Raw genomic sequence first — 55720 nt, forward strand, 5'->3', positions numbered from 1 at the left:
CCACGGGCCGATGATCGCGATCAGGCAGAAGAACGCGAGTACGACGAGACCGGTCGCGGCCTTCGGGTTCGCGACGAACCGCAGTCGGCGGCGCTTGGCCGGCGCCGTGGCCGCAGGGGTCACCGCGGTGATGGAGGCGGTCATCAGCCCTCCTTCCGGGTGCGCGGGTCGAGGATCAGGTACGCGACGTCGGCGAGCAGGTTGGCGACCAGGACCGACAGCGTGATGACCAGGAAGACGCCCTGCATCAACGGGTAGTCCTTCGCACCGACGGCCTGGAACAGGTTGTAGCCGATGCCCGGGTACGAGAACACGATCTCGACGAGCAGCGTGCCGCCGACGATGAAGCCGAGCGACAGCGCGAAGCCGGAAACGTTCGGCAGCAACGCGTTCCGGGCCGCGTAGCTGACCATCACGCGCCGCTCCGGGAGTCCCTTGGCGTGCGCGACGGTGATGTAGTCCTCGGACGCGACCGTCACCATCATGTTCCGCATCGTCAGGATCCAGCCGCTGACCGACGAGATCAGGATCGTCAGCGCCGGCAGCAGACTGTGCTGTACGGCGCTGCCGATGAACCCGGAGGTCCACGACGGCACCAGGCCCGGCTCGTACCCGCCCGACGACGGGAAGAAGCTGTCCGGGCCGGCGAGCAGCGCGATCGCCAGCAGGCCGAGCCAGAAGTACGGGATCGACGACAGGAACGTTGTCACCGGCAACAACCCGTCCATGATCGAGCCCCGCCGCCAGCCCGCGATCACGCCCAGCGACGTACCGATCATGAAGCTGGCGAACGTCGTGATGCCGACCAGCGCGATCGTCCACGGGAGGCTCTGTTTGAGGATTTCCGACACCGGCGTCGGGAAGAACGTGAACGACAGCCCGAGGTCGCCGTGGAACACCTGGCCCCAGTAGTCGACGTACTGGCTCCACAGCGACGCGTTCTTGTCCAGGCCGAACAGCACGTACAGCGAGTGGATCGCGTCGGTGCTCAGCTGGCCCTGGAACTTGTTGATCAGCGACGTCACCGGATCGCCCGGGATCAGCCGCGGGATGAAGAAGTTGATGGTCAGCGCCGCCCACGCCGTGAAGACGTAGAACGCCAACCGCTGCAGGAGAAACTTCACTTCGCGGCCTCCTCCTCGTAGAGCCAGCAGGCGGCCCAGTGGCCCGTCTCCGGCAGCTCGAAGCGGGGCGGCAGGTCGGTCGAGCACTTCGGCATCGCGTGCACGCAGCGCGGGTTGAACCGGCAGCCGCCCGGCGGCGCGATCAGGCTCGGCGGTTCGCCGCCCGCCTGGTCCTCCGGCGTACCGAGCTGGCCGAGCCGGTCGGGATCCGGCGCACTGTCGATCAGCAGCCGCGTGTACGGATGCGCCGGGTGCTGCGTGACGGTCTCGGAGTCACCACCCTCGACCATCCGGCCGGCGTACATCACCAGCGTCTCGTCGGCGAAGTACCGCGCGGACGCGATGTCGTGGGTGATGTAGAGGATCGCCAGGTCGAGCCGCTCCTTCAGGTCCCGGAGCAGGTTCAGTACGCCGAGCCGGATCGACACGTCGAGCATCGACACGGGTTCGTCGGCGAGCAGCACCTCGGGGTCGGCGCCGAGCGCCCGGGCGATCGAGACGCGTTGCCTCTGACCGCCGGACAGCTCGTGCGGGAACTTGTCGAGGTAACGCTCCGGGGGAGTGAGCTGGACCTGCTCCAGCAGCGACCGCAGGTTCTCCTCGAGATCGCCCGCACGCCCGTGGATCTTGAGCGACCGGGTCAGGTGGTGCCGCACGGTGTGCGTCGGGTTCAGCGAGGCGAACGGGTCCTGGAAGATCATTTGCACCTTGCGCGCGTACGCCCGGAACTTCCGGCCGCCGCGGACCGTGACCGGCTCGCCGTGCAGGCGGACCTCACCCGAGGTCCGCCCGTACAGCTGGGCCATCAGCCGCGCGACGGTCGACTTGCCCGAACCGGACTCGCCGACCAGCGCGGTGACCCGGCCCCGGCGGAGCGTGAGCTTGACGTCGTCGACCGCGTGCACTGCCTTGTGCTCGCGGCTGAGCAGGTCGCGCACGCCCCGCCGTACCGTGAAGTGCTTGGTGAGACCCTCGGCCTCCAGCACCACCTCGGTCTCGGTGACCGTCATTGGCTGCCGGCCGGCTTCAGGTTCAGGATGATCTGCAGCGCGTTCTGCTGGGTAGGCTGCGCCGGCCCGTACTGGTTCTGCTCGTCCGGCCAGCCGACCCAGTTCTTGGTGCTGTAGAGACCGCCGACGTTGGACGCCGAGGTCGGGATCATCGGCATCTGCTCGACCATGATCTTCTGCAGCGTGTTCAGCGCGGTGGTGCGGGTCGCGTCGTCCGCGGCGTTCGCGTACTGGTCCAGCGCCTTCGTCGCCTCCGGGCTGTTGAACCGCCCGTAGTTGCCGCTCACGCCGCCCTTGCCGACCGGCTTCAGGATCTTGCCGTCCATGATGTTCTGGTAGATGTCGTACGGCGTCGCGCCGCCGTTGGTCCAGTGCATCGCGGCGTCGAAGTTGCCGGTGTCGATGTTCTTGAACCAGGCGTCCTGGTTGGCCTTGTCGACGGTCGCCTTGATCCCGATCTGGGACAGGTTGTCCTTGATGATCTCCAGGTCGGTGATGTAGTCGGACCAGCCGGCCGGGTCGGTCAGCGTGATCGTCACCGGCTTGCCGGCCGGGTCCTTCAGCGTGTCGCCGTCCAGCTTGAAGCCGGCGTCGGAGAGCTCCTTCTTCGCGGCGTCGACGTCGACCGCGTGGTTCTTGCCCTTGAACTCCGGCGCGATGAACGACTCACCGGCCGGGGTCGGGATGCCGGTCACCGACTCGACCTTCGGGTAGAAGTACCCGGCCTCGCCCTGGTTGAAGATGTCGTCGCGGTTGACCACCAGGTTCATCGCGCGGCGCAGCGCGGGGTTGTCGAACGGCTTGCGGGTGGTGTTGATCCACAGGCCGTGGATGCCGAGGTTCGCCGGGAACCAGAGCTTGTGGTTCTTCGGGTCCTTGTCCTGGTAGACGGCCTTCACGTTCGGGACGAACACGAAGCTCCACTCCGACGAGCCGTTCGCCAGCGCGGTGGTCTGCGCGTTGTTGTCGTTGTACGACGTGTACCGCAGCTCCTTCACCTTCGGCAGGTCCTGCCAGTACGAGTCCCGCAGCGTCAGCGTGGTGGTCTGCGGGGTGAACGACTTGACCGTGTACGGGCCGGTGCCGATCGCGTTCTTCAGGGTGTCCTGGGTCGGGTCCGCGATCGTCGACCACTGGTGCTTCGGGACCACGAACACGGTCAGGATCTTGTTCTGGTTGGTGAACTGGGACCGGGTGAAGGTCAGGTCCACCTTGTTGCCGGCGGCGGTGATCGTGCCGTACGGGATCGCGTCGGTGTTCAGCGCGTCGTGGTCCTTGCGGAGCTGGAACGAGTACGCCACGTCGTCCGCGGTGAGCGGCTGGCCGTCGGACCACTTCACGCCGTCGCGGATCGTGAACGACAGCTTGGTGTAGTTGGCGTCCCACTTCCACTCGGTCGCCAGCCACGGCTTGCCGGGCTCGGTCGGCTTGATCCCGTTGATCATCACCAGCGGCTCGTAGATCATCCACCGGTAGCCGAGCGAGGCACCCGCGGAGGAGCCGAGGAACGGGTTGTTGTTCTCGGTCTGCGGACCGTTCGGCATGCCGATGTTCAGTACGGTCGCGCCGCTGCCCGAACTGCTGCCGGCGGCCTTCCCGTCCCCGTTACTGCAGGCAGCCAGGGTGGCTGCGGCGAGCAGGCCCGTGAGGGCCAGCGCGACGGTGCGTCGTGCTCGCATCGGTTCCTCCTGTGTTCCGTTGGCGGATGGCCCACCCTGAGCCGGTGGGCCAGTGCATAGTGGCGTGAAAGCGCTCTCATGGGAAGAGCTCACACCCGTTCGATCGAGTACGCCGGCGACGGAGCAGGGGCAGCTGCCCCGCCGCCGGAGCTCTAGTGGGACCTGGCCCGGGATTGGTTGAGCGGGGCGGTTGAACTGCGGACGATCAGCGTCGTCGGCAGTACTTGCGGGGCGTCCGGCAGCGGCGTACCGCCGAAGTACCCCATCAACATCCGGGCGGCGGCCTGGCCCATCTGGCGCATCGGCTGATGCACCGTGGTCAGCGGCGGCTCGGTGTGTCCGGCGTACGGGATGTCGTCGAAACCGACCACGGACACGTCGCTCGGCACGTTCCGCCCGGTCTCCCGGACCGCCTGGATCGCGCCGCCGGCGGACAGGTCGTTGTGCGCGAACACCGCGTCGAACTCGAGGCGTTCGTCCAGGGCCTGCTGGACGCCGCGGCGGCCGCTCTCGTAGGTGAAGTCGCCCTCGGACACGAGTCTCGGGTCGAGCTCGATGCCGGCCGCCGCGTAGGTGTCGCGGAAACCGTCCAGGCGTTCGCGGGTACAGCCGAAGCGTTCGACGCCGGTGATCACCAGCGGCCGGCGGCGGCCGAGCTCCAGCAGGTGCCGGGCGGCCGACTCGCCGCCCGCGTAGTTGGTGGTGGCGACGGACGGGAACTGCGGCCGGTGGTCGCGGTCGTCGATGAGCACGACCGGCAGACCACGCGCGTGGAGTTGCTCGATGTAGGTGAGCGTGCCCTCGGGCTCGATCACCAGCAGGCCGTCGAAGGACTGCGACGAGACCTGGGACGCGAACTGCTGCATGGATTCGGCGCCCCGGTTGAAGGTGAACAGCAGCAGTCCGTAGCCCTCGCTCTCGACCACGTCGACGGCGCCCTGCAGTACCTCGCCCATCCACGGCCAGGTCAGCGAGGGGACCAGCATCCCGACGATCCGGGTCCGGCCGCGGGCCAGTCCGACGGCGCGGGCGCTCGGCACGTACCCGAGCTCCTCGATCACCTGCCGGACGCGTTCGGCGGTCCGCAGGTCCAGCTCGCCCTTGCCGTTGAGGACGCGCGACACCGTGGTCTTGCTGACGCCGGCTCTGGCGGCGACGTCGGCGATCGTGATGGACACGCTGAAGCTCCCCTCGGGCGGTCGGGGCCGGATCCGTCGGAACCGGTTTCGGAAGCGGTTCCGTCGATGAAAGCCGAGTCGAACGGGGGTCGTCAATCACGGAGCGGTAACGAATCGCGTCTTAGTTCACGATCTGGAGAAAGGGGGATCTTCCGCCGCCGGGGGCGACGTGGTGAACTCGGGGACGAGCGGCCCGCGCGGGGCCGGCTGCGTCAACCACGGTGTGAGGTCGAGGATGGAAGTACGCCGGACCACGGTGCGCGACATGCGCCGGTCCAACCGCTCGGTGATCCTCACCGGCATCTATCGCGAGGGTCCGCTGAGCCGCCAGGAGCTGACCGTCCGGACGTCGCTGAGCGCCGCGAGCGTGAGCAACCTGGTCGCGGAACTGATCGCCGAGGGCGTGGTCGAGGAGGCCGGCTCGGTCGAGTCCGAGGGCGGCCGGCCGCGCGTTCTGTTGCGGGTGGCACCGACTTTCCGGTACGTCGTGGGCGCCGAGGTCGGCGAGACCCGGGTCCGGGTCGAGCTGTTCGACCTGGCGATGAACGTGCTCGCCCGGGCCGACCACCCGATCAGCTCGCCGACACCCGAGGAGGTCGTGAAGCCCGTCCTGGAAGGGCTTTCGACCGTGATCGCGAGTTCCGGCGTACGGTCCGGGCAGGTCCTCGGGATGGGCGTCGCGGTGTCCGGTGTGGTCGAGGACAACGCGGTCGTCGACGCGCAGACGCTCGGCTGGGACGCCGTACCGCTGGCCGCGATGCTTGCCGAGGGCACCGACATTCCGGTGCACGTGGACAACGGCGCGAACATGCTCGGCCAGGCGGAGATGTGGTTCGGCGCGGGCCGCGGCGCGACCGACGCGGTGGTCGCCCTGGTCGGCTCCGGCGTCGGATCGGCCTTGGTGGCCGGCGGATCCAGCTATCGCGGCGCACGCAGCAGCGCGGGCGAGTGGGGCCACATGACGATCGTGTACGGCGGCCGCCAGTGCCGCTGCGGCGCCCTCGGCTGCCTCGAGGCGTATGTCGGCGCCGAGGGTGTGCTGGACCGCTACCGGGAGGCCGGCGGGCTGGTCGAGGGTGACGAGGAGGCTGCCTTCGTCGAGCTGCTCGCGTCGGAGAAGGAGCCTGCGGCAACGGTCGTGGCCGACACAATCGGCTACCTGGCGGCCGGTTTCGCGGACCTGGTGAACCTGGTCAACCCCGAGCGGATCGTGCTCGGCGGCTGGGCCGGGCTGTTGCTGGGCGACAAGTACCTGGACGAACTGCGCGCCGAGGCGGCGAAACACGCGCTCCGGCGGCCGTACGCGCAGGTGTCGATCGTGCTGTGCGAGCTGGGCCGCGACGCCGTGGCTCTCGGCGCCGCGACCCTCCCCGTAGTGCGCCTCCTCCGTGACGGTGGCGTGCTTCCCGGAAACTAATCGCCGTATGGCGACGAATAGTTTCCGCTTAGACGGTCCACTTCTGGTTGGCCGTGCCGGCGCAGGTCCAGAGTTGGGTCGGGGTGCCGTTGGCGGAGTTGTTGCCGGTGACGTCGAGGCACTTGTTCGCCTGTGGATTCACCAGGTCGTGCGCGGAGCTGTACGTCCACTGTTGTGCTCCGGTCCCGTTGCAGGTCCAGAGTTGTACCTTCGCGCCGTCGGCCAGTGAGCCCGCGTTCACGTCGAGGCATTTGCCCAGGGCACGGATCGTTCCGTCGCCGGGGCGGGTCCACTGCTGGGCGTTCGTACCGTTGCAGTCGTACAGCTGGACCGGCGTACCGTCGGCGGAGTTCGCTGCGGCGACGTCCAGGCACTTGCCGGCCAGGCCGGTGATCTGCGACCCGCTGCCGCCGGAGCTGCCGAGGGTGGTGACGCGGACGTAGTCGACCGTCATGGTCTGCGGCATCTGCGTGGACCCGTCCGGGTTGCCCGGCCAGCCGCCGCCGACCGCGACGTTCATGATCATGAAGAACGGGTGGTTGAAGACCCACTGGTTACCGTTCAGGTCGGCCGGGGTACGGCGTTCGTACTGCACGCCGTCGACCGACCAGGTGATCGAGTCCGGCGCCCAGTCGACCGCGAACGTGTGGAAGTCGTCGGCGAACGACCAGCCGTTCGGATGGTTGTACGCGGCACCTATTCCTCCTGCGCCGGAGTAGCCCGGGCCGTGGATCGTGCCGTGCACGGTGGCCGGCTCCTTGCCGATGTTCTCCATGATGTCGATCTCGCCGTCGTTCGGCCAGTTGCCGCCGCCGAGCATCCAGAACGCGGGCCAGAGTCCCTGGCCGCGGGGGATCTTGATCCGGGCCTCGAACCGGCCGTACGTCTGGGTGAAGGTCTGCGACGTCAGCAGCCGGGCCGACGTGTACTGGCACGGGCCGTGCCAGCAGTTGAAGCCGCCGCTCTCCTGGCGGGCGGTGATCACCAGGTTGCCGTTGCCGTCCAGGGCGGAGTTGCGGGTCGAGTTGGTGTAGTACTCCAGTTCGTTGTTGCCCCAGCCGCCACCGCCGATGTCGTACCGCCACTTGGCGGGATCGGGGGCCTGGCCGGCCGGGCCGTCGAAGTTGTCCTCCCAGACCGTCGCGGTCTGCGCGGCGGACGCCTGCTGGTGGCCGCTGGCGGCCGGCTGGAGGAGGGCGGTGCCGACTGCGACGGCACCGATCGCGACGAGCGCGAGGACACGGGAACGCTTCATGAGTACCTCATTTCGGGGGCGTCTGAATGAGGGCGGTGATTGGCCGTGAGCGTGCCGTGAGAACGCTCCCACGTCAAGCCCTGGACTAATTCAACGACTTGAAAAAAGTATCCGCGGGCCGTTGACACCGGTATGCACGGATGGTTACCTCATGGTGACCACCAGTTTGCGGCGCGGGCAGGCGCCGTCATGAACTTCCTTTGAAACAAGGGAGAACCGCCCCCATGAAACGCTTCCTGCCGCCGGTCGTCGCTGCGCTCTGCGTGGCTGCGGCCGGCCTCGGCGTCGGAACCGCTGCACCGGCCCAGGCCGCCGGTGAGCAGGTCAACGTCTGGCTGACCACCACCAGCGACTCCGGCGGCCGCAACGTGACCCGCGGGCTGCAGCAGCAGACCCCGGTGAACTTCGGCCCGGCCGGCGGCACCGCCGACCAGACCGTCACGGTCAACGAGAACACGACATACCAGTCCTTCGAGGGCGGCGGTGCGTCGTTCGCCGACAGTTCGGCCTGGCTGCTGAACAGCAGCGGCGTGATCTCGGCCGCCACCCGGGACCAGGTGATGAAGGACCTGTTCGACCCGGTGAACGGGATCGGCCTGTCGTTCGTCCGGAACCCGATGGGCGCGTCCGACCTCGCCCGGTTCAACTACTCGTACGACGACACGTGCTGCGACCTGAACGACTTCAGCATCCAGCACGACCTGGCGGACGTCGTACCGCTCACCAAGCAGGCCCGCGCGCTGAACCCCAATCTGAAGGTGATGGGGTCGCCCTGGAGCGCGCCCGCCTGGATGAAGGACAACAACGACTTCGTGCACCGCGGCTGGCTGAAGTGGGAGTACGCGCCGATGTACGCGCAGTACTTCGTCAAGTACCTGCAGCAGAACGAAGCCCAGGGCAACCACATCGACTACGTCTCGGTGCAGAACGAGCCGACCTGCTGCGGTACCGACGACACCGGGTACGCGTCGATGAACTGGAACGGCTCCGGGCTGCTCGAGTTCACCAAGAACAACCTGCTGCCCGCGCTGCACGCCGCCGGACTCACCACGAAGGTGCTGATCCTCGACTACAACTGGGGCAACTACAACGACCTCGGCTCGGTCCCTCTGGCGGATTCTGCTCTGCGCAACGACCCGAACTTCGGCGGGATCGCCTGGCACGGGTACGGCGGTGACGTGAACCTGCAGACGCAGATCCACAACCAGTACCCGTCGGTGAACGCGTACATGACCGAGCACTCCGGCGGGACGTGGATCGGAAACCAGCAGACCGAGGACATGAACAACCTGATCGACTACACCCGCAACTGGGACAAGTCGTGGGTCAAGTGGGGCATCGCCCTCGACGAGAACCACCTGCCGTACGTCGGTGCCGGATGCAACGTCTGTACGGGGCTGGTCACTGTGCACCGCAACGACAGCCAGCGCGGGCAGGTCACCAAGACCGTCGAGTACTACACGATGGGCCACCTGACGAAGTTCGTGAAGCCGGGAGCGTTGCGGATCGACTCCACCGCGAACAGCTCGGTCAAGAACGTGGCGTGGAAGAATCCGGACGGCTCGAAGGCCCTGATCGCCTACAACACCACGGGCGGCTCGCAGACGGTCCGGGTGAACTGGGGCTCGCAGTCGTTCGTCTACACGCTGCCTACGCAGACGTCCGCGACGTTCACGTGGTCGGGCTCGCAAAGCACTGGTGGTGCCGGACAGATCACGGGACTGGCGGGCAAGTGCATGGACGTTGCCGGTGCTGCCTCCACTGACGGTACGGCGGTTCAGCTTTACGACTGCAACGGTACGGCGGCGCAGCAGTGGCAGCGTCCTGGTGACGGGACCGTGCGGGCGTTGGGGAAGTGCCTGGACGTTTCTGGTGGTTCTGTCGCGAACGGCGCAAAGGTGCAGCTGTGGACGTGCAACGGGTCGGCGGCTCAGCAATGGACCTATACGAGCGGGAGTGATCTGGTGAATCCACAGGCGAACAAGTGTCTCGATGTGACCGGCGACAACTCGGCCAACGGCACCCCGCTGCAGCTGTGGACGTGTGCGGGCACCGCCAACCAGAAGTGGGTCGTGTCATGAGGCGCGTGTTGGCGGCCTTGGTGCTGGGTGGCGGCTTATTGATGACTGCATCGCCGGCGCAGGCGGCCACGGGTGCTGTCACGGGGTTGGCCGGGAAGTGCATGGACGTGGCCGCCGCTGCGACTGCTGACGGTACGGCGGTGCAGCTGTATGACTGCAACGGGACCAATGCCCAGCAGTGGACCCGCTCGAGTGATGGGACGCTGCGGGCGCTGGGCAAGTGCCTGGATGTCTCCGGTGGGTCCGTGGCTGACGGTGCGCGCGTGCAGCTGTGGACCTGCAACGGATCCGGCGCCCAGCAGTGGACCTACACAGCTGGGCGTGATCTGGTGAACCCGCAGGCGAACAAGTGCCTCGATGTCACGGGCAACAACTCTGCCAACAGCACTCCGCTGCAGCTGTGGACGTGCGCGGGTACGGCCAACCAGAAGTGGAACGTGCCGGCCTCCGACGGCGGCGGTACAGGTGGTGCGCCGATGGCGGCCGCGCCGTACCTGTACGAAGGCTGGGGTGACCCGCCGAACCCGGCGACCGTGATGAACGCGACCGGGGTGAAGTGGTTCACGATGGCGTTCATCCTGTCCAACGGGTACTGCAACCCGCAGTGGGACGGCGGCCGGCCGCTGACCGGTGGTGCGGACCAGCAGGCGATCAACACGATCCGGTCGAACGGCGGCGACGTCGTGGTGTCGTTCGGTGGCTGGTCCGGGAACAAGCTCGGGCAGAGCTGCGGTACGGCGAGCGAGCTGGCCGCGGCGTACCAGAAGGTGATCGACGCGCTGTCGCTGAAGGCGATCGACATCGACATCGAGGACCAGGAGATGGCGCAGCCGGCCGTTCGGCAGAAGGTGGTCGACGCGCTGAAGATCGTGGAGCAGAACAACGCCGGGATCACGACGTACCTGACCTTCGGGACCACGCAGTCCGGGCCGGACGGTGACGGACAGGACCTGATCCACCGGGGTGCCGCGTCCGGGCTGGACCTGGACGGCTGGGTGATCATGCCGTTCGACTTCGGTGGCGGGTCGGCGAACATGGGCACGCTGACGCAGCAGGCGGCGGACGGGCTGAAGAACGCGGTCAAGGCGGCGTACGGGCTCAGCGACGACGCGGCGTACCGGAAGATCGGCATCTCCTCGATGAACGGCCTCACCGACAACGCCGGCGAACGCGTCAACCTGTCCGACTTCGAGTCGAACCTCGCCTACGCCACCCAGCACCACCTGGCCCGCTTCACCTTCTGGTCGGTGAACCGCGACCGCCCCTGCGGCGCAGGCGGAGCCGGCGACGACACCTGCTCCGGCGTCCCACAGAACGCCTGGGACTACACCAAGGTGATCGGAAGGTACCGCGGATGATTTGACCCTCCTGTTACCGGAGGGTGGAAGCTTGTCGCATGACGGCGACGGTGACGGTGGGTGAGTTCTCGCGACTCACCCACCTGAGTGTGAAGACCCTGCACCACTACCACGAGATCGGCCTGCTCGCGCCGGTCTCGGTGGACTCCTCGTCCGGGTACCGGAGGTACGGGACGAGTCAGGTGGAGACCGCGCAGCTGATCCGCCGGCTCCGCGAGCTGCGGATGCCGCTGCCGGACGTCCGGGCCGTCGTCGAAGCCGGCGACGGCACGGCCCGCGAGGAGACGCTGAAGGCGCACCTCGAGCGGATGGAGCAGGAGCTCGCGCACACCCGCGACGTCGTCACCTCACTCCGCGCGCTGCTCTCCCCGGGCCGCCCGCTGCTCGACATCCAGTACCGCTTCATCCCGCCGTTCCGTGCGTACGGCGTCCGCGGTCAGGTGCTGCGCTCCGGGATCGGTCCGTGGTGCGAGTTCGCGTACGGGCGTCTCGGCGAGGTCGCCGGCCACATCAGCGGCACCTCCGGCGCGACGTACAGCGACGAGTTCTTCACCGAGGACGAGGGCGAGGTGCTCGCATTCCACCCGGTCCCGCTCGACCAGCCGGCGGCCGACGGCGTCGAGCTCGTCGACGTGCCCGGCGGGTACTTCGCGATCGCCGTGCACGCCGGCCACATGACCGACTTCGACCGGACGTACGGCGCCCTCGGCAGCCACGTCGCGGAGTACTGCGAGATCGCGCCCGGCCCGATCCGCGAGCTGTATCCCATCGGCCCCGGGGACGTCCCCGACCCGGCCGACTACCGCACCGAGGTCTGCTGGCCGATCCAGCGGATCCCTGTCCTGAAAGGCTGAACAACCATGTCGATCACCCTCGAGAACATCGCCGTCGACTGCGCGGACGCGAAGACCCTGGCAACCTTCTGGGCCAGCGTGCTGTCGGCCGAAGTGGATGCCGAGGCCAACGAGTTCTTCGCGAGGATCCAGACCGCGGCAGGCCCGACCCTGATGTTCCTGCAGGTCCCCGAGCCGCGCAACGGCAAGAACCGCCTGCACCTCGACCTCGCCACGGCGGACTGGTCCGCCGAGGTCGACCGCCTCGTCGACCTGGGCGCCAAACGCCTCGACGAGCACACCGAGTACGGCACCCACTGGATCACCCTCGCCGACCCGGAAGGCAACGTCTTCGACCTCGCCGAGCACGCTCAGAGCGCGTGACCGAAGACCGATCCGAAGGCCTCGCGGAAGAGGCCGGCGAGGTAGGCCCAGCGGAGTAGGGCGGTGTGGGTCACTCCGAGTACGGCGCTCGCGGCTGCGCGGGCGGCGTACTCGTGGGTGGGACCGATCGCGCCGACGAACGCTTCCTGCAGGCGGAACTGGCTGTCCAGGTGGCGGGCCTGCGCCGTACTTCCTGATCCAGCGGCTGCTGCCGGTGCTCGAGACGATGACGCGGACGCTCGCGCAGGAGTTCGGCGCGCGCGGGATCACGGTCAACGCCGTCGCCCTCGGTGCGACCCGCCATGAGGCGAACGGCGCGGTCTTCGACGTTCCTGGGCTGGAGGAGCTGATCGTCGCGCAGACCGCGCTCGGCCGGCTGGGCAGCGCGGAGGATGTCGCCGAGGTGGTGGCGTTCCTCGCGTCACCCGCGGCGCGGTGGATCACCGGCCAGGTCGTGGATGCGTCCGGCGGGCTACACCTCGGGGTCGGATAGCGCGTCGAGGAACAGGTGTACGTCGGGGTGCGTGCGGAGCGCCGTACCGGGGTGGTTCGGGCCGATCGGCTGCGTGAGCGTGTCGTGCACCGCCTGGCGTTTGACCGCGCCGGGGACCGAGCCGATCAGCGTGTGGGCGTTGAGCAGCCGGGGGATCGTGACCGTGATCGCGTGCGTCGGTACGTCGGCGAGCGCCGGGAAGTTGCCCTCGTCGACCTGCTGTTGGCGGCTGGTCTCGTCCAGCGCGACGCGCTTGGTCGGGTGCGGGTCGTCGAAGTCCGCGGGCGGATCGTTGAAGGCGAGATGGCCGTTCACGCCGAGGCCGAACAGCACGAGGTCGAACGGTTCGTCGCCCATCGGGTAGCCGTCGGCGTCCGGGTCCAGCTCGTGAAAGGTTGCCTGTGGCACCTTGTCGAGGAAGGTCCGGTGCAGCCAGTTCCGGAACGACTGCGGCGCGTCCGGGCTCAGGCCGACGTACTCGTCCATGTGGAAGCAGACGACCTTGCTCCAGTCGAGGTCCGGCTCGGCGGCGAGCGCCGTCAGCGTGGCGGTCTGGCTCGGCGCGGCCGCGAGCATCACCCGCGCCCGGCCGGTGTCCGCGATCGCCTTCCGGAGCCGTACGGCGGCCTCGGCGGCAGCGGCGCGACCGAGCGCATCCCGGTCCGGAGCGGTCGTGACCCGTGGGGCGTGCTCAACAGTCATGGGAGAAGGCTCGCACAGGTCGGGACCGCATGCTGAGAAAGTCAAGTAGCGGGATCGACTTTGACTACGCTTCGACGGAGGAGTTGCTGCCGAGGTTCAGGAGATGGGTCAGATGTCCTCAGTCGGGTTGGAGTGGCCGCAGTCCGTGGTCACGGTGGTGGGTAATCCGCGCGCCGGTTCGCGGACGGCGGCCGCCGCGGCGTCGGTCGCGGAACTGCTCGCCTCCGAGCTCGGTGCGCCGTACCGGATCGACGAGCTGATCGACCTGGTGACGTTCGCGCCGGCGATCTTCCACGGTGAGCAGGCGGGCGCCGAGGCGCTGGCCAAGGCGATCGACCAGGTGTCGTCGGCCTCGGTGATCGTCGTCGCGACGCCCGTCTACAAGGGCAGCTACACCGGTCTGCTGAAGAGTTTCCTCGACGTACTGCGGCCCGCGGCGCTGGCCGGCTCGGTCGTGATCCCGGTGACGGTGTCCGCCGCCCCGAGTCACAAGCTCCTCGCCGACCAGCACCTGCGCCCGGTCCTCGCCGAGCTGGGCGCGAGCGTCCCGGTCCCCGGCGTGATCCTGGAGGAACGCGACCTGGAGGACCTGCAGGTCGTGCTCTCCGCCTGGATCCGGGAGAACGCCGGCATCGTCCAGGCCACCACGATCGCCCTCCAACCGGTGGCCGCGCCGACGCCCGCGCACTAATCGGTCGGGCTCGGCTGGGCGGGGGAGTGCCGGAGGGCGGCGGTCGCCGGGACGAGCGTGGAGCCGAACGTGAGTACGGCGGCCGCGCCCGCGATGGCGAGGTAGATCCACGCGGGGCCGGTCGGGATCGCGCTGCCCGAGACCTTGGACGAGAACGGCAGCAGGCAGGCGAGCGCCACCGCCGTACCGAGGGTGATGCCGATCAGCGTGATCAGCGTGCTCTCGGTGGTGAGCATCCGTAGTACCTGGAAGCGGGTCGAGCCGGTCAGCCGTTGCAGGGCGAACTCGCGGCGGCGGCGCAACGTCGTCGACACCAGCGTGTTGACGACCGAGACCGCCGTGTACGCGATCAGCATGCCGACGAGCATGTAGTTGACCCACGCCTGCGTCTGCAGGTCCTCGACGTTCGTGGCGACGAGCGCGCTGCGGTCCGCGACCTGGACGCCCGGGTGGGCGGCCGCGAGCTTGGCGAGGGCCGGTCGTACGTCGGCACCGGGCGCGGCGCGGACCAGCAGCTGCCGGGTCAGACCGTCCGTGGTGTGCGCGGCGACCAGCGTCGCGGGCAGCATGATCGTCTCGTACCCGCGTTCGGCCGCGAAAGTCGCGACGACCCGCAGCTTCACGGTCGTCCCGTCGCCGAGCGTCATCGTGATGTCCGAGCCGACGCCACGTCCGGTCTTGCTCGCCATGGACTCCGGTACGGCGGCCGTCAGCCCGGTCAGGCCCTTGAGAGAGCCCGCGGTCAGCCGGACAGGCGCCGTACCGTCGGCGCCCTGTGCGTCGACGCCGACCACCGGCGCACCGTCCTCGTCCCACGGAGCGTTGCGCGGGTCGTCGACGGCGCCCATGCTGCGGACGTACGACGAGGCGCTCGCGACGCCAGGTACCGCGCGGACCTGCTGGGCGAGCTTCGACGAGAGGCCGGCGTCCGAGACCAGGACGGCGTCGGCGCGCAGGTCCCGGGTGAAGGCCTCGGCGGACGCGTGGACCTGGGTGGTCTGCATGTAGAGGTTCGCGGTGGAGATGCCAACGGCGAGCATCACCGGTACGACGGCGGCCGAGAGGGCGACCGATCGGGCCGAGAGGTTGCGGATGGCGAGGCGGCCGTTGACGCGCGTCAGCGCCTGGATCGGCCAGCGCCAGAACGCCAGTACGGCCTTGGTCCAGAACGGGCCGAGCAGAGCGACGCCGATCGCCCAGCACAGCACCGACGGGCCGGCGGTCGAGGCGGCGAGCGGGCCGCTCATCACGGTGGCCGTCACGATGAGCAGGGCGAGGCCGCCGCCGAGGGCCGCCAGGCCGAAGAACAGGCGGATCCAGGAGAACCACCTGCGCTGCAACGAGGCCTCGGCGAGGGCTTCGACCGGGCGGATCTTCGCGGTCTTCCGGGCGGCGATCAGGGCCGCGCCGATGGCGGCGAGTACGGCGGCACCCGCGCCGGCGGCGAACGGGATCCAGCCTTGGGAGAACTCGACGACCGGGGAGGCGACGCCGTGGGCGCCGAGCTGGTCGAAGAGGAAGCGGCCCAGGAAGATGCCTGGTAGACAGCCGAGTACGACGGCGGGGAGCGAGACCAGGAGGGCCTCGCCGAGGATCATCCGGCGTACCTGGCCGGGGGTGGTGCCGATGCCGCGGAGGAGCGCGAACTCGCGCTCGCGGTGCTGGGCGGCGAGGGCCAGGGTGGAGGCGACCACGAACATCATCGTCATGGTCGCGATACCACCGAACGAGCCGGCGATCGCGATCAGCGCGGTGCGGTGCGACTCGGCGTCGGGGTGCTCGGCGAGACCACGGTCGACGCCGGTGGTGACGGTCAGGTCGCCGAGCTGCTGGAGTCGCTTGCGGACGGCGTCCAGGTCGGTGCCGGGGGCAACTTGTACGCCGATGTCGGCGAACCGGCCGGGGTTGCGGACGAGGTTCGCGGCGTCGCTGTCGCTGAAGAACGCGTGCCCTTCAGGCCCTTGTGCAAGACCGCTGACGGTGAAGGTGCGCGGCTCCCCGTTGATCAGAAAGGTTAGCTGCTGACCTACCTTCCCCGACGAAACCACTACCTGACCGGACCGCGGCGCACCCCCAGAACTGAGACGGTAAGGCGCAAGCCCCGCCGAAGACCAGTTGTGGCCCTCAGCAACCACCGGCACACCGCCCGCCCCGCCACCATCGCCGCCCGCGGCGCCTCCGCCGCCCGTGCCGGCGGTTCCTGCGCCGCCTGCCGCGCCTGCCGCGCCTGCCGCGCCGCCCGTCTCGGCGGCTCCTGCACCGCCTGTCGTGCCTGCCGCGCCTGCCGCGCCGCCCGTCTCGGCGGCTCCTGCGCCTCCTGTCGTGCCGCCCGTCCCGGCGGCTCCTGCGCCGCCTGTCGTGCCGCCCGTCTCGGCGGCTCCTGCGCCGCCTGTCGTGCCGCCCGTCCCGGCGGCTCCTGCGCCGCCCGCTCCTGCCGCGCCGCCTCCGGCGCCCGCTCCGCCGCCCGTGGCGGCGGGGGGCGTGATTGCGGTGAAGGTGTAGTCGCCGATGGCTGAGGTTACGCCTTGGATTGAACGGATTTTGGGGAGGAGGGTGATCGGGACGCCTGCGCGTTCGGGGAGGGGGGTGGCGTCTTCGGTGCCGGGGCGGAGGTGGGACTGGTTGCCGGTGACGACGAGGGGGGCGGCGGCGAGGCGCTGGGGTTCGACGTTCGAGCGGATGCCGGTCTCCATCAGGCCGCCGCACGCCATCACGATCGCCGTACCGAACACGACCGCGACGAACGTCGCCAGGAACCCGCTCTTGCGGTAGCGCAGGGTGCGCAGGGCGAGGCGCATCATCCCGCCACCACCTGCAGGTTCGAGCGCGCGCCGAGGTGCGTCATCCGGTCGGCGACGTGCTCCGCGGTGGGAGCGGTCAGGCTGCCGGCGAGTACGCCGTCGGCGAGGAACACCACCTGGTCGGCGTACGACGCGGCGACCGGATCGTGCGTGACCATCACGACGGTCTGGCCCTGCGTACGGACCGGTTCGCGGAGCAGCTCGAGTACGTCGGCCGCCGTCTGCGTGTCGAGCGCACCGGTCGGCTCGTCGGCGAAGATCACCGCCGGCCGCGCGACCAGTGCCCGCGCGATCGCGACCCGCTGCTGCTGGCCACCGGACAGCTCGCCCGGGCGGTGCTTGTGCCGGTCCCCGAGCCCGACCCGCTCCAGCACCTGGCGTACGGCGGCCTTGTTCGGGCGGCGGCCGTCGAGCTCCTGCGGCAGGCAGACGTTCTGCCAGACGTTCAACGTGGGCAGCAGATTGAAGGACTGGAAGACGAACCCGATCCGCTCCCGCCGCAGCTCCGTCAGCTTCCGCTCACTGAGCCCGGCCAGTGGCAGCCCGTCGATGTACACGCTGCCCGACGTCGGCCGGTCGAGCCCGGCGGCGCAGTGCAGGAACGTGCTCTTGCCCGACCCCGACGGCCCCATCACCGCGGTGAACGTACCGGGCGCGAACTTCATCGAGATCCCGTTCAGCGCCGTCACCGCGTTCCCGCCGCGGCCGTACACCCGTCGTACCTCCTGCAGGACGACCGAGTATCCGGCCCCGTCGACTGCTTCCTGCGTGCGTTTCCTCATGCCGACGACGCTACGGAGCAACGGCGTACCGGCCGAGGGTGCTGGACCGCCGGACGAGGTGGGTGAAAGTCCACCCCGCTACGAACGCAGCAGTGCCCGGAGCCCGGCCTTGTAGGTGGCGGGGGAGACGTCGCCGATCAGCAACCGCTGCAGCACGAAGCCTGGCACCATCCCGAACATCACGGCCGCGACGTCCTCCGGCGCGACGTCCGGGTCGAGGGTGCCGTCGGCCTGCGCGCGGCGGGCGATCTCGAGGAAATGCTCGCGGAGCCGGCAGTACTTCTCCCGCGCGACCTCGCGGATCGAGTCGTTGCGCAGCGCCTCGGCCCAGGCCTGCAAGGCGACCCGGGTCACGTCGCCGCCGGGCCGCTCCGCGACCAGCACCACGTGGTCGATCGTCGCCTCGAGCGCCGCCAGCGGGGTCAGCGGCTCGTCGGTGGCGAGCAGGTTCTCGAAGAGCTCGTCGATCGTGCTGAGGGCGTCCTCGGCGATCGCCCCGACGATCTCCTCCTTGCTCTTGAAGTACCCGTAGACGGCGCCGGCGGAGAGCCCGGACGCGCGGATCACGTCCGCCATCGTCGTCTTGTGGAAGCCCTCCTCGAGCACACAGGTACGGGCCGCCGCGACGATCTGCGCGCGACGCGCCAGCCGATGTTCCTCGGTGACCTTGGGCACGTCCGCAACATAAAACGAATGTCCGTTCTTGACAAGCCGGGGAGGCGTTGCCACGCTCATAAAGAACGATCATTCGGTTTTATTTGCCCGAGGGAGAGTCCCGCCATGACCACCGAAGCGCACGCGGCCGACCGTCGCCGGCCGCCTCTCATCGCCGTCGTCGTGCTGCTGACGGCGGTTCTCACGGTGTTCCTGATCGCGTTCGCCTGGCCGTCCGCCCGGTCCGAACCACGCGACGTACCGCTCGCGGTGGCCGGCCCGGCGCCCGCGGTCGCCCAGGTGAAGACGGCCCTCGACCAGGCGCTGCCAGGCGGTTTCGAGCTCATCGCCGTACCGGATCGGCAGGCGGCCGTGCAGCGGATCAAGGACCGGGACGCATACGGCGCGATCGTGCTCGACGGGCCGCAGCCCGAGGTGCTGACCGCGTCCGCGGCCGGGCCCGCGGTCGCGCAGGTGCTGACGCAGCTCGCGGGGCGGATGCACCCGGACGGCGCGGCGAAGGTCACGGACGTCGTACCGCTGCCGAAGGACGACCCGCGCGGCGCCGGCCTGGCTGCCGGTGCGTTGCCGCTCGTACTGGGCGGGATCATCGCGGCCGCGGCACTGACCCAGCTGGTGCGGTCCGGCCCGAAGCGGATGATCGGCGCCGTCACGTTCGCGGTCACCGGCGGGTTGGCGCTGGCCGCCGTACTGCAGTACTGGCTGGGCTCGTTCGAGGGCAGCTACCTCGGCAACGCGGGCGTGATCGCGATGTCGATCGCCGCCATCAGCCTCACTCTCCTCGGCCTCGAGTGGCTGCTCGGTACGGCGGGGCTCGCGCTCGGCGGCGCCGTGATGATGCTGCTCGGCAACCCGCTGTCGGGGATGACGAGCGCGCCGGAGATGCTGCCGACCGGCTGGGGCACGCTGGGGCAGTTGCTGCCGCCGGGCGCCGCGGGTACGGCGCTGCGCTCGGTGAGCTTCTTCGACGGCGCCGGGATCGGCCGGCCACTCGTCGTACTGAGCGGCTGGCTGGTCGCCGGGCTGCTGTTCTGCGGACTCGGTGCGCTGCGCGGCCGGCGACGCGCCGTACCGGCCCGGCATGAGGCGCGAGCCGTCGCGGCCTGACAAAGTCGGGGTATGGAAACGCGGTGACCGGATCGTTACGTCCCGGTTACCGCGTGACTGTGTACCGGGAACGACAACGTTGTCTGTCAAGCATTGACTTCCCTCGACGGGGACTCCTACGGTCGCGGAAAAGCCCGCAGGGCGTGGGTCGTAGTACCGGGATGACAACGATTGCCCGAAGGTGGACCTGATGATGTCAAGGAAGTATTTCAAGGTGGCGGCGGTCGCGAGTGCGCTGCTGCTGGCGGTCTCGGCCTGCAGCCAGGGCTCGACGACCAAGAAGCCGGACGCCGGCAGCTCGCAGAGCGCCGGGCCCGCGCACATCAAGATCGCGTATCAGCAGTGGGGTCCGGGCGTGGTGATGAAGAACTTCCTCACCGGCGTGAAGTCCGAGTACGAGGCCGCGCACCCCGGCTCCCAGGTCGAGATCGTCCCGGTCGTTGCCAGTGAGAACGACTACTACACCAAGATCCAGTTGATGATGCGGTCGGCGAACACCGCGCCGGACATCGTCTACGAGGACACCTTCCTGATCAACTCCGACATCACCGCGGGGTACCTGAAGCCGCTCGACGACTACATCAAGAACTGGGACCAGTGGAGCCAGTTCGAGGACACCGCCAAGGGCGCGGCGCGCGGCCAGGACGGCAAGACGTACGGCGTACCGGACGGCACCGACACACGGGCGCTCTGGTACAACAAGCAGATCTTCGCCAAGGCCGGACTCCCGGCGGACTGGCAGCCGAAGACCTGGGACGACGTACTGAGCGCGGCGCGCACCATCAAGCAGAAGGTGCCCGGCGTCATCCCGTTCAACATGTACTCCGGCAAGCCGATGGGTGAAGCCTCGGCCATGCAGGGCTTCGAGATGCTGCTGTACGGCACCAAGGACACCCTGTACAACTACGACGCGAAGAAGTGGGTCGTCGGCAGCCAGGGCTTCAAGGACTCGCTGAACTTCGTCAAGACCGTCTTCACCGAGGGCCTCGCGCCGTCGCCGAAGGACGCGCTGAACCCGAACATGGGCAGCAAGGTCGGCACCGAGCTGCTGCCGCAGGGCAAGCTCGCGATCGACCTCGACGGGTCGTGGGTCTACAACAACTGGCTCAAGTCCGGCGCGAAGCCGTGGCCGCAGTGGAGCACGGTGCTCGGCCAGACCGCGATGCCGACCCAGGACGGCAGCGGCAAGGGCAAGGTCAGCCTCTCCGGCGGCTGGACCTGGGCGATCCCGGCCAAGGCCAAGTCGCCCGACGCGGCCTGGGACTTCATCAAGACCCTGCAGACGCAGAAGAACGCGGCGAAGTACGCCACCGACGGCGCGCAGATCGCCGTACGCAAGGACGTCGCCGACGACGCGGCGTACAAGACGTCCTCTGCCAGCACGAAGTTCTTCACCGACCTGGTGTCGGTGACCGTGTACCGGCCGGCGCTGCCGGAGTACCCGAAGGTGTCGAACGAGATCATCACCGCGATGGAGTCGGTGATGACCGGGCAGTCCTCGCCGGACGACGCCGCGAAGAACTACGACCAGGCGGTCGAGGGCATCGTCGGCGGCAAGGACAGTACGACGACGAAGAGCACTGGCCAGTAGGCCGGAGGTTTCTCCCCTGTGACGACGACTGTCGCGCCCACCGCGGCCGCTGCCTCCACTTCGGGCAAGCGGCCGCGGGGGGCCAAACTCGTGCGGATGCTGCCGCTCTCGCCGGCCATCGTACTGATGCTGGTGTTCCTGGCCGGCCCGATCATCTACTGCGTGTACGCCGCGTTCACGAACATGGCGCTCACCGGGCCCGGCGCCGCGAACGTGAAGTTCGTCGGGCTGGACAACTTCCGGAAGGCCTTCAGCAGCAACGCGTTCACGAACTCGATCTGGCTGACGCTGGTGTTCACGCTGATCTCCGCGATCATCGGCCAGAACACCCTCGGCCTCGGCCTCGCGCTGCTGATGCGCAGGTCGACCAAGCTGGTCCGGAACTTCGTCGGTACGGCGGTGATCGGCGCGTGGGTACTGCCCGAAGTGGTCGCGGCGTACCTGCTGAGCGCGTTCTTCAACGACGACGGCACGCTGAACGTCATGCTGCACGCGGTCGGCCTGCCCGGCCAGGACTGGTTGTACGGGGCACCGATCATCGCGGTCTCGCTGGCCAACATCTGGCGCGGTACGGCGTTCTCGATGCTGGTGTACTCCGCGGCGCTCAGCGAGATCCCGAAGGAGATCGAGGAGTCCGCCGAGATGGACGGCGCCGGCGGCTGGCGGCGGCTCGCGTTCGTGACCGTACCGATGATCACCCGCGCGATCATGACCAACCTGATGCTGATCACACTGCAGACGCTGAGCGTCTTCGGCCTGATCTACGCGATGACGCGCGGCGGCCCGGGCACCAAGAGCCAGACGCTGCCGCTGTACATGTACGAGCAGGCCTTCAGCTTCTCCCAGATCGGCTACGGCACGGCGATCGCGCTGGTGATGCTGGCGATCGGCGCGGTGTTCTCGCTGATCTACCTACGTGGACTCAACTCGGAGGCAGCGTGATTGCCCGCGACCGGCTCAGCAAGCTCGCCTCCAACCTGGTGCTGCTGGCGATCGGCATCTTGTTCGTACTCCCGCTGCTGTGGGTGCTGTTCGCCTCCATCAACCGGACGGCGGGGCTGCGGGTCGAGCTGCCGACACATCCGACGCTGCAGAACTTCAAGGCGGTGCTGAACACCGACACGACGTACCGTCCGGTTCTGAACGGGATCGTGTTGTGCGGTGGGGCCGCGTTGCTCACGATGATCTGTGCGGTGCTGGCGGCGTACCCGCTGTCGCGGTTCCGGACCCGGTTCAACCGGCCGTTCCTGCTGACCGTCCTGTTCTGTACCGGGCTGCCGATCACTGCGGTGATGGTGCCGGTCTACGGGCTCTTCGTCCAGCTGAACCTGGTGGACACCATTGGTGGCACCATCATGTTCATGGCGACCTCGGCGTTGCCGTTCGCGATCTGGCTGACCAAGACGTTCATGGACGGGGTGCCGATCTCTTTGGAGGAGGCCGCCTGGGTGGACGGCGCGGGGAACATGCGCGCACTGTGGGCGATCGTCCTGCCGCTGATGTGGCCGGGGATCGCGGTCGTGCTGATCTTCACGTTCATCGGCATGTGGGGCAACTTCTTCGTCCCGTTCATGCTGCTGCTCTCCCCCGAACGCCTGCCGGCGTCGGTCAGCATCTTCACCTTCTTCGGCCAGTACGGCGAACCCAACTACGGCCAGCTGGCGGCGTACTCCCTCATCTACACCACCCCCGTCCTCCTCCTCTACCTCCTCCTCAGCCGCAAACTAGGCGGCGCCTTCGCCCTAGGCGGCGCCATCAAGGGTTGACCCAGGCGGACTTGGGGAGGATTTCGTGCCGATTCGGGCGGGAATCCTCCCCAACCTGCAACGCGACGTTCCTCGGGGACCATGATGGTGTTTACGACGGGGCGGATGGGTGGGTTCAGGGCCCGATCAGACTGCTCGGTGGGGGCTTGCGGTGGGTGGCGTTGAAGCGGGCTTTCTTGTGGCGGTTGCCGCAGGTGTTCATGTCGCACCAGCGGCGGGTGCGGCTTTGGCTGGTGTCGAAGAAGGCGGCTTGGCAGGTGGGGGAGGCGCAGAGGGCCAGTTTTCCGTCTCGTTCGCCGGAGATGATCGTGATGGCGTCGGCGGCTATGACGGTGAGGGCGTCTTCGACGGTGGCGGTTGCGAGGTGCCATTCGCGGTCGCCGGCGGGGGTGAGGATGGGGGCTGCCTGGCCTTGGGTGCTGCAGGTGTTGATGACGCGTAGGGCGGCGCGGGGGAGAGCTTCCTGCAGTGCGGCGGCGGTGGCGGCGGCGTGGATCGACTCGCGCAACTCGCGGGCGTGGGCGAGTTCGGCGGGGGTGCAGGAGTCGACGGCCAGGCCGCTCACCGCCAGCCAGTCGACGAGGCGTTCGGGGGTGGGGATGCGTTCGACGGGTTCGCCGCGGCGTTCGGTCAGGGTCGCCGTGAAGCTGGTGGCCAGCACGGTGCCGAGGCGGAAGTCGGGGAATCCAGCGGGCATGGAACCACCTTAGCCGGTTGCCTGCACGTACTCAGACATGTTAGAACCGTCTTAGCCGGTTCTAGGAGGTTCCATGTCACCCGAGGTGCAAGCCTTCGAAGCTCACGCACCCCAAGCCGACCTCGACGACCTGCGGGCGCGGTTGGCCAATGCGCGGCTGCCCGAGGTCGAGACGGTGTATCGCGCCGGGCCGGATCCACGGCGCTGGGACCAGGGGGTTCCGCTCGCGGATCTTGTCGAGCTCGTGGAGTACTGGCGTACGGCGTACGACTGGAGGGCCTTCGAGGAGCGGCTCAACGGCAGGCAGTTCCGTACGACGATCGACGGGCTGGGGATCCACTTCCTGCATCGGCGGTCCGCGCGGACCGATGCCACTCCGCTGATCCTGACGCACGGCTGGCCGGGCAGTGTTGCCGAGTTCGTCGATGTCGTGGACGAACTGGCGGATCCGCAGGACGACGGCGTACCCGCGTTCCATGTAGTGGTGCCGTCGCTGCCGGGGTTCGGGTACAGCGACAAGCCGGCGACCACCGGGTGGGGGACCGAGCGGATCGCGGCGGCGTGGGTGGAGCTGATGGGGCGGCTCGGGTACGGCGAGTTCGTGGCGCACGGTGGTGATTGGGGCGGGAACATCACGACCGTGCTCGGTGGGAGGTTTCCGGAGCACGTGCTCGGGATCCATTCGACGTTCGCGGAGGGGCCGCCGGGGTTGACGACGGACGGGCTGACGGCGGACGAGCGGCGGTGGACCGAGGAGACGTACGACTTCTGGCACCACCGGGCGGCGTACGCGAAGCAGCAGGCGACGCGGCCGCAGACGATCGGGTACTCGCTGGTGGATTCGCCGGTCGGGTTGCTGGCCTGGTTGGTGGACAAGTTCGCGGAGTGGTCGGACACCGAGGACAGTCCGTTCGAGACGATCTCCAGGGACCGGGTTCTCGACGACGTCACCTTGTACTGGCTGACGCGGAGCGGGGCCTCGGCGGCGCGGATCTACTACGAGAGTCATAACTCGCTCGATCCGGAGCTGCGGGTCGACGTGCCGGCGGCGATCAGCGTTTATCCGCGGGACATCGAGAAGTATCCGCGGCCGTGGGCGGAGCAGCGGTACCGGCGGATCGTCCGCTGGGGATCGCCGGAGCGCGGCGGGCACTTCCCGTCGCTGGAGGTCCCGCAGTACTTCGTCCGAGACCTGCAGGAGGGCCTCGCGGCAGTGCTCAGGTGAGGGCTTGCCGCCAGGACTCGAGCTTCTCGGCGAAGGGTTCGGCCCACTGGGGATCCGGGATTGCTTGGGTGTACCGGGCCAGGGCCTCAGGGATGAGAGCGGCGGCGGACGGCGACGCCTCCAACACGACGGCCAGGCGGATGGTGAGCGTGGAGATGCGGGTGAGGCGGTCGTGGTCGGGTGTCCCCGACAGGTCCTTCAGTTGGGCGCGGAGCTGCTTGAGGGTGCGTACTGCGGTCCGGTGAGAGCCGGAGTCGACGGAATCGGACGGGATGCCGAGAAGTTCGAAGGCTTCCGCGGACGGCTCGGCGACCGCGGTGAGCTTGCCGAAGAGCCGGGGTTTCCCGAGGCGGTCGCCGATCTCGGCAAGCAGCGCGTCCAGGGCTTCGACGACGGCGGGTACGGCGCGGTCGGCGGTCTTGCGGCGGTTCGTGTCGAGCGCGGTGAGGCGGGTGTGCTCGGCCTCGATCGCCGTACGCACGGAGTCCGGGAAGACGTCGAGGCCGGTCAACTGCTCCTGGCGCGGCGCGGACGGGCTGAGGGCGCTCGCGTCCAGCGGCTTGGCGCCGGAGCGGGCCGCCGTGATTTCTTCCTCGAGCTTCTTCTTCGGACCAGGAACGATTGAGCTCACACGTCCACCCTACGCAGGTTCCAGACCGACGGGACCACGAGTGTGGCCACGGTGATCACGACGAACAGTGCGGCGCCGTACAGTTCGACGGCCTTCGCGCTGATCGCGACCGCGACGTACCCGACGGTGAGCTGGCCGACCGGGCCGGCGATGAACGAGCCGAGCATGTCGTACGACGAGACCCGGGACAGCTTGTCGATCGGGATCTGCTGGCCGAGCGCGGTCTCCCAGCTGATCCCGAAGATGTCGAAGCCGACGCCGAGCACGAAGGCCGCGATCGCCATCGCCCACAGCTGCGGCAGTAACGCGAGGCAGAGCATCACCGGGACCGTGCAGAGCATGCCGATCATCCCGGTGCGCAGCGGCCGCCGCGGCTTGAGCCGGAGCATGATGATGCCGCTGGCAACGAGTCCGGCGCCGAAGCACGCGCTCACCACACCCCAGCCGGCCCGGCCGAACGTACGGTCCGCGATCACCGGGCCGAGGACCTGGTAGCAGGCGGTGTAGATCAGGTTCAGCAGGGCGAACGCGAGCACGATCACCCACACCCACTGCCGGGACACGAACTCGTGCCAGCCCTCGCGCAGATCGGTCAGCACCGAACTGGCGGCCCGTTCGATCCGCGGGATCGTCAACCGGGACAGCAGCAGCGCGCCGACCAGGAACGTCACGCCGTCGACCGCCAGCCCGATCCCGGGGCCGGTGAGGCCGACGATGACACCGGCCACCGCGCCGCCGCCGATCATCGCGGCCGAGCGGGCGAACCCGGCGATCGCGTTCGCCTGCGGGAGTTCGGCGCGGTCCACGATCGACGGCAGGATCCCGGTCATCGCCGGCATCACGAACGCCGACGCGATCCCGTTCACCGCCTCGATCGACGCCAGTTGCCAGATCGTCGCGTGCCCGCTGAGCACCAGCGCCGCGGCCAGCCCCTGGGTGAGGCCGCTGACGGTGTTCGCGGTGACCAGCACCAGGTGCCGCGGCAACCGGTCCGCGATCACGCCGCCGAGCAGCAGGAACACGATGTTCGGGATGCTCCGCGCGGCCAGCACCGTCCCGACCGCGCTCGCCGAGTCCGAGACGTCGAGTACGGCGAACACCAGCGCCACCGGGGCGATCGACGACCCGAGGATCGAGATGAACCGCGCGGACACGAACACCCGCACGTCGCGATGCCGCAGTACGGCCAGATCCTGCCGGAACCCCACCCGAAACCCCTCTCGCCAAACTTGGGGAGCCTATCGGACCGTGGGACCTCCGATCAGGCCAGCAGAAGCGTACGGTCGAGGATTGTGAAGAGGCACCGGGTGGTGGGCGGAGTATGGGCGGCACGAGGGAGCGTGGCGCTCGTGGTCGTCGTGCTCTGCCTGGCCGCGGTTGCGCTCGCCGAGGGAAAGCTCGGGTACCAGAGCCCTGCAGCGCACCTCGTGCTGGAGACCGCCAACGCGTGTGTGGCCCTGCTGCTGGCGTTTCTGGTCTACGGGCGCTTCCGGCGCACCAACACCTGGCAAGACCTCTTGCTTCTTCAAGGACTGGTCGTTCTCGGTACAGCGAACGCACTGCTCAGCATCACTCTCGTCAAGGGCAGCGTCGGTCAGTTCGGCAGCTGGCTCCCTCCGTCCCTGCGGATTCTAGGAACGTTGCTGATCGCTACTTCCGCCCTTGTACCAGCCAGGGAGGCAAGGCGTCGTGGCTGGCGGCACTGGGCGCTGGCACCAGCCGTTGTGGGCATGCTCTTCTTCAGCGCGTTGCTGTACTGGGGGCGGAGCTCACTGCCGGATGCGGTCACCGCCAACGAGCTTCTGATCCCACAGCTACTAACGCTTGTTTTCCTTGCAGTAGCCGCTGTGGCGTTCATGCTGCAGGCCCGTAGCCGCGACGACGTGCTGCTGCGCTGGCTGGGACCTGCCTGCGCAGTGGGCGCATTCGCGCGCTTGAACTACCTGCTCTTCCCACCGGACCGCCCCGACTGGCTGTACTCCGGTGACGTGCTCAGGACCGCGTCCTACCTGCTCCTGCTGATCGCGGCCGGCCGTGAGATCAGCAGGCACTGGGCGCTGCAGGCAGAGATGGCAGTCGTCGAGGACCGTCGACGGCTCGCCCGCGAGATGCACGACGGCGTACTGCAGGAGCTCGGCTACATCCGGTCCGAGATCGCCACCTTCGACGGTCCGCGCGGCGACCGGATCCTCGCCGCGAGCGACCGGGCGCTGGACGAGGCGCGGCAGATGCTCGAAGCACTCGGCCGTTCGGACGACGAGCCGCTCGGGACCGTACTGCGGCGCGCGCTCGACCAGCTGGCCCAGCGGTACGACGTGACGCTCGACCTCGACCTGGACGAGTCGATCGTGGTCGACCGCCCGCGGCGGCACGCGCTGGTCCGGATCGCGCGGGAGGCGGTGCTGAACGCCGTACGGCATGCGAAGGCGGACCGGGTGAGCGTCGAGCTGAGCCGGGACGACGACGGGAGCCGGCTGCGGGTCACCGACGACGGGCCCGGGTTCGACCCGGACGAGCGGCACAGCGGGTTCGGGCTGATCAGCATGCGCGAGCGCGCGGAGGCGCTGCCCGGTACCTTCGTACTGACGACGCGGCCGGGCGAGGGAACAACGGTGGTGGTCAGGTGGTGACTGGGGACGCGCTCCGGGTGGTGATGGCCGACGACCATCCGCAGCTCCGCGCGCACATCCGGCAGGCCCTGGAGTCGGGCGGTTTCGAGGTGTGCGCCGAGGCGGCGACCGGTCCACAGGCGGTCCGGCTGACCGAGGAGCACCAGCCGGACGTCGTACTGCTCGACATCCACATGCCCGGCGGCGGGATCCGTGCCGCGGCGGAGATCTCCCGGCTGCTGCCGGACGTCGCGATCGTCATGCTGACCGTGTCCCGCGACGACAACGACCTGTTCGACTCGCTGCGCGCCGGGGCGTCCGGCTACCTGCTCAAGGACACCGATCCCGCGCGGCTGCCCGAGGCCCTGCGCGGCGTGCTGTCGGGCGAGGCGGCGATCCCGCGGTCGCTGGTCGCGCGGATCCTGGACGAGTTCCGGGAGCCGGGCCGGCGGCGCCCGGCCCGGCGGTCGAAGGCCGGCCTGCTCACCTCCCGCGAGTGGGAGGTGATGGGCCTGCTCGGCGACGGCCTGACCACCGAGGAGGTGGCCAAACGCCTGTTCCTGTCGCCGACGACGATCCGCGTGCACATCTCGTCCGTCCTGCGCAAACTCCGGGTCAAGGACCGCCAGGCAGCCATCGACCTGCTCCGCGACGAGAGCTGAACCGATCGTGCGGGAGGTCCCCCTCCCCACCGCCCGCACGGTCGGTCCCGCGAGGTGCCGTGCACGATCCCCCCTCGCCCACGGCTTACAGTCACCGTAAGTAGCGACGGCTCGCGGTGCCAGACCTTTGAGCGTTCAAACAGCTAAACGCCCCGAGGCGGCCGCGTTTGTCTGTCGTTGTCACTGGGGGTGATCGCGGGATTGCCGTTACCGTGGGGTATTGGTCCTTCGATCTGCAGGAGGCTCCGTGAAGATCAACGACGTACTGCGCGGCAAGGGCAACCAGGTCGTCACCATCTCCCCAGAAGCCACTGTCACCGAGCTGCTCGCACTGCTGGCCGAACACAACATCGGCGCGGTGGTGGTGAGCGCGGACGGATCGTCGGTGTCCGGGATCGTGTCCGAGCGCGACATCGTGCGGCTCTGGAACGGTACGCCGGACGCGGGCGACGTCCGGGTCAGCGCGATCATGACGTCGGAGGTGCACACCTGCACGCCGGACGACCCGATCGACAACCTGATGCGGATGATGACCGACCGCCGGATCCGGCACGTCCCGGTCGTTGTCGACGGCAACCTGGCCGGCCTGGTCAGCATCGGCGACGTGGTCAAGTCCCGGATCGGCGAACTGGAGTTCGAGCGCGAACAACTCTCGAACTACATCACGCACTGACCGGATGCTGCCCCCGAGTGCGTCGGGGGCAGCCCGGCCGCTACAGCTCGATGAGCTCGCCCAGATCGAGGCCGTCGAGCTGGGGACGTACGTCCTTGGCCTCCCCGACCACGACCACGAGCAGGCCGTCGGCGCCGACGTAGCGGCGGTAGGCCTCGGTCGCCTCGGCGGCCGTGGTGGCGGCGATGTTGGTCAGGTACGTGTCGGCGAAGTCGATCGGTACGCCGTTCGCGATGTTGCTGCCGACCTGCTGGGCGACCGAGTCGGCCTGCTCGTAGCGCAGCGGGGCGGTCCGGATCAGGCTGTCCTTCGCCTCCTGCACCTCCTGCTCGGTCAGGCCGTCGCGGGCCTCGCGCAGGATCCGCAGCGCGTCGGTGATCGCGGCACCGGTGACCTCGGTCCGTACGGCGCCGCCGAGGCTGAAGGTGCCGCCCTTGCGCGGCGCGGAGAAGCTGGTCCGGGTGCCGTACGTGTAGCCCTTCTCCTCGCGCAGCACGGTGTCCACGCGGGAGGTGATCGTCCCGCCGACCACGTGGTTCGCGACGGCGGCCGCGCCCCACGCCGGGTCGCGGCGGTCCGGTCCGGCGCAGCCGATCAGCAGTTGGCTCTGCACCGAGCCCGGCCGGTCCACCAGGACGATCCGGTTCCCGGGCAGGTAGATCGGCTCCGGCGTCTCCACGGCGGCACCGGCCGACGAGGTCCAGCCGCTGAACGCCGCCTCGATGATCCCGGCGACGTCCACCCCGGTGGCGTCCCCGGCGAACAGGATCTGCGCCCGCTCCGGGCCGATGTTGTTCCGGTAGAACTCGGCGACCTCGACGTTCGTCAGCGGCCGGATCGTGTCCGGCGTACCGGCGGTCGGCCGGGACCGGCGCGTCGACGGGCCGAACAGGTGCGCCGCGAACGCCTCGCGCGCCCGGTACCCGGCGTTCGCCCGCTCCTGGTTGATCTCGCCGAGCCGGATCGTCACGTGCCGGCCGACGTCGGCCTGGTTGAACGCCGGCCGGGTGATCGCCTCGGCCAGCAGCTCGACCGCCGGCGCGAGGTGCGACACCGGCACCGAGATCTCCACGTGCAGCGCGTCCGAGCTGACGTCCACGCCGTACGCCGCGCCGTGCCGCTCCAGGGCGGCCGCGAACTCGTTCGCCGAGTGCAGCTCGGTGCCCTCGTCGAGGGTCCGCGACATGATCGTCGCGACCCCCTCGAGCTCCCGTGGCTCGGCGATCAGCGGCATCGCGATCGTCACGCGCACGGTGGCTACGTACTGCCCGGGGCGGTCGAACACGTGCACCGGTGTACCGGCGCCGATCCGGGTCGTGACGGCGTCGGGGAACTTCCACGGCCGCGGCGCACCGACGGCGGGCGGGGTGGTCAGAACCTGGTTCATGCCTGCTCTCCCGAGGTGTTGCGGCGGTAGGTGACCTGGACCCGGCCCGCGGCTCGGATCCACTGCTGCGCGGCCGCCTGCACCTGCTCGACCGTGACCGCCTGCACCTGGTCGATCCGGGTGTTGATCCGGTGCGGATCGCCGAACAGCAGCGCGTGGTGCGAGATCTCGTCCGCCCGCCCCGCGCAGGTCGCCAGCTGCTCCAGCCAGTCCCGCTCGGCCTGTGCCTGCACGGTGGCGAGCTCGTCGGGCGTGACGCCTTCGAGGGCGAGCTTCTCGATCTCCTCGAGCAGCGCGTCCTCGACCTTCTGCAGGTCGACGCCGTCCGACGCGATCCCGGTCAGCGTCCCGAACGACACCCCGCCGATCAGCGGCAGCGCACCGCCGGACACCGACTGCGCGATCTGCTCGTCGCGGACCAGCCGCCGGTTCAGCCGGCCGCTCTGCCCGGCGGCGAGGATGTCGAGGGCGAGCCCGGCCGCGTCCAGCTCCGGCGTACCGTCGACCGGCAGCCGGAACATCATCGTGACCAGGTCGGACGGTACGTCGGAGGTCACGTCGTCGCGTTGTACGCCGGTCATCGGGCCGATCGTGCCGTCCGGCGCGGGCGGCGGCGTGGGGATCGCCGGCAGGTGGCCGAAGTACCGCTTGGCGGCGTCGAACGCGTCCGCCTCGGAGACGTCGCCGACGATCGTCAGGACCGCGTTGTTCGGCCCGTAGTACTGACGGAAGAACGCGTGCACGTCCTCCAGCGAGGCGGCGTCGAGGTCGGCCATGGAGCCGATCGTCATGTGCGCGTACGGGTGGCCTTCGGGGAACGCGAGCTTGACGAGCCGCTCGTACGAGTCGCCGTACGGGCGGTTGTCGTAGCTCTGCCGCTTCTCCTCCTTGACCACGTCGCGCTGGTTGTCCAGGTTCTCCTGGTTGACCGCGTCGAGCAGGTAGCCCATCCGGTCCGCCTCGAGCCAGAGCGCGAGGTCCAGACCGCCGCTGGGCAGCGACTCGAAGTAGTTCGTCCGGTCGAAGAACGTCGACGCGTTCAGACTCGCGCCGGCCGTCTCCAGCAGGCTGAAGTGCTGACCGGACGCGACGTTGCGCGACCCCTGGAACATCAGGTGCTCGAAGAGGTGCGCGAACCCGGTCAGGCCCGGCGGTTCGTGGCGCGAACCCACGTCGTACCAGAGGTTGACGGCGACGATCGGGACGGCGCGGTCCGAGCTGACGACGACCCGCAGGCCGTTGTCCAGCGTCTGCTCCGCAATGGGGTAGTCCAAGGGCATACCGGCCACCATACGTGGTCGGTTCACGCCAAGCGCTTGAGTACTTCGTCGTGCAGCCGGCCGTTGGTGGCGACGGCGTTCGGGCCGTTCGGGCCGGGCGTACCGTCGACGTCGGTGAACCTGCCGCCGGCCTCCTCGACGACGATCGCGAGCGCGGCCATGTCGTAGAGGTTCAGCTCCGGTTCGGCCGCGATGTCGACGGCGCCCTCGGCGACCAGCATGTACGACCAGAAGTCGCCGTACGCGCGGGTCCGCCAGACCGAGTCCATCAGCTCGGCCCACTGGTTCTTCTTGCCGATCTTCTCCCAGCCCTTGAGCGACGCGTACGACAGCGACGCGTCCTCCATCCTGCTCACGTCGCTGACCCGGCACGGCTGCGACGAGTGCAGCGCGCGGCCGGTCCAGGCGCCGTCGCCGTACGACGCCCACCAGCGCTTCCCGAGCGCGGGCGCCGACACCACGCCGACGACGACCTGGTCCTCGATCATCAGGCTGATCAGCGTCGCCCAGACCGGGACGCCGCGGATGTAGTTCTTGGTGCCGTCGATCGGGTCCACCACCCAGCGCCGCACGCCCCAGCCCGACGTACCGTCCTCCTCGCCCACGAACGCGTCCCGCGGCCGGGCCCGGGCGAGCGTCTTGCGCATCACGTCCTCGACCTTCTTGTCCGACTCGCTCACCGGAGTCAGGTCGGGCTTGGTGGCCACATGCAGGTCGAGCGCCTTGTAGCGGTCCATCGTGGTCGAGTCCGCGTCGTCGGCCAGGATGTGGGCGAGCCGCAGGTCATCCGTGTGCGAAGGCATGCCGGAAGGCTAGCCTGAACTGCTCCCGAGCGCGCCGGGTGTCCGGGACGAGTTGCGGCCGGATTGAACCAAATCGGGTCGTCGGCCGTGCCATTGGTGTCCGACCACGACCTCAAGACTGCCGGGAGGCGTCAATGTTCGAGCGCTTCGGGAACCTGCCGCTGCACGTGCTGGTGATCCACCTCGCCGTGGTGGCACTGCCGGTGAGCGCGCTCACGGCGATCGCGTTCGCCGCGGTGCCGAAGTGGCGTTCGTTCCTGCGCTGGCCGGCGCTGGTGCTCGGCGTCGGCGCGCTGGTGTGTGCGTTCGTGGCGAAGAAGAGCGGGGACGCGTTCGTGGCGGCACTTCCGCAGCTGCAGCAGCTGGTCGCGGTGCACCGGTCGCGCGGGAACTTGTTGCTCTGGTTCGTGCTGGCGTTCACGATCCTGGTCGTTGCCGCGTTCCTGTTGCTGCCGACAACGGGACGGGGTGCGGTGGCAATCATCAGTCGCCCGCTCCAGCTCCTGGTGACCGCCGCCGTTGTCGTGATGGCCGTCGTCGTGATCTACCAGACGATCCGTACGGGAGACGCCGGCGCTCGCGCGGTCTGGGGCGGGACGCTTCCGAAGAAGTAGCGCTAGCCCCCGACCTGCCCCGCCTGCCAGTAGCCGCCGAAGTAGTGCGGTTTGGACGGCCAGCCCAGGTCCTTCGTGAGGTAACGGCGGAGGTCGCGGACGAGCGCGGTCTCGGCGGCGATCCACGCGTACGCCGTACCGCCCGGGAACTTGCTGTCCCCTACTGCGTTGGCGAGTCCGGCGCCGATCGTCCACGTGACCTCGAGATCCGCGGCGGTGTCGAAGTCGCGCACGTCGCCGGCGTCGGGGACCTGCACGTACGCGCGCGCCGTCGTCCCGGCGGGCAGTGACTCGATGATCGTGGTGAGGGCCGGCAGCGCGGTGTCGTCGCCGGCGAGCAGTTGCCAATCGGCGTCGGTAGGGGAGTAGAGCAGCGTCTTCTGGTCGCCCGGCTGCGGGCCGATGATGCCGAGCACGCTGCCGGGCCGGGCGGCTCGCGCCCATACCGACGCCGGCCCGGTGTCGCCGTGCAGCGCGAACTCGATGTCGAGGAGGTCGCCGCGCTGCGCGCGAATCGTGAACGTCCGCATCACCGGGCGTACGTCGAGCGGCATCGCGCAGAACACGCCGTACCAGTCGTCGGCCGGCGGCAGCAGCGGCTCGTCCTGGCCGGGCCTGGCGAGCAGGATCTTGATCCGCTGGTCGTACCCGCCGGTCTCCAGCCCGGCGCAGCCGGACAGCGTCACGCGGCGGAACGACGGACTGAGTTCTCGGACGGCGACCACGGTCGCCAGCACCACGGCGGTCATGGCGAGCAGTCTAGGTTGTAGGTAAGCCTTACCTAAGTGGTTGTCCGGCTGGCGAGCAGGCGGCGGAACGACGCGACCCGGTCGGCGTCGGCGCAGCCGTCCGCGACCGCCTCGTCGAGGGCGCAGTCCGGCGCGTCCTCGGTGTGGGTGCAGCCGCGCGGGCAGTCCGCGGCGATCTCGGCCAGGTCCGGGAACGCGTGGATCAGCTGGTCCGGATCGACGTGCGCCAGCCCGAACGACCGGATGCCGGGCGTGTCGATCAGCCAGCCGCCGTCCGGCAGCCGCAGTACGACGGTGTTCGTGGACGTGTGCCGCCCGCGGCCGGTGACCTCGTTGACGATGCCGGTGGCCCGGCCGGCGCCGGGGATGATGCCGTTCACCAGCGTGGACTTGCCGACGCCGGAGTGGCCGACCAGCACGCTCGTCCGGTCGTGCAGCTGCTCGCGGAGCCCGGCGAGGTCGCCGCCCTGCCGGGTCGCCACCGACTCGACGCCGAGCGGGCGGTAGATCGACAGCAGCGGGTCCGGGTCGGCCAGGTCGGTCTTGGTGAGGCAGAGCAGCGGCCGCATGCCGGCGTCGTACGCCGCGACCAGGAAGCGGTCGATCAACCCGGTGCGGGGCTCCGGGTTCGCGACCGCGACGACGATCACCAGCTGGTCCGCGTTCGCCACCAGCGGGCGTTCGATCGGGTCGTCGTCATCGGCGGACCGCAGCAGCAGCGTCTTCCGCGGGACGACCTCGACGATCCGGGCGAGGGTGCCCTCGGCGCCGCTCGCGTCGCCGTCGAGCCTGACCCGGTCGCCGACGATCACACCCTTCCGGCCGAGCTGCCGGGCCTTCATCGCGGTGACCTCACGACCGCCGCCGGTGGTGTCGACCCAGCACGTGTACCGGCCGCGGTCGCGGGTGATCACGAAGCCTTCGGCGGCATCGTCGTACGACGGTCGGTCCTTGGTCCGCGGCCGCGTCCGCCGCTTCGGCCGCTCGAACCGGGCCTCCTCGTCGTACCGCGACATCAGCGCACGAGTCCCGACCACATGTCGGGGAACTCGGGCAAGGTCTTCGCGGTGGTGGCGATGTTCTCGATCCGCAGGTCGTCGACGAGCAGGCCGAGGACGGCGGCGGCGTGGGCCATCCGGTGGTCGTCGTACGTGTGGAAAAGCCCGCCCCGCAAGGGTTTCGGGCGGATCGCGAGGCCATCGTCGAGCTGTGTCACGTCGCCGCCGAGCGCGTTGAGCTCGGCCTCGAGCGCGGCCAGCCGGTCGGTCTCGTGGTTGCGCAGGTGCGCGATGCCCCGCAGGTACGACGGTCCGTCGGCGAAGGCGGCGACCGCCGCGATCACCGGGGACAGCTCGCCCACCTCGCTCAGGTCGAGGTCGACCGCCGCGACCTGACCGGTACCGCGCACCGTCAGGTCGCCGTCCGCCAGCGTGACCGACGCGCCCAGCCGGGTGAAGATCTCCGGCAGTTGCCCGCCCGGCTGCGTGGTCTCCGGCGGCCAGCCGGTCACGGTGACCGAGCCACCGGTGACGACAGCGGCAGCGAGGAACGGCGCGGCGTTCGACAGGTCCGGCTCGATCGCGGTGTCCAGGGCCCGAACAGGGCCGGGGGCAACGACCCAGCGGTTCGGCTCGGCGTCGTCGACGTGCACGCCGCGCTCCCGCAGCATCGCCACCGACATGTCCAGGTGCGGCTGCGACGGCACCGGCTTGCCGTCGTGCCGGATGTCGACGCCCTCGTCGTACCGCGCGCCGGCCAGCAGCAGCGCGGACACGAACTGGCTCGACCCGGACGCGTCCAGCGTCACCTTGCCGCCGCGGACCGCGCCGGTGCCGGACACCGAGTACGGCATCCGCCCGGTGCCGCCGTCGTCGATCTGTACGCCGAGGGTCCGGAGCGCGCCGAGGATGACGTCCATCGGCCGTTCGCGCGCGTACTCGTCGCCGTCGAACGCGACCACGCCGTCGGCGAGCGCGGCGACCGGCGGGACGAACCGCATCACGGTGCCGGCCAGCCCGCAGTCGACGTCAGCCGGGCCCTTGAGCGATCCCGGGGTGACGGTGACCGTCGTACCGCTCTCGCTGATGCCGACGCCCAGCGAGACCAGCGCGGACCGCATCAGGGAGGTGTCGCGGGCCTTGAGCAGGCCGGTCAGGTGCGACGGGCCGTCGGCGACCGCGGCGAGGATGAGCGCGCGGTTGCTGATCGACTTCGACCCGGGCACGGTCACGCGTCCCGAAACCGCACCCGCGGCCGACGGTGCCGGCCAGCCCTGATCCTCGCTCATCCCACTCCCTAGGCTCGCCATCTCGAGCCTGAGCCTATCTCTACTGGACCTTCCACCCCTCCGGGAGCAGCAGCGACAGGTACTGCGGGGAGTTGTTCAGCACCGGCGCCGGCAGCGTCTTGGGGTAGCTGTAGTTGACCACCTGCACCTCGGGAGCCGGGATCGCCTTGTCGCTGCCGTGCGGCGGCGCGCCGATGCCCTTCTCGAACAATGCGACCGGCAGCAGCGTCTTGGCGTCCAGGTAGTAGACGGCATGGATGCCGACGCCGAGCGGCCACGGGTTCGACCACGGCCAGCTCACCGGGTCCTCGCCGGCGTCGCGGAACGCCCACATCGAGATCGCCGTTCCGCCGTAACCCTGGTCGCCGAGCAGGACCGGCTTGAAGTCGACCACCTGGCGCACGTACGTCCGGCCGCCGGCGGAGAGCAACGTCGGCTTCGCCGGGTTCACGTAGCCGTCGTGGCTGCGCAGTGTCTTCAGGTCCTTGTCGGCCTGGTCCGGCGTCAGTCCGCTGGAGAAGAGGCCGTCGCCTGCATCCATGTAGGGCTTCTTGTAGCACTCAGGGCTGTCGAACGGCACGACCTTCCACTTGTTGTCGAAGTGGCTCCAGCTGAAGCTCTGCCTGCCTTTGCAGATCGCGCTGGTCGGCTCTTTGTCGTTCGGGGAGTCCCGGAAGGTCTCCGCGAAGTAGAACTTGTCGGTCTTGTGATCGATCGCTGAGTCGACGATCGCCCAGTTGTCGTTCCTGGCCACGAACTTCTGGACGCTGTCGAAGAACGACACCTTGTACCGGGCGATCGGCTGGGTCATCTGCCGCTTCGCCACGCCCTCGAAGAACGTGGCCGGGTCGACCTCGCTCAGCGTCTGCGCGGTGACCGGCTGACCGGGCTCGATGGTCTTGCCGTGCGGTGCGCCGCCCGCGCTCTCCCGGTTGGACACCGCACGCCAGCCGAAGTACCCCGCCGGGATCGCGATCACCAGCAGAACGGCTACGACGACCAGCCAGATCACACCACGGCGCTTACGCGGCGGTGGCGGATAGCCCTGTGGCGGCGGGTAGCCGGGTTGTTGCGGTGGCGGGTACGCAGGTTGTTGCTGGGGCCATTGACCGTTGTTTCCGTACGACGACACCGATCTAGACTAGAACGCCGACCGGCTCGGATCAGCTCAGCTCGGCCTTGGCGAGTCGGGCCGCGTGCTTGGCCTCGCGGGCCAGTTGCTTGGCCTCGCGCTTGGCTGCCTTCGCACTGCGCTTGGTCTCGCGCTTGGCCGCGTTCGCACCGTGCGTGGCGCGCCAGGCGACGCCCGGCCTGCCCTCGGTGTCGACCGCGGCGAGCAGCAGCCCGCCCAGCAGCCCGAGGTTCTTCATGAACTGGATGCGCTGCTGGTTGCGCACCATCTTGTCCTTCTCCTGCCAGAACGCGTGGCCGGCGAGCGTCGTCGGCACCAGCGACGCGGCCAGCAGCGACGCGCCGAGCCGACGGCCCTTGCCGCTGGCCAGCGCGACACCGCCGAGCACCTGCGCCGCGCCGTTCAGCCGGACCAGGTTGGCGGTGGTGTCCGGGATGCGCTCGCTCACCTGCGGCGGCGCGACCTTCTTCACCATCGGCACCAGCCGGTCAGTGACCGGTTGCGCCTTGGGGACGAGTGGTTCGGGGTTGCGGATCGCGTTCGCGCCCTGCACGACGAAGATCGCGGACAGCAACGGCCTGGCCAGTGCGCGCACGACAGTCATGCCTCTTTAATACCACTTTTCAGATGGGACATCCGTCCGGCCCGCACGCGGCGTCACCGTCGGTTGCCCCCGGTGCGGTGATCAGCGTCACCGGCATACGGTCCGCGTTCGCGCGCCGCAGGGCCTCCTGGAAGACCTCCACCGGCTGCGCGCCGCTCACGCCGTACTTCTCGTCGATGACGAAGAACGGTACGCCGTTGGCGCCGTACGCCAGGGCCTGCGCCTGGTCGGCCGCGACCTCGTCGGTGTACGTCGTACCCGCCAGCACCTCGCGCACCCGCTCGGCGGGGAGGCCGACCTCGGTCGCGAGGTCCGTCAGGGTGGCGTGGTCGCCGACCGGGAGGCCGTCGGTGAAGTAGGCCTTCAGCAGGCGCTCCTTGAGGCGGCCCTGCGTGTCGGCGGGAACCTCACCGGACTCGGCCAGCTCACGGGCGAGGTGCAGGACGCGGTGGGCGTCGACGGTGTTGGCCGGCTTCGCCTTCTCCAGGTGGTACTCCAGGCCGGCCTCAGCGGCGACCTCGGTGACCTGGGCGTTCGCCTGCAGGCCCCACTCGCGGCCGCGGCCGTACTTCTCGCCCAGACGGGTCGCCAGGTCCCGCGGGTCGTCGTTCGTCGACGACGGGTCGAGCTGGAAGCTGTGCCAGACCACGGTGGCCTCGTCGCCGCTGTCGGCGAGGGCCTCTTCGAGCCGGCGCTTGCCGATGTAGCACCACGGGCAGACGACGTCGGACCACACATCAATGCGCATAACTGTGGCCAACTGACCACTCCGTGGACCTATTCCCAACCAGGGACCGGTGTGACGCGTCTGACGCTCCATGAGCTCCGAAGAACTCGTACGGACCCTGTTGAAAGAGCAGCACCCGGACCTGGCCGACCTGGAGCTCGAGGAGGTGGACGGCGGCTGGGGCAACCAGATGTGGCGCCTCGGTGACGATCTTGCGTTGCGCATCCCTCGCCACGACCCGACCTCCGACCCGATCTTGCGCGAACACCGTTGGCTGCCCGAGATCGCGGCCCGGGTCCCGCTGCCGGTCCCGATGCCGGTACGGCTCGGTGAGCCCTCGGAGCGCTTCCCCAAGGCCTGGCTGGTCACCACCTGGGTCTCCGGCGAGCCGGCCGACCGTACGCCGATCACCTCGCCGCAGGCCGCCGACCTACTGGCTGCATTCCTGCTGGCGCTGCACACCGAGGCGCCCGCGGACGCGCCGCGGACACCGGGCCGTGGCGACGGGCTGCGCGGTCACACCGAGGGCTTCGAGAAGTGGGCGGACGAGTTCGCCGTCGAGGACGCCGTACGGGCGGTCTGGGCCGACGGGGTCGCGGCGCCGGAGTACGCCGGTATGCCGGTGTGGCTGCACAGCGACCTGCATCCGGCGAACGTGGTCGTTGCCGACGGCACTCTCGCGGGCGTGGTCGACTTCGGCGACCTGTCCCACGGCGACCCGGCCACGGACCTGTCGGCCGCCTGGCTGCTGCTGCCCGACGGCTCGGTCGACCGCTTCTTCGAGGCGTACCCCGTCGACGAGCCGACGTACCGCCGCGCCCGTGCCTGGGCCGCCGCCCGCGCCCTGTCCTTGATCGCGATCGGCACCGCCGGAGTAAAGGGCCACCCCGGCGGCAAACCAACCTGGCTCCCAGCCGGCCAGGCGGCCATGCACCGCATCCTCGCCTGATCCTGTCGTGGTGACAGTCGCCGTGTCAGCACGGCGGCGGTCCGGTGTCAGCGGTCCCTTCCAGAGTGGTGGCAACAACAAGGTTCGCAACCACCAGGAAGGCAACACCATGTCTACGTTCACCACCCCCGAGGCCATCTCCGCAGTCCTGAACATCCCCGCCGGCCGGATCAGCTTCGCCGCCTCCGAGCGGACCGACACCACCGTGCAGGTGCGGCCCGTCGACCCGTCGAAGGGCCGGGACGTGAAGGCGGCCGAGGCCACCCAGATCGAGTACGCGGACGGCGTACTGCGGATCACGGTCGTCACCAAGAACCAGTACTTCGGCCCGTCCGGGTCCGTCGCGGTGCAGGTCGAACTGCCCACCGGCTCCCAGGTCGAGGTCACGGCGGCCAGCGCCGAACTGCGCACCACCGGAACCCTCGGCGCCGTCGTCGTCGAGAGCTCGCACGGCGCGATCGACCTCGCCGACGTGGCGAGCGCCCGGGTCACCACCGTCGCCGGGGACGTCGCGATCGGCCACCTGAACGGGCCGGCCGAGGTCCGCACCAGCAAGGGCGACATCCGGATCGCCGAGGCCACGCAGGGTGCGCTCGAGCTGCGCACCGACGTGGGCGAGATCGAGGTCGGCGCCGCCCCCGGTGTCTCGGCCGCCCTGGACGCCGGCACCACCACGGGCCGGATCAACAACTCGCTGAAGAACTCCGAGGCCGCCCAGCTGACCATCCGGGCGACCACCACCGTCGGCGACATCGTCGCCCACAGCCTCTGACGGAAAGGGACACCAGCTATGTCAACGAACGGAATCTCCGCGGCCGGTCAGAAGCGACTGCACGAGGTCCTGTCCGGGTACGTCGACTCCGGGAAGATTCCCGGGGTCGTCGCCCTGGTCGGCCGCGGCGACGCCGAGCCGTACGTCGAGACGCTCGGGACCATGCGCCACGACGGCGGGCCGCCGATGCGGCGGGACACGATCTTCCGGATGGCGTCGACGTCCAAGCCGGTCACGGTCGCGGCCGCGATGGTGCTGCTCGACGAGTGCAAGCTGCGCCTCGACGACGTGGTCGACACCTGGCTGCCGGAACTCGCGGACCGCAAGGTGCTCCGGACCATCGACTCGGAGCTGGACGACACGGTGCCGGCCAAGCGGCCGATCACCGTCCGGGACGTGCTGACCTCGACGTTCGGGCTCGGCATGGACATGACCTCGCTCGGTACGCCGATCATGAACGAGGTCTTCGCCCAGGGCCTGACGCCGAACCTGCCCGAGCCGATGCCGGAGCAGGACGAGTGGATGCGCCGGCTCGGGACGCTGCCGCTGATGCACCAGCCCGGTGAGCTGTGGCAGTACCAGATCAGCAGCGACCTGCTCGGCGTACTGGTCTCCCGTGTCTCCGGCCAGTCGTACGGCGACTTCCTGCGGGAGCGGGTGTTCGGGCCGCTCGGGATGAAGGACACCGGGTTCTACGTGCCGCAGCACGACCTGCACCGGCTGCCGCCGCTGTACGTGCCGGACCCGGCGACCGGGGAGTTCCAGGTGTGGGACGAGGTCGAAGGCGGCCGGCACAGCACCCCGCCCGCGTTCGAGGGCGGAGGCGGCGGGCTGAACTCGACCGCCGACGACTACTACGCGTACTTCCGGATGCTGCTGAACCTCGGCAAGCACCAGGGCGAGCGGATCCTGTCCCGGCCGGCGGTGGAGCTGATGACCACCAACCGGCTCACGGCCGAGCAGCTGGCCTGGCGGGAGGCGATGGCGCGGGACAACGTGCACATCTCGTTCGGCCAGGGCCAGCAGGGCGGCTGGGGCTTCGGGATGACGGTCCGTACGTACCGCGGCGACTACGCCCCGGTCGGCCAGTTCGGCTGGGACGGCGGCTCGGGTACGTCGACGTACGCCGACCCGGCGAACCAGGTGGTGGGCATCCTGCTGACCCAGGTCGGCGCCTCCACCGCGACGCCGATGCAGGTGATGCAGGACTTCTGGACCACGATCTACCAAGCGCTCGACTGACAGCACGGTCCGGCTCAGGTGCCCCTGAGTCGGACCGTCCCGTTTCAGCGGCTGACAGCCTGCGCGATGAAGTCCGCGACGGCCTTCGGCTGGGAGACCGCGACGGCGTGCGAGCCGTCGACCTCGACGGTGGTCGCGTTCGCGCGGGCGGCCATCGTCCGCTGGCCGTCCGGGTGGATCGCCTCGTCGTGGGTGGCGACGAGGTCGTAGACCGGGAGGCGCTTCCAGGTCGCCGTACCGGACTTCTCGTCGAAGGCCGCGGCGGCGATCGGCCGCTGGGTCCGGCCGAGCAGCTCGGCGTCCTCGACGTCGGCCGCGAACAGCGCCTGGAACTTGGCCCGGTCGATGCTCAGCCAGGTCTCCTCGCCGCCGTCGCCGGCCGGGAGCTGGTGCGGGACCAGGCCGGCGGCGAAGTCGTTGGCGGGGAAGCTGCCGAGCAGGTCCTGCAGGCTCTCGCCCTCGTCCGGTACGAACGCCGCCACGTACACCAGTGCGGACACGTTCTCGGCCTGGGCCGCGGCGGCGGTGATCACGGCACCGCCGTACGAGTGCCCGACCAGCACGACCGGGCCGTCGATCTCCCGGACCTGGGCGGCCACCCGGCTGCCGTCGAGCGCCGGCCCGCGCAGCTCGTTGGCGACCGCGATCGCCGGGATGCCCCGGCTGGTCAGCTCGGCGATCACACCGGCCCAGCTGCCGTTCTCCGCAAACGCACCGTGCACCAGGACGACGGTGGGGGTCTTGTCACTCATCTCGCGTTCCCTTCGTGGTTGCTTGTCAGAAGGAAACCGCTCGGGACCGCTCCGGCGGATCGGGCGAACACATGAACCTGCTGAGACCGCCGGCCACCCCGGTGCACCCAAAACTCATGCGTTCGGGGGAGGTGCGAACCTCTCCAGCACCAGGCGGGTCAGCTGCACCCGCGAGTTCACCCCGAGCTTCCCGAACACGGCCCGCAGATGCGTACCGACCGTGCTGGCCGACACCACCAGCTCCGCGGCCGCCGACCGATTCGTATGACCGTCCGCCACCAGCAGCGCCACCCGTCGCTCCATCGGCGTCAGGGACTCCCACCCCTCTTGAGCCCGCGGCGGTACGGCGGCCCAGCGACGTCGACGTACGCCGGCTGCCTGCAGCACCGACTGGATCCGCCCGGCCGGGGCCGTCGCGCCCAGAGCGGCCAGGCTGTCGAGGGCTCGCTCCAACGCCGGTACGCCGGTCGGACGGTCACCCGCCTCCAGAGCGGCTCGCCCGTACCGCTCCTCGGCCTGTGCGACCAGCAGCGGCCGGTGCGCCGTACGGACGACCTCCACCGCCGCAGCCAGCTGCCCGACGTCGTTGCCGGCGGCTACTATCGCCAGTGCGCCACGGCTGGCTGCTGACGGTTGCAGCGCTTCCAGCTCTGGCCGTGCGTCCGCCTGCAAGAGGATGCCTATGCGCTCCGGGAAGTCGTGTGGGGTCGCAGCCAGGCGCTCTACCGCGTGTAGGTCGCCGTCGGCGACAGCCAGCAAGGCATTGATGGTCGGGTCGTTGGCTGCCAGCTTCCGCGCCTGGCTGAGGTGCCCTCGGAGCAGGGCGATCAGGGCTAGGACCTGGTCCGCAGCAGGAGCGAGCGTGTGGTCCTGCAACTGGTCCATCCAACGCAGACCGGACTGTGCGGCGTCTTCAGCCTCCTGCAGGTTTCCGGACGCGTACTCAAGCCGTGCCCGCAAGACGGCGAGCTGTGGAGCAGCCCAGGAGTCACCTGCGGTCATCAGCTCCCGCACCCGCTCCAGCGATGCCGGCAGGTCATCTGTCTCCGCACGGCAGTACAACTCACCCACCTCAACCTGCGAAGCCGGCAAACTCCCAAGCCCCACCGGCGCCGTGCGCGCCGCCGCGTAGAGCTCCCGTGCGTCGCCGAACCGCCCTGCCGCCCGCGCCCGCTCAGCCGCAGCCACCTGTTGCAGACTCTGGGCAATCGGATCGGTTGCATCACTCGGATCTTCCGCACCGATCAGAGCACGGTGGCCGGCGAGGCGTTCGGCGAGCTGAGGTGCAGCTCCAGGAACCGTCAGTTCGTGCAGTTCGAGACGGCGGAAAGGCGCCAGCTGCAGCCGCAGCGTCGCCTGCAGGTCCGCCGTGGCACCGGGCAGCAGCTCGTCAGCAAACGCCTTGGCCCGGTCGTACTGCCAAGCGGCAAGCAGAACACTCACCACATCCACCCCGACCTCAGCCCGCAGTGGATCGCCAACCGGGGTCAGCGCGAAGGCCTGCTGGATCACCTCGGCGGCCGTGGTCGACATCGTCGCCACCAGGTCCCGAGCCGCCTCTCGCAGCGTCGCTACAGCCGCCACGTCACCGGGCTGAGCCACCGCAAGCACATGCGGCGCAGCGGCCGCCGCACCGCGTCCGGCAGCCATCAACTGGTCCGCGATGGCCCCGTGCAGGGCCCGCTGCGCAGATGGCGGTACGTCGGCCAGCGCCGCGGAGCGCAGCAGCTCGTGCCGGAAGCGCAGTACCGAACCGCCGTCAGCCAGCAGCCCTGCCTGGATCGCTTCCTCCAACGGCGCCGCCAGCCGCGCTACGGGCGCAGCCATCAGTACGGCGACATCCTCCAGCCGGAACTCGCTCCCGAACACGGCCGCCGTCCGTACAAGCTCCCGGCTCGTCTCGGAAAGCTCAGCCGTACGCCGACGTACACCCTCGACGAGCCCCGCGGACAGGTCGTTGTCGCTCAGGTACAACCCCGCGATGAGCTGCTCGGCCAGGAACGGGATGCCCTGCACACCAGCCAGCTGTACGGCGAGCGACGGGTCCACCGCGTGGTTCAACCGGTCCGCGGCGAGGTCCTGGATCGCCTCCGTGGTCAACGGCGCCAGCGGGAGACCCTGTACCGGTACGTTGACCGCCTGCACCAGCTGGTCCGTCGTACCGCCAGGGGAGGGGCGGGTAGCCAGCAGCCACAGCACCTGCGCTGCCGGGAGCCTGTCGATCACGACCCGCAGTACGAACGCCGTGAGCGGGTCGGCCCACTGTGCGTCGTCCAGCACGATCAGCGCGCGTACTCCGGCCAGCCGGCGCCCTATGAGGTCAGCCAACCGCTCAGCCAGCCACAAGGGCTGCGTGTTGAGACCAGCCAGCTCCAGGAACTGGTCTGTGTCGATCAGCGGCTCCGTACCGCTCCGGAGTGCAGGAGCGAGCGAGGCGAGCGGGCTGATGTTGTCGGTCTGGTGAGCAACCGCAGTGGCCACCAGGAACCCTTGCCGCTCGGCCTGCTCCACAGCAGCCGCCAGCAGCGCCGACTTGCCGATCCCGGGCTCACCGCTGACCACCGCGAGCGACGCCCGCCCGTTGGCTGCCGCACGCAGCGCGTCCAGGAGCTTGCCCAGCTCCTCAGACCGTCCCCGTAGCGGCACCATGGTGGATTTGTATCAACCGCAGCGCCGGACAGCCAGCAGGGCATACACCCTGGCAGCCTGCAGCACGTCGGCCAGTACGACGTGCTCGTCCGCCGCGTGCGCGTACCGGACGTCACCCGGGCCGTACTGCAGCGTCGGAATGCCCGCTGCGGCGTACTGCCGCAGATCCGACCCGTACGGCGCTCCCCGCACCGCCGGGACCTCCCCACGAATGTCAGCCACGGCCCGCACCGTGTCGGCCAGCAACGGGTCCCCGTCCGGCAGCATGCCCGACGCGAACTCGCCACCCGGCCAGCTCACCCGCACCGGATGCTCCCGCAGCCAGTCGTCCTTCGCGCACGCGTCCGCCACGGCCGCCTCGAACGCGGCCCGCGCCTCCGCGACACCTTCACCCAGGCGTACGCCGTACCGTCCCTCCGCGACCAGCCGATCCGGGACCGTGCTCGCCCAGTCGCCGGCGGCGATCGTGCCGACGGAGAGCGGGTTCGCCAGGTCGAGATGGGCGAGGAGCGGGTGCGGATCGCGGTTGCGTTCGCGTTCGAGGTCCTGCAGGGCGGCCTGGACCACGGCGAACTTCTCGATCGCGTTCACGCCGCGACCGCGCGTCGAGCCGTGCGTCGCGAGCCCCGGCACCTCCAGCCGGAACGTCAGCGAGCCCGCGTTCGCCGGGATCACCGTGCCCGCGGTCGGTTCCGCGATCAGGCAGGCCGCGCCGCGATGCCCGCGCCGCAAGGTCGCGAACGCACCGGCCCCGCCGTCCTCCTCGCCGATCACCGTGTGCACGGCCAACGACCTCCGCAATTCGATGCCTGCGGCAACGATCGCGGCGACCGCGCCGAGGATCGCCGCGACACCGCCCTTCATGTCACACGTCCCGCGACCCCACATCACGCCGTCCTCGACGCGCCCCTCGAACGCCGTACCGGGGACCACGTCCACATGTCCGTTGAGGATCAGGGCCGGCGTCGCCGTACCGCCGAGCACGCCGGCGCATCCCCACGCCTCGGGCCGCTCGACCTCCATGCCGGGGAACGCCGGATCGTCCACCGGCAGCTCGAGCGGCCAGTGGTCCACGGCCATCCCGAGCGCTCGCAGACGCTCGGCACACCACGCCTGTACGTCGACCTCGGCGGCGGTCCCGTCGACGCTCGGGATCCGTACCAACTCCCGCAGCTCGCCGACGATCCGCCGGTCGTCGACCGCCGCCAGAACGGCCTGCTCAGTCTCGGAATTCACAGCACCTGAATACCACCGATCGGCCGACAAGAACTGACCGATCGCCCGACAGACGGAGGCGCGCGTTGCTGACAGCCTTCCGGAAGACGGCCCACTGGGGGTCGGGGGGAAAGGGAAACCGCCATGCACCGCAAGAAGAAGATCATCATCGCCGCAGCCGCCACCCTCGTCATCGGCGCCGGCTCCGCCTTCGCCTACTGGAGTACGACGGGTGCGGGCACCGGCTCGGCAGCGACCGCGTCGGCGAACGGCACCGTCACGCTGCACGCGAGCTTCGCGGCCGGTCTGACGCCGGGTGGCAGCACGCCCGTCACGTTCACGGCGGACAACCCCGGTTCGTCCAGCCTGCAAGTCGGCACGGTGACCTCGGTCGTCACCGCCTCCGGAACCTGTGACCCGACCTGGTTCACCATCGCGCCGGTGGCCGAGAACCAGACCATCGCGGCCGGCGCCTCGGGCGTCCAGCTGGCTACCAAGGGCACGCTGACCTTCGCCGACACCGCGACCAACCAGGACTCCTGCAAGGGCGCCACGGTCACGCTGACGCTGTCCAGCAACTAGTTCGTCGTCGCGGTTTCCCGGGTTCCCGGGCGGGGCGCTTCATCGACCCAGCGCCTCGTCCGGGCCGGGACCGCAGCAGTTCTCGGGGGGAGTGAGCAACAGATGCGAGGCACGCGTACGGCGCCGCGCCGGGTGATCAGGTTCGTGATCGCCGGCCTGTGCCTGCTGCTCGCCGCGGCCGGCCTGGCGTACGCCACCCAGCCGCCGAAACCAGGCCTCACGCTGGGCCTCACACCGGCCAGCCAGTCGGTGACTCGCGGCCAGCCGGCGACGTACACGATCAGCGTCACCTCGACCGGCGGCCTCACCGGCACCGTGGCACTCACTGCCACCGGCCTGCCCAGTGGTGCCTCGTCCACGTTCAGCCCGCCGTCGGTGACACTCACCTCGGGCAGTACGGCGCAGACAACGCTGACCGTGAACACCGCGACCACGACACCCACCGGCTCCTTCACGTTCACCGTCCAAGGCACCAGCGGCAAGGTCACCGGATCCATAGCGGCCGGCCTGACCGTCAACGCGCCGCTCTCAAGCTCGATCGCCCTGTCCGCGACTCCCGCGTCGGTCACCCTCGCGCCCGGGTCCATCGCGGCGTACACCCTGCAGCTGACCCGCACGAACTTCCCAGGTCCGGTTACCTTCGGCCTGCTCGGTGGCCTGCCCACCGGCGCGACCGCGGCCTTCACACCGAACCCGGCCACAGGTACCTCGGCAACACTGCAGATCACCACGCCCGCCTCGGCCGACGACGGCACCTACACGCTGTACCTCGTCGCGTCCGGTACCACCCCGGCCGGACTCACGCAGTACGCGTACGCCTCCGTCCAACTGGTCCTGCTCACCAGCGGCAAGCCGTTCACGATCAGCGGCGACCTGACCGGCCAGCTGGCCCCGGGCATCTCCCGCCCGCTCGACCTCACACTGACCAACCCGAACAAGAAGCCGGTCTCAGTGACGAACCTGACCGTCGCGATCACCTCGATCACGCGTACGCCGTACGCGATCAGCCAAAACCAGCCGTGCGGCACCGCCGACTACAAGATCACGCAGTACTCCGGCGCGTACCCGCTGACCATCCCGGCCAACGGCACCGCCACACCACCGGCCGCCTCCGCCCCGCAGGTCGCCATGCTCGACACCGCGACCAACCAGGACGGCTGCAAGGGCGCCACGATCACCCTCGCCTACTCAGGCTCCGGACAGGGGAGCTGACCATGATTCGACGCGCGTTGCTCATGCTCGGCCTCGTCCTGCTCGTTCTGACCAGCGGTGGAGTCGCCTGGGCCTTCTGGACCGCTGCCGGCGCCGGCACCGGCAGTGCCGCCACAGGCACGCTCGACGCGCCGGCCAACGTGAGCGCGGTCGCTACTCCAGGTCTCGGCACGGTCCAACTCAGCTGGGCGCGATCCGCGCAGGCGACGGGCTACTACGTGACCCGAGTGCGGAACAGCGACAGTACGACGGCGGCCGCGTGCGGCACGTCCCCGGCGCAGCCGACGACAGGTACGTCATGTGCCGACCCGGGTGTTGCCGACGGCACCTATCGCTACACGGTGACCGCCGTACTCGCCACCTGGACTGCTACGAGCGCGCCGACTGCGAACGTCACGGTCAACAACACGCGGCCGTCGGTGACGGTCAACCAGGCCGCCGGCCAGGCCGATCCGACCTCGGCCGCGACGATCAACTTCACCGCCGTGTTCAGCGAGACCGTGAGCGACTTCACCAGCTCCGACGTGACCATGTCCCCAGCCGGCGCGACGGCGACGGTCACCGGCAGCGGTACGACGTACAACATCGCCGTGACCGGAATGACGACCACCGGCACGGTCACCGTGTCGATCGCCCCTGACGTCGCCCACGACGCCGCAGGCGCCGGCAACACCACCTCGACAAGCACCGACAACACAGTCCTGTACGACGTGACCGCGCCGGTAGCTCCCGCACCGGGCGCCAGTGCCGCTGTCACCTTCGGCACCTTCGTCGGGAACGAGGCCGTCACCTTCACCGACGCCGCGACCGACGCGAACTCGTCCGTCAAGTCCGTCGCGTACTTCTACTGCGCCGGAGTCACCGGCAGCTGCACCAGCGCCAGCTGGACCCTGCTCGGCTCGTCGACCGCCGCGGCCACCAGCTTCCCGGTCAACTCGGCCGCACCGCTCGCTGCCGACGGCCCGTACCGGATCGTCGCCGTGGCAACAGATGCCGCAGGCAACCTCAGCGCCCCGAGCCCCGCCACCCAACTGACGGTCGACACCACGCCACCCACCATCTCCCGCCCAACCGTGAACGGACACCAGTGATGAGCATCAAACGCACTTGGCTGATCGCGCTCCTGGCCGTCCTCGTCGCCGTCGGCGTCGTCGCGGGCCCGGCGGCGTTCGCGGCGGGCAACGCAGCCAGCGGCGACGGAACGATGGCGGTCTCGCCGACGACGGTGACCGCAGGCTCCACCACCAACCAACTCGTGTTCACCTTCACGGCCACGACCGGCAAGTTCACCAACCAGTCGCTGATCACGCTGACGGTGCCGCTGGGCTGGACCGCACCGACGACCAGCAACGTGACCGCGAGCGGCCCGAGCAGCTGCGGAGTCGGTACGCCGTCGATCGCCGGGAGCGGGCCCTGGACGATCACCGTGAGCCAGAGCTGCGACGCCGGCAACTCGGTGACGGTGACGTACGGCACCAGCTCGAACCGCGTGACCGCCCCTGCCGCAGCTCAGACCGTGGCCTTCCCTGCAGCCTCTCGCGCGAGCAGCAGCGGCTCCGCAGTACCCCTTACTGCGGGTTCACCCCAGGTGACGGTGACCGCGGGTGCGGCGAGCAAGCTGGTCCTCGTCCAGGGGCCGGGCAACGGGTACGTCGGTACGGCGCTGACGCCCGCGGTCACCGTTCAGCTGCAGGACCAGAACGGTAACCCCGCTGCCGTCTCCGGGGTCGTGGTCACGCTGACCCCGTCGGCCGGGACGATCAGTTCCGGGGCCTCCGCGACAACAGCCGCGAACGGGCGGGCGACGTTCGGCGGCGTGGTCTTCGGCGCGACCGGGCTGGGGTTGACGCTCACCGCCTCCGCGACCGGCCTGGCGTCGACAGCCCCGTCGGCGAGCTTCAACATCACGGTTGCTGTCAGCAGTGGTGCCGTGTTGGGCGGGTCCGCGGACGACGGGACGGGGTCCGGGGTGAAAGCGGTGGCGTACTACTACTGCGCGGGCTACTCCGGTAGTTGCACGAGTGCGAACTGGACGGCGATCGGCTCGTCAACCACCGCCAACTATCAAGTCACCTGGACGTCCACGCCCGCGGCCGGGGCTTATCGGGTTGTTGCCGTCAGCACCGACAATGTGGGCAACAGCAGCCAGCCCAGTGCTGCCACCCCGGTCACCGTCAGCTGAGCAGGTCCAGCAGGCGGCGGCCGCCCTGGTTGACCAGGTCCTGTGAGTATGTCCCGCGGTCGTGGACGAACTCGGCGACCGAGGCGAACGCGGCACCGGCGCACACCGCGACCGTAGCGCGCCCGCTCGCCTTCAAGGCAGCTTCGAGGAGGAGTTCGTCGACACCAGGCGCGGCGCCGTCGCGGGTCGCGGAGGCGGCCAGCGTCACGAGGTCGTACGCGCGGGACCCGCTGCCCGCGGCCTCGATGTCGACGATGCCGGTGATCCGGCCGTGCGACGCCAGCAGGTTGCCCATGTTCAGGTCGCCGTGGACGAAGTCGTGCCGCGGCAGTACGTCGTCGCGGTACGGCGCGCACAGCTCGGCGTACCGGCGTACCAGCTCGGACGCCTCGTCGCCATACCTGAGCACGCGCTCCCACACGCCGTCCCAGCCGTCGAAGACGACGCCGTGGGACCAGGCCGACCAGGTCACCTCATGATCCTCGGGGATCAGGTCCCGTTGCAGCTCGCAGATCCCGATCACCTCCTGCGCCAGCGCGAGATCGAGCACCGGCGCGCGGCCGGGGACCAGTTCCTGCAGCTGGTACGGCGATCCCGCCGCGGTCGTGCCGACCGCCAGCCATTCGGGCGTGGGGTAGCCGACGGCCCGGGCGCGGCGGACGAGCTCGGCCGCCCGCCGGACCCGAGGAGCCCAGCCCGGGTCGTCGGTCCACTTCAGCACGACGTCGCCGGTCAGCACGTACGCGGTCGACTGCAGACCACCGGTCAGTTGCCGCACGACCTGATAATCGGTGCCAAGAGCAACGTTCAGCTCGGCGACAACCGACTCGGTGGTCTCCATCAGGGGGTGAGCCGGTGCAGGTCGCGGGGGAACAGCGTGACCTCGCGGACGTTCTCCGCCTTGGTCAGCCGGGCCACGAACCGCTCAAGCCCGATCGCGAACCCGCCGTGCGGCGGCATCCCGTGCCGGAACGCCTGCAGGTACGAGCTGTACGCCGGTGACTCCGCCGACTCGCCGCGCGCCTCGAGCGCCGCGACGTACTCGGAGTACCGGTGCAGCCGCTGCCCGCCGGTGACCAGCTCGACGCCGCGGAACAGCAGGTCGAACGAGTTCGACCAGCGCGGGTCCGACGGCTGCGGATGCGTGTAGAACGGCCGCTTCACCATCGGGTAGCCCTCGACCGCGACGAACTCGCTGCCGTGCTCGCGCACCGCCCACTCGCCGACCGCACGCTCGTCCGCGGGCGCCAGGTCCGGCTCGTCCGGGTCCGCGCCGGCGATCTTGAGCGCGTCGGTGAAGTGCAGCACCGGTACGTCGACCGGGATCTCCGGCACCGTCACGCCGAGCCGCTCCAAGGCGCCGCCCGCCCGCGTCTCCACCGCCGACAGCATCCCGGCGATCGTGGACCGCAGGACGGCGAGCACGTCGCGGTGGTCGGAGATGAACCCGAACTCCGCGTCCAGCGACACGTACTCCGCGAGGTGCCGGACCGTGTCGTGCGGCTCCGCCCGGAACACCGGGCCGACCTCGAAGACCCGCTCGAATACCCCGACCAGCTGCTGCTTGTAGAACTGCGGCGACTGCGCCAGGTACGCCGGCCCGCCGAAGTAGTCCAGCGCGAACACGTTCGCCCCGGACTCGGTCGCCGTACCGACGATCTTCGGCGTCTGGATCTCCGTGAAGCCCTGACCGTTCAAGGCCTCCCGGAAGCCGTGCAGCGCGGCCGCGGCGATCTCCCACCCGGCGCGTACGACGGGATGCCGCAGCGCGACCGGTGCGTTGTCCAGGACGACGGGCAGCCCCGCGCCGACGGTGGGACGCCACAGCTCGATCGGCGGCGTCTCCGCGGGCTCGGTCAGCGGCGTGATCACCGGGTCGACGATCTCCGCGCCACCCGGCGCCTGCGCGTTCGCGGCGACCGTACCGGTCACCTCGACAACTGTTTCCTCGGTCAACGAGTCCAGCTGTTCGGGAGCACCCTTCACGACGATCTGGGCCAGGCCGGACCGGTCGCGCAGGATCAGGAAGCTGACGGCGGCGAGCCGTCGTCTTCGGTGCACCCAGCCGGCCACCGTGACGGACTGGCCTACTGCTGAGGGGATCTCATGGCTGAGAATGCGCATTGCTGTTTCACCTCCAGGTCATTTCTCGAACCCCGGAGGTGTGGGCGAAGGGGAATCTCGCGGTGCCACCACACCTTCACCGGGCCTGATCGGCCCGGCCTCTTGCACAGCAGTCGCTCGGGAGTGTCTTCGCCACCGCCGCACGTGTCGCCTTCCCAGCTACCGGCGACTCTCTCGGACGTGCGGTACGGCGCTACTTGGTTCCGTCAGCGCGAACAACAACCAGCATAAGGGACCTCGGCAACCCGAATTTCACCGGCGCGACTGGCTGGGCGGAATCTGTACGCTGTCGGTGTCCTCGCGGCCGCCGACCCGTGCGTGCACGGTGACGGTGTTGTCGGGACCGGTGCCCGGGAACAACGCGTTCCACTCCGAGTTCAACGGCTTCTTGTAGTTGTCCGTCGAGCAAGTCGCGCTGTTCATGTCGATGCTACGTTCGCAGATCCAGCCGTCATCTACCGGTGGCCACAGCCACAGATTGTGTCCCCAGGAGATGTCCAACGTCACGCGTTCACCGGCGGCGCCGTTCACCTTCAGGAATCTGTTGTAGACACGAGGGTTCGGGTCCTGGCCCGGTGTCGGGGTGATGATCTGCAGCAGTGACTCGTCCTGCTGCACGGCCGGCAGCACTTCGGAGTCGGTGTCGCTGACCAGGTCCGCCTGCGCCGCCACCGTGAACGTCCGCTCGGCCGCCGGCGACTTGTCCGGTACGTCGAAGTCCGCCGCCAGCGGAGCCGGTTTGTCCGGGTTGGTCGCCGTACAGATCGAGGTCGTCTGGGAGCACTTCCAGCCGGCCGGGTTCGTCGCGATCGGCCACTCCAGCGCGTCGCCGTACGTGATCTTCAGCGTGACCTTGGTCCGGTTGGCGCGCGGGGCGACGGTGAGGATCCGGTGGTGCACGTCCGGGTCGGCCTTGCCGTCGAGGATCTTCAACAGGTTCTCGTCGGTGCTCGCCTTCGGTTCCACGGTGGCCGCGTCGGAGTCGTACAGCCTGCCGGTCTTGGCGCTGACCGTGAACGTGCGGTCCGCGGCCGAGCCGCCGGTCGGGGCGTCGAACGTCACCGACATCGGCTGCGGGTTCGCGGAGTCGGCCGCCGTACAGCTGCCGGTCGCCTTCACACAGGTCCAGCCCGGCGGGTTCGTACTCAACGGCCACTCGAGCTCAGCGCCGTACGTGAGCTGGATCACCACCGGGTTCGGATTCTTGGCCGGCGGCTTGATCGTGATCACAAACCGAACCCCAGACCCCGCTCCCGGCTTCGCCGCTCCGGCCCGCGGCGCCACCACACCGCCACCCGACCCTCCGTCGGCCTGCTGCAGCGCGGGCGCCCCACCGCCCTGTCCCACCGCGGGCGCACCTTCGCCCTGTCCTGCGGCGGACCCGCCGCCCTGCTGCGCCGCAGGCGCACCTCCGCCCTGTCCGGCGGCACCCCCGCCGCCTTGCTGCGCCGCAGGCGCACCTCCGCCTTGTCCGGCGGTGGACCCGCCGCCCTGTCCGGTGGCAGGCCTGCCCTCACCCTGCTGCGCCGTCGGCGTACCTCCGCCCTGCTGGGTTGTCGGCGCCCCGCCGCTGCGCGGGATGCTGATGGTCACCATGCCGGGGTAGTGGATCGGCGTGGTCGGGGTCGGCTTCGGGGGTGTCGGCTTGGTCGGGGGTGGGGTCGGGACCGTCGTGGTCTGTGTCGGAGTAGGCGTCGGCGTGCTCGGCGCGGTCGTGGGAGCCGTTGTCGGCGCCGTCGTCGGGTTGGAGGCCGGCGGCTGCGTGGGCTTGGTGGCCGGTGGCTTCGTGGGCGGTTTGACCGGTGGTTTGACCGGTGGCTGCGTCGGATTGTTGGTCGGGTTCGCCGGCGGGACCGTCGGCTGGGACGGCTGTGACGGCTGGTCGATCGCGGCCGGCGGGGTGTGGTTGCCGGTCAGCGCCATCGCCGCGAGCGCGGCGGCGACCGCGACCACCACGACCGCACCGCCGGCGACGGCGGTCCGGGTGCTGTTCTCGGTGACCTTCTTCCAGCCGGTGACGAAGAAGCCGACCAGCCCGATCTTCGCGCCGGAGGCCGCGGCCAGGTAGCCGAGGCCCGCGGTGCCCAGCAGGGCCGGGGCGAGCAGCGCCGGCAGCGCACTGTTGACCTCGACGAGCTCGAGGTACACCGCCGTGCACTTCGCGCACTCGTCCAGGTGCTCGCGGACGTTCTTGTTCTCGCGCTTGGTCAGGCCGCCGCGGACGTACGCGCCGAGCCGCTCGGTCGTCCAGCGGCACCGGTCGCCGGCGACGTCGGCCAGATGCTGCTGCAGGTACGCCTGCCGCAGACCCTCGCGGGCCCGGTACGCCAGCGCGGACACGCCGTTCGCGGTCAGCCCGAGCAGCGGCGCGATCGCGGCCGGCTTCTCGCCCTCGACCTCGGTGTGCCACAGCACCGCCTGCCACCGCTCCGGGAGACTCGCGAACGCCTTGGCCGCCGCACCGCTCTCGAACCCGGTCACGGTCGGGTCGTCGAACGTCTCGGGCTCCCGCTCGTACGACGCGATGTCGTCGGTGGTCTGCACCTTCTTGCCGGAGCGGATCCGGTCGACGTGCACCCGCCGTACCGTCGTCAGCAGATAGGCACGGAACGAGACGTCCGGGCCGCCGCCCGCGCGCAGCGCGTCCAGCACCTTCGCGAACGCGTCACTGGCCAGGTCGTCGGCGTCGTTGGCCGGCACCAGCTGGCGGGCCATCCGCTCGGCCGCGTGGTGGTGCCGCGCGTACAGCTCGCCGTACGCCTCCAGGTCGCCGTTGCGGACGCGCGCGATGAACTCGGCGTCACTCGGACCCTCTGGCGTCTCCATCCATCTCCCCGCTAACTCTGTGTACGACGACGTGACGGATCGTCACGTACCGCCGGAGACAAGGCTCCCACGTAGGACGGCTCTGTGCATCATCCATGACGCGGAAACTGTGCCTCTTTCCTTACGACATCGCCAGTCCCGAAGTTACGCCAAAAAAATTTCTGGAAATCCGCGTCATGAACCGTCATGGCCGCTGTCTCTTCGGCGT

The 55720-nt window shown here is 69.6% G+C and carries 52 protein-coding genes (1 of these 52 only partly in view); 24 read left to right on the plus strand and 28 right to left on the minus strand.

The window, feature by feature from the left end; translation table 11 throughout:
- The 5 genes from ACQHIV_RS40945 to ACQHIV_RS40965 all read right to left on the minus strand — a co-directional run.
- Window positions 1-144, minus strand: the start of a protein-coding gene (locus ACQHIV_RS40945) for an ABC transporter permease (protein ID WP_427889972.1). 867 nt of this gene lie to the left of the window's left edge; only the first 144 of its 1011 coding nucleotides appear in the window; its start codon is at window positions 142-144; its stop codon lies off the left edge, out of view.
- Window positions 144-1124, minus strand: coding sequence for an ABC transporter permease (locus ACQHIV_RS40950; RefSeq protein WP_427889974.1), 981 nt, complete (start codon window positions 1122-1124; stop codon window positions 144-146). Before ACQHIV_RS40950 ends, ACQHIV_RS40945 begins: the two co-directional genes overlap by 1 nt.
- Window positions 1121-2134 (minus strand): ABC transporter ATP-binding protein, encoded by a 1014-nt coding sequence (locus ACQHIV_RS40955; protein ID WP_427889975.1) that lies wholly within the window; start codon window positions 2132-2134, stop codon window positions 1121-1123. Before ACQHIV_RS40955 ends, ACQHIV_RS40950 begins: the two co-directional genes overlap by 4 nt.
- Complete coding sequence (locus ACQHIV_RS40960; RefSeq protein WP_427889977.1) at window positions 2131-3813, minus strand: ABC transporter substrate-binding protein; 1683 nt, start codon at window positions 3811-3813, stop codon at window positions 2131-2133. Before ACQHIV_RS40960 ends, ACQHIV_RS40955 begins: the two co-directional genes overlap by 4 nt.
- 152 nt (window positions 3814-3965) lie before the next feature.
- The gene (locus tag ACQHIV_RS40965; RefSeq protein WP_427889979.1) at window positions 3966-4991 is read right to left on the minus strand and encodes a LacI family DNA-binding transcriptional regulator; all 1026 of its coding nucleotides are present in this window, start codon (window positions 4989-4991) and stop codon (window positions 3966-3968) included.
- Window positions 4992-5256: 265 nt separating this feature from the next.
- Between ACQHIV_RS40965 and ACQHIV_RS40970 the strand changes: the two genes are divergently transcribed.
- On the plus strand, window positions 5257-6408 hold the full coding sequence (locus tag ACQHIV_RS40970) for an ROK family transcriptional regulator (RefSeq protein WP_427889981.1): 1152 nt from the start codon (window positions 5257-5259) through the stop codon (window positions 6406-6408).
- A gap of 28 nt (window positions 6409-6436) precedes the next feature.
- Here ACQHIV_RS40970 and ACQHIV_RS40975 read toward each other — a convergent pair whose 3' ends face one another.
- The gene (locus tag ACQHIV_RS40975) at window positions 6437-7663 is read right to left on the minus strand and encodes a family 16 glycosylhydrolase (protein WP_427889983.1); all 1227 of its coding nucleotides are present in this window, start codon (window positions 7661-7663) and stop codon (window positions 6437-6439) included.
- Between the two features lie 224 nt (window positions 7664-7887).
- Here ACQHIV_RS40975 and ACQHIV_RS40980 point away from each other — a divergent pair, with 224 nt between their 5' ends.
- The 6 genes from ACQHIV_RS40980 (at window position 7888) to ACQHIV_RS41005 (ending at window position 12812) form a co-directional block, all read left to right on the plus strand.
- A complete protein-coding gene (locus ACQHIV_RS40980) occupies window positions 7888-9744 on the plus strand; it encodes a ricin-type beta-trefoil lectin domain protein (protein ID WP_427889985.1) in 1857 nt (618 codons plus the stop codon).
- A gap of 41 nt (window positions 9745-9785) precedes the next feature.
- Window positions 9786-11102 carry a ricin-type beta-trefoil lectin domain protein gene (locus ACQHIV_RS40985; RefSeq protein ID WP_427889987.1) on the plus strand — a complete coding sequence of 439 codons (1317 nt, stop codon included), beginning with the start codon at window positions 9786-9788 and terminating at the stop codon, window positions 11100-11102.
- Between the two features lie 38 nt (window positions 11103-11140).
- On the plus strand, window positions 11141-11956 hold the full coding sequence (locus ACQHIV_RS40990) for a MerR family transcriptional regulator (protein ID WP_427889989.1): 816 nt from the start codon (window positions 11141-11143) through the stop codon (window positions 11954-11956).
- Between the two features lie 6 nt (window positions 11957-11962).
- On the plus strand, window positions 11963-12319 hold the full coding sequence (locus ACQHIV_RS40995) for a VOC family protein (protein WP_427889991.1): 357 nt from the start codon (window positions 11963-11965) through the stop codon (window positions 12317-12319).
- Window positions 12320-12384: 65 nt separating this feature from the next.
- Entirely contained in the window at window positions 12385-12516 is a 132-nt protein-coding gene (locus ACQHIV_RS41000) for a hypothetical protein (protein ID WP_427889993.1), read from the plus strand.
- Between the two features lie 17 nt (window positions 12517-12533).
- Complete coding sequence (locus ACQHIV_RS41005; protein WP_427889995.1) at window positions 12534-12812, plus strand: SDR family NAD(P)-dependent oxidoreductase; 279 nt, start codon at window positions 12534-12536, stop codon at window positions 12810-12812.
- Here the strand turns inward: ACQHIV_RS41005 and ACQHIV_RS41010 are convergent.
- On the minus strand, window positions 12792-13514 hold the full coding sequence (locus ACQHIV_RS41010; protein WP_427889997.1) for a 6-phosphogluconolactonase: 723 nt from the start codon (window positions 13512-13514) through the stop codon (window positions 12792-12794). The two genes, ACQHIV_RS41005 and ACQHIV_RS41010, sit on opposite strands and share 21 nt — an antisense overlap.
- A 112-nt stretch (window positions 13515-13626) precedes the next feature.
- On the opposite strand from ACQHIV_RS41010, the gene ACQHIV_RS41015 reads away from it, so the two are divergent.
- On the plus strand, window positions 13627-14205 hold the full coding sequence (locus ACQHIV_RS41015) for an NADPH-dependent FMN reductase (protein ID WP_427889998.1): 579 nt from the start codon (window positions 13627-13629) through the stop codon (window positions 14203-14205).
- Here ACQHIV_RS41015 and ACQHIV_RS41020 read toward each other — a convergent pair.
- From ACQHIV_RS41020 to ACQHIV_RS41030, 3 genes are all read right to left on the minus strand, one after another.
- Complete coding sequence (locus ACQHIV_RS41020) at window positions 14202-17006, minus strand: ABC transporter permease (RefSeq protein ID WP_427890000.1); 2805 nt, start codon at window positions 17004-17006, stop codon at window positions 14202-14204. The genes ACQHIV_RS41015 and ACQHIV_RS41020 overlap by 4 nt on opposite strands.
- Entirely contained in the window at window positions 17003-17788 is a 786-nt protein-coding gene (locus tag ACQHIV_RS41025; RefSeq protein ID WP_427890002.1) for an ABC transporter ATP-binding protein, read from the minus strand. The genes ACQHIV_RS41020 and ACQHIV_RS41025 overlap by 4 nt, the downstream gene beginning before the upstream one ends.
- Window positions 17789-17866: 78 nt before the next feature.
- Window positions 17867-18463, minus strand: a complete 597-nt coding sequence (locus tag ACQHIV_RS41030) for a TetR/AcrR family transcriptional regulator (protein WP_427890004.1) — start codon at window positions 18461-18463, stop codon at window positions 17867-17869.
- A gap of 105 nt (window positions 18464-18568) precedes the next feature.
- On the opposite strand from ACQHIV_RS41030, the gene ACQHIV_RS41035 reads away from it, so the two are divergent.
- The 4 genes from ACQHIV_RS41035 (at window position 18569) to ACQHIV_RS41050 (ending at window position 22927) form a co-directional block, all read left to right on the plus strand.
- The gene (locus tag ACQHIV_RS41035; protein WP_427890006.1) at window positions 18569-19570 is read left to right on the plus strand and encodes a hypothetical protein; all 1002 of its coding nucleotides are present in this window, start codon (window positions 18569-18571) and stop codon (window positions 19568-19570) included.
- A 193-nt stretch (window positions 19571-19763) separates the two neighbouring features.
- On the plus strand, window positions 19764-21161 hold the full coding sequence (locus ACQHIV_RS41040) for an extracellular solute-binding protein (RefSeq protein ID WP_427890008.1): 1398 nt from the start codon (window positions 19764-19766) through the stop codon (window positions 21159-21161).
- Between the two features lie 18 nt (window positions 21162-21179).
- On the plus strand, window positions 21180-22103 hold the full coding sequence (locus ACQHIV_RS41045; protein WP_427890010.1) for a carbohydrate ABC transporter permease: 924 nt from the start codon (window positions 21180-21182) through the stop codon (window positions 22101-22103).
- Window positions 22100-22927: a carbohydrate ABC transporter permease gene (locus ACQHIV_RS41050; protein ID WP_427890012.1), complete on the plus strand. Its 828-nt coding sequence runs from the start codon at window positions 22100-22102 to the stop codon at window positions 22925-22927. The genes ACQHIV_RS41045 and ACQHIV_RS41050 overlap by 4 nt, the downstream gene beginning before the upstream one ends.
- A 115-nt stretch (window positions 22928-23042) precedes the next feature.
- On the opposite strand, the gene ACQHIV_RS41055 is transcribed toward ACQHIV_RS41050, so the two are convergent.
- Complete coding sequence (locus ACQHIV_RS41055; RefSeq protein WP_427890013.1) at window positions 23043-23624, minus strand: CGNR zinc finger domain-containing protein; 582 nt, start codon at window positions 23622-23624, stop codon at window positions 23043-23045.
- A gap of 73 nt (window positions 23625-23697) precedes the next feature.
- On the opposite strand from ACQHIV_RS41055, the gene ACQHIV_RS41060 reads away from it, so the two are divergent.
- Entirely contained in the window at window positions 23698-24849 is a 1152-nt protein-coding gene (locus ACQHIV_RS41060; RefSeq protein WP_427890014.1) for an epoxide hydrolase family protein, read from the plus strand.
- Here ACQHIV_RS41060 and ACQHIV_RS41065 read toward each other — a convergent pair.
- Window positions 24842-25480 carry a hypothetical protein gene (locus ACQHIV_RS41065; protein WP_427890015.1) on the minus strand — a complete coding sequence of 213 codons (639 nt, stop codon included), beginning with the start codon at window positions 25478-25480 and terminating at the stop codon, window positions 24842-24844. The genes ACQHIV_RS41060 and ACQHIV_RS41065 overlap by 8 nt on opposite strands.
- Window positions 25477-26688, minus strand: a complete 1212-nt coding sequence (locus ACQHIV_RS41070) for an MFS transporter (RefSeq protein WP_427890017.1) — start codon at window positions 26686-26688, stop codon at window positions 25477-25479. Before ACQHIV_RS41070 ends, ACQHIV_RS41065 begins: the two co-directional genes overlap by 4 nt.
- Window positions 26689-26820: 132 nt before the next feature.
- Between ACQHIV_RS41070 and ACQHIV_RS41075 the strand changes: the two genes are divergently transcribed.
- The 3 genes from ACQHIV_RS41075 to ACQHIV_RS41085 all read left to right on the plus strand — a co-directional run bounded on the left by ACQHIV_RS41075 (window position 26821) and on the right by ACQHIV_RS41085 (window position 29424).
- Window positions 26821-28110, plus strand: coding sequence for a sensor histidine kinase (locus ACQHIV_RS41075; RefSeq protein ID WP_427890019.1), 1290 nt, complete (start codon window positions 26821-26823; stop codon window positions 28108-28110).
- The gene (locus tag ACQHIV_RS41080; protein ID WP_427890020.1) at window positions 28104-28751 is read left to right on the plus strand and encodes a response regulator; all 648 of its coding nucleotides are present in this window, start codon (window positions 28104-28106) and stop codon (window positions 28749-28751) included. The genes ACQHIV_RS41075 and ACQHIV_RS41080 overlap by 7 nt, the downstream gene beginning before the upstream one ends.
- 247 nt (window positions 28752-28998) lie before the next feature.
- The gene (locus tag ACQHIV_RS41085; RefSeq protein ID WP_427890021.1) at window positions 28999-29424 is read left to right on the plus strand and encodes a CBS domain-containing protein; all 426 of its coding nucleotides are present in this window, start codon (window positions 28999-29001) and stop codon (window positions 29422-29424) included.
- Between the two features lie 40 nt (window positions 29425-29464).
- Here ACQHIV_RS41085 and ACQHIV_RS41090 read toward each other — a convergent pair whose 3' ends face one another.
- From ACQHIV_RS41090 to hisN, 3 genes are read right to left on the minus strand one after another with little or no spacing between them, the layout of a single operon-like run.
- Window positions 29465-30811: a M16 family metallopeptidase gene (locus tag ACQHIV_RS41090; protein WP_427890022.1), complete on the minus strand. Its 1347-nt coding sequence runs from the start codon at window positions 30809-30811 to the stop codon at window positions 29465-29467.
- Window positions 30808-32091 carry a M16 family metallopeptidase gene (locus ACQHIV_RS41095; RefSeq protein WP_427890023.1) on the minus strand — a complete coding sequence of 428 codons (1284 nt, stop codon included), beginning with the start codon at window positions 32089-32091 and terminating at the stop codon, window positions 30808-30810. Before ACQHIV_RS41095 ends, ACQHIV_RS41090 begins: the two co-directional genes overlap by 4 nt.
- A 23-nt stretch (window positions 32092-32114) precedes the next feature.
- Window positions 32115-32894, minus strand: a complete 780-nt coding sequence (gene hisN, locus ACQHIV_RS41100) for a histidinol-phosphatase (RefSeq protein ID WP_427890024.1) — start codon at window positions 32892-32894, stop codon at window positions 32115-32117.
- Between the two features lie 134 nt (window positions 32895-33028).
- On the opposite strand from hisN, the gene ACQHIV_RS41105 reads away from it, so the two are divergent.
- Window positions 33029-33508: a DUF2231 domain-containing protein gene (locus tag ACQHIV_RS41105; protein WP_427890026.1), complete on the plus strand. Its 480-nt coding sequence runs from the start codon at window positions 33029-33031 to the stop codon at window positions 33506-33508.
- 2 nt (window positions 33509-33510) lie between these two features.
- Here the strand turns inward: ACQHIV_RS41105 and ACQHIV_RS41110 are convergent, their stop codons facing one another.
- From ACQHIV_RS41110 to ACQHIV_RS41135, 6 genes are all read right to left on the minus strand, one after another.
- Entirely contained in the window at window positions 33511-34257 is a 747-nt protein-coding gene (locus ACQHIV_RS41110) for a siderophore-interacting protein (protein ID WP_427890028.1), read from the minus strand.
- 32 nt (window positions 34258-34289) lie between these two features.
- Window positions 34290-35273 carry a ribosome small subunit-dependent GTPase A gene (gene rsgA / locus ACQHIV_RS41115; protein WP_427890030.1) on the minus strand — a complete coding sequence of 328 codons (984 nt, stop codon included), beginning with the start codon at window positions 35271-35273 and terminating at the stop codon, window positions 34290-34292.
- Complete coding sequence (aroA, locus tag ACQHIV_RS41120; protein ID WP_427890032.1) at window positions 35273-36544, minus strand: 3-phosphoshikimate 1-carboxyvinyltransferase; 1272 nt, start codon at window positions 36542-36544, stop codon at window positions 35273-35275. Before aroA ends, rsgA begins: the two co-directional genes overlap by 1 nt.
- A gap of 40 nt (window positions 36545-36584) precedes the next feature.
- Window positions 36585-37556 carry a hypothetical protein gene (locus ACQHIV_RS41125; protein ID WP_427890034.1) on the minus strand — a complete coding sequence of 324 codons (972 nt, stop codon included), beginning with the start codon at window positions 37554-37556 and terminating at the stop codon, window positions 36585-36587.
- 151 nt (window positions 37557-37707) lie between these two features.
- The gene (locus ACQHIV_RS41130) at window positions 37708-38280 is read right to left on the minus strand and encodes a DoxX family protein (RefSeq protein ID WP_427890036.1); all 573 of its coding nucleotides are present in this window, start codon (window positions 38278-38280) and stop codon (window positions 37708-37710) included.
- A 19-nt stretch (window positions 38281-38299) separates the two neighbouring features.
- Window positions 38300-39028: a DsbA family oxidoreductase gene (locus tag ACQHIV_RS41135; RefSeq protein WP_427890038.1), complete on the minus strand. Its 729-nt coding sequence runs from the start codon at window positions 39026-39028 to the stop codon at window positions 38300-38302.
- Window positions 39029-39098: 70 nt separating this feature from the next.
- Here ACQHIV_RS41135 and ACQHIV_RS41140 point away from each other — a divergent pair, with 70 nt between their 5' ends.
- The 3 genes from ACQHIV_RS41140 to ACQHIV_RS41150 all read left to right on the plus strand — a co-directional run bounded on the left by ACQHIV_RS41140 (window position 39099) and on the right by ACQHIV_RS41150 (window position 41970).
- Entirely contained in the window at window positions 39099-39956 is an 858-nt protein-coding gene (locus tag ACQHIV_RS41140) for an aminoglycoside phosphotransferase family protein (protein WP_427890040.1), read from the plus strand.
- A 109-nt stretch (window positions 39957-40065) separates the two neighbouring features.
- Complete coding sequence (locus ACQHIV_RS41145) at window positions 40066-40728, plus strand: DUF4097 family beta strand repeat-containing protein (protein WP_427890042.1); 663 nt, start codon at window positions 40066-40068, stop codon at window positions 40726-40728.
- A gap of 18 nt (window positions 40729-40746) precedes the next feature.
- Complete coding sequence (locus ACQHIV_RS41150) at window positions 40747-41970, plus strand: serine hydrolase domain-containing protein (protein ID WP_427890044.1); 1224 nt, start codon at window positions 40747-40749, stop codon at window positions 41968-41970.
- A gap of 44 nt (window positions 41971-42014) precedes the next feature.
- Here the strand turns inward: ACQHIV_RS41150 and ACQHIV_RS41155 are convergent, their stop codons facing one another.
- From ACQHIV_RS41155 to ACQHIV_RS41165, 3 genes are all read right to left on the minus strand, one after another.
- A complete protein-coding gene (locus tag ACQHIV_RS41155; protein ID WP_427890046.1) occupies window positions 42015-42722 on the minus strand; it encodes an alpha/beta hydrolase in 708 nt (235 codons plus the stop codon).
- Window positions 42723-42836: 114 nt separating this feature from the next.
- Entirely contained in the window at window positions 42837-45371 is a 2535-nt protein-coding gene (locus ACQHIV_RS41160) for an ATP-binding protein (RefSeq protein ID WP_427890048.1), read from the minus strand.
- Window positions 45372-45383: 12 nt separating this feature from the next.
- Window positions 45384-46607 carry an ArgE/DapE family deacylase gene (locus ACQHIV_RS41165; protein ID WP_427890050.1) on the minus strand — a complete coding sequence of 408 codons (1224 nt, stop codon included), beginning with the start codon at window positions 46605-46607 and terminating at the stop codon, window positions 45384-45386.
- 123 nt (window positions 46608-46730) lie between these two features.
- Between ACQHIV_RS41165 and ACQHIV_RS41170 the strand changes: the two genes are divergently transcribed.
- From ACQHIV_RS41170 to ACQHIV_RS41185, 4 genes are all read left to right on the plus strand, one after another.
- Entirely contained in the window at window positions 46731-47168 is a 438-nt protein-coding gene (locus ACQHIV_RS41170) for a hypothetical protein (protein WP_427890052.1), read from the plus strand.
- Window positions 47169-47270: 102 nt separating this feature from the next.
- Window positions 47271-48380 (plus strand): hypothetical protein, encoded by a 1110-nt coding sequence (locus tag ACQHIV_RS41175; RefSeq protein ID WP_427890054.1) that lies wholly within the window; start codon window positions 47271-47273, stop codon window positions 48378-48380.
- A 2-nt stretch (window positions 48381-48382) separates the two neighbouring features.
- Window positions 48383-49471: a hypothetical protein gene (locus ACQHIV_RS41180; protein ID WP_427890056.1), complete on the plus strand. Its 1089-nt coding sequence runs from the start codon at window positions 48383-48385 to the stop codon at window positions 49469-49471.
- Complete coding sequence (locus tag ACQHIV_RS41185; protein ID WP_427890058.1) at window positions 49471-50562, plus strand: hypothetical protein; 1092 nt, start codon at window positions 49471-49473, stop codon at window positions 50560-50562. The genes ACQHIV_RS41180 and ACQHIV_RS41185 overlap by 1 nt, the downstream gene beginning before the upstream one ends.
- Here the strand turns inward: ACQHIV_RS41185 and ACQHIV_RS41190 are convergent.
- The 3 genes from ACQHIV_RS41190 to ACQHIV_RS41200 all read right to left on the minus strand — a co-directional run bounded on the left by ACQHIV_RS41190 (window position 50555) and on the right by ACQHIV_RS41200 (window position 55512).
- The gene (locus ACQHIV_RS41190; RefSeq protein WP_427890060.1) at window positions 50555-51403 is read right to left on the minus strand and encodes a phosphotransferase family protein; all 849 of its coding nucleotides are present in this window, start codon (window positions 51401-51403) and stop codon (window positions 50555-50557) included. The genes ACQHIV_RS41185 and ACQHIV_RS41190 overlap by 8 nt on opposite strands.
- Window positions 51403-52686 (minus strand): aspartate--tRNA(Asn) ligase, encoded by a 1284-nt coding sequence (aspS, locus tag ACQHIV_RS41195; RefSeq protein WP_427890062.1) that lies wholly within the window; start codon window positions 52684-52686, stop codon window positions 51403-51405. Before aspS ends, ACQHIV_RS41190 begins: the two co-directional genes overlap by 1 nt.
- Window positions 52687-52938: 252 nt before the next feature.
- Entirely contained in the window at window positions 52939-55512 is a 2574-nt protein-coding gene (locus ACQHIV_RS41200) for a sigma-70 family RNA polymerase sigma factor (RefSeq protein WP_427890064.1), read from the minus strand.
- Window positions 55513-55720 lie beyond the last annotated feature (208 nt).

The organism is Kribbella polygonati, from assembly GCF_050320105.1.
In the GTDB taxonomy this organism is placed as follows: domain Bacteria; phylum Actinomycetota; class Actinomycetes; order Propionibacteriales; family Kribbellaceae; genus Kribbella.

Excerpts from the sequence above, each read along its gene's own strand:
- ACQHIV_RS40955 (WP_427889975.1), bottom strand. The coding sequence starts at position 2,134 with ATGACGGTCACCGAGACCGAGGTGGTGCTGGAGGCCGAGGGTCTCACC.
- ACQHIV_RS40960 (WP_427889977.1), bottom strand. The coding sequence starts at position 3,813 with ATGCGAGCACGACGCACCGTCGCGCTGGCCCTCACGGGCCTGCTCGCC.
- ACQHIV_RS40970 (WP_427889981.1), top strand. The coding sequence starts at position 5,257 with ATGCGCCGGTCCAACCGCTCGGTGATCCTCACCGGCATCTATCGCGAG.
- ACQHIV_RS40975 (WP_427889983.1), bottom strand. The coding sequence starts at position 7,663 with ATGAAGCGTTCCCGTGTCCTCGCGCTCGTCGCGATCGGTGCCGTCGCA.
- ACQHIV_RS40980 (WP_427889985.1), top strand. The coding sequence starts at position 7,888 with ATGAAACGCTTCCTGCCGCCGGTCGTCGCTGCGCTCTGCGTGGCTGCG.
- ACQHIV_RS40985 (WP_427889987.1), top strand. The coding sequence starts at position 9,786 with ATGACTGCATCGCCGGCGCAGGCGGCCACGGGTGCTGTCACGGGGTTG.
- ACQHIV_RS40990 (WP_427889989.1), top strand. The coding sequence starts at position 11,141 with ATGACGGCGACGGTGACGGTGGGTGAGTTCTCGCGACTCACCCACCTG.
- ACQHIV_RS40995 (WP_427889991.1), top strand. The coding sequence starts at position 11,963 with ATGTCGATCACCCTCGAGAACATCGCCGTCGACTGCGCGGACGCGAAG.
- ACQHIV_RS41010 (WP_427889997.1), bottom strand. The coding sequence starts at position 13,514 with ATGACTGTTGAGCACGCCCCACGGGTCACGACCGCTCCGGACCGGGAT.
- ACQHIV_RS41015 (WP_427889998.1), top strand. The coding sequence starts at position 13,627 with ATGTCCTCAGTCGGGTTGGAGTGGCCGCAGTCCGTGGTCACGGTGGTG.
- ACQHIV_RS41020 (WP_427890000.1), bottom strand. The coding sequence starts at position 17,006 with ATGATGCGCCTCGCCCTGCGCACCCTGCGCTACCGCAAGAGCGGGTTC.
- ACQHIV_RS41025 (WP_427890002.1), bottom strand. The coding sequence starts at position 17,788 with ATGAGGAAACGCACGCAGGAAGCAGTCGACGGGGCCGGATACTCGGTC.
- ACQHIV_RS41035 (WP_427890006.1), top strand. The coding sequence starts at position 18,569 with ATGACCACCGAAGCGCACGCGGCCGACCGTCGCCGGCCGCCTCTCATC.
- ACQHIV_RS41040 (WP_427890008.1), top strand. The coding sequence starts at position 19,764 with ATGTCAAGGAAGTATTTCAAGGTGGCGGCGGTCGCGAGTGCGCTGCTG.
- ACQHIV_RS41055 (WP_427890013.1), bottom strand. The coding sequence starts at position 23,624 with ATGCCCGCTGGATTCCCCGACTTCCGCCTCGGCACCGTGCTGGCCACC.
- ACQHIV_RS41060 (WP_427890014.1), top strand. The coding sequence starts at position 23,698 with ATGTCACCCGAGGTGCAAGCCTTCGAAGCTCACGCACCCCAAGCCGAC.
- ACQHIV_RS41090 (WP_427890022.1), bottom strand. The coding sequence starts at position 30,811 with ATGAACCAGGTTCTGACCACCCCGCCCGCCGTCGGTGCGCCGCGGCCG.
- ACQHIV_RS41095 (WP_427890023.1), bottom strand. The coding sequence starts at position 32,091 with ATGCCCTTGGACTACCCCATTGCGGAGCAGACGCTGGACAACGGCCTG.
- hisN (WP_427890024.1), bottom strand. The coding sequence starts at position 32,894 with ATGCCTTCGCACACGGATGACCTGCGGCTCGCCCACATCCTGGCCGAC.
- ACQHIV_RS41105 (WP_427890026.1), top strand. The coding sequence starts at position 33,029 with ATGTTCGAGCGCTTCGGGAACCTGCCGCTGCACGTGCTGGTGATCCAC.
- ACQHIV_RS41110 (WP_427890028.1), bottom strand. The coding sequence starts at position 34,257 with ATGACCGCCGTGGTGCTGGCGACCGTGGTCGCCGTCCGAGAACTCAGT.
- rsgA (WP_427890030.1), bottom strand. The coding sequence starts at position 35,273 with ATGTCGCGGTACGACGAGGAGGCCCGGTTCGAGCGGCCGAAGCGGCGG.
- aroA (WP_427890032.1), bottom strand. The coding sequence starts at position 36,544 with ATGAGCGAGGATCAGGGCTGGCCGGCACCGTCGGCCGCGGGTGCGGTT.
- ACQHIV_RS41130 (WP_427890036.1), bottom strand. The coding sequence starts at position 38,280 with ATGACTGTCGTGCGCGCACTGGCCAGGCCGTTGCTGTCCGCGATCTTC.
- ACQHIV_RS41135 (WP_427890038.1), bottom strand. The coding sequence starts at position 39,028 with ATGCGCATTGATGTGTGGTCCGACGTCGTCTGCCCGTGGTGCTACATC.
- ACQHIV_RS41140 (WP_427890040.1), top strand. The coding sequence starts at position 39,099 with ATGAGCTCCGAAGAACTCGTACGGACCCTGTTGAAAGAGCAGCACCCG.
- ACQHIV_RS41145 (WP_427890042.1), top strand. The coding sequence starts at position 40,066 with ATGTCTACGTTCACCACCCCCGAGGCCATCTCCGCAGTCCTGAACATC.
- ACQHIV_RS41150 (WP_427890044.1), top strand. The coding sequence starts at position 40,747 with ATGTCAACGAACGGAATCTCCGCGGCCGGTCAGAAGCGACTGCACGAG.
- ACQHIV_RS41155 (WP_427890046.1), bottom strand. The coding sequence starts at position 42,722 with ATGAGTGACAAGACCCCCACCGTCGTCCTGGTGCACGGTGCGTTTGCG.
- ACQHIV_RS41160 (WP_427890048.1), bottom strand. The coding sequence starts at position 45,371 with ATGGTGCCGCTACGGGGACGGTCTGAGGAGCTGGGCAAGCTCCTGGAC.
- ACQHIV_RS41170 (WP_427890052.1), top strand. The coding sequence starts at position 46,731 with ATGCACCGCAAGAAGAAGATCATCATCGCCGCAGCCGCCACCCTCGTC.
- ACQHIV_RS41175 (WP_427890054.1), top strand. The coding sequence starts at position 47,271 with ATGCGAGGCACGCGTACGGCGCCGCGCCGGGTGATCAGGTTCGTGATC.
- ACQHIV_RS41180 (WP_427890056.1), top strand. The coding sequence starts at position 48,383 with ATGATTCGACGCGCGTTGCTCATGCTCGGCCTCGTCCTGCTCGTTCTG.
- ACQHIV_RS41185 (WP_427890058.1), top strand. The coding sequence starts at position 49,471 with ATGAGCATCAAACGCACTTGGCTGATCGCGCTCCTGGCCGTCCTCGTC.
- ACQHIV_RS41190 (WP_427890060.1), bottom strand. The coding sequence starts at position 51,403 with ATGGAGACCACCGAGTCGGTTGTCGCCGAGCTGAACGTTGCTCTTGGC.
- aspS (WP_427890062.1), bottom strand. The coding sequence starts at position 52,686 with ATGCGCATTCTCAGCCATGAGATCCCCTCAGCAGTAGGCCAGTCCGTC.
- ACQHIV_RS41200 (WP_427890064.1), bottom strand. The coding sequence starts at position 55,512 with ATGGAGACGCCAGAGGGTCCGAGTGACGCCGAGTTCATCGCGCGCGTC.